The sequence below is a fragment of the Robertmurraya mesotrionivorans genome (genome assembly GCF_050971805.1).
In the GTDB taxonomy this organism is placed as follows: Bacteria; Bacillota; Bacilli; order Bacillales; family Cytobacillaceae; genus Robertmurraya_A.
The window spans coordinates 203,713-261,383 of record NZ_JBPCCH010000003.1 but is presented as its reverse complement, the minus strand read 5'-3'; the positions used below and the strand labels follow the sequence as shown (position 1 = coordinate 261,383).

52 protein-coding genes (1 of these 52 running past the window's edge) are annotated in these 57,671 nt (G+C 39.3%); 51 read left to right on the top strand and 1 reads right to left on the bottom strand.

All coding sequences use genetic code 11. The features are described from left to right. The 47 genes from infB to ACRX5O_RS07350 all read left to right on the top strand — a co-directional run. A protein-coding gene (gene infB / locus ACRX5O_RS07580) for a translation initiation factor IF-2 (RefSeq protein ID WP_433905394.1) crosses the window boundary here: on the top strand, positions 1-1,282 show its 3' portion. Its footprint begins 926 nt before the window's first position; only the last 1,282 of its 2,208 coding nucleotides appear in the window; the start codon falls outside the window, past its left edge; its stop codon occupies positions 1,280-1,282. Next, positions 1,279-1,560 carry a DUF503 domain-containing protein gene (locus ACRX5O_RS07575; RefSeq protein WP_119707579.1) on the top strand — a complete coding sequence of 94 codons (282 nt, stop codon included), beginning with the start codon at positions 1,279-1,281 and terminating at the stop codon, positions 1,558-1,560. Before infB ends, ACRX5O_RS07575 begins: the two co-directional genes overlap by 4 nt. A 135-nt stretch (positions 1,561-1,695) precedes the next feature. Then, positions 1,696-2,067 (top strand): 30S ribosome-binding factor RbfA, encoded by a 372-nt coding sequence (rbfA, locus tag ACRX5O_RS07570; RefSeq protein WP_119707580.1) that lies wholly within the window; start codon positions 1,696-1,698, stop codon positions 2,065-2,067. Between the two features lie 62 nt (positions 2,068-2,129). Beyond that, on the top strand, positions 2,130-3,047 hold the full coding sequence (gene truB, locus ACRX5O_RS07565; RefSeq protein WP_433905393.1) for a tRNA pseudouridine(55) synthase TruB: 918 nt from the start codon (positions 2,130-2,132) through the stop codon (positions 3,045-3,047). 25 nt (positions 3,048-3,072) lie between these two features. Beyond that, a complete protein-coding gene (gene ribF / locus ACRX5O_RS07560) occupies positions 3,073-4,038 on the top strand; it encodes a bifunctional riboflavin kinase/FAD synthetase (protein ID WP_433905392.1) in 966 nt (321 codons plus the stop codon). A gap of 104 nt (positions 4,039-4,142) precedes the next feature. Then, complete coding sequence (rpsO, locus tag ACRX5O_RS07555) at positions 4,143-4,412, top strand: 30S ribosomal protein S15 (protein WP_119707582.1); 270 nt, start codon at positions 4,143-4,145, stop codon at positions 4,410-4,412. Between the two features lie 201 nt (positions 4,413-4,613). Beyond that, positions 4,614-6,734 carry a polyribonucleotide nucleotidyltransferase gene (gene pnp, locus ACRX5O_RS07550; protein WP_433905391.1) on the top strand — a complete coding sequence of 707 codons (2,121 nt, stop codon included), beginning with the start codon at positions 4,614-4,616 and terminating at the stop codon, positions 6,732-6,734. Positions 6,735-6,895: 161 nt separating this feature from the next. Then, positions 6,896-7,867 (top strand): polysaccharide deacetylase family protein, encoded by a 972-nt coding sequence (locus tag ACRX5O_RS07545; RefSeq protein WP_433905390.1) that lies wholly within the window; start codon positions 6,896-6,898, stop codon positions 7,865-7,867. Positions 7,868-7,932: 65 nt separating this feature from the next. Next, complete coding sequence (locus tag ACRX5O_RS07540; protein ID WP_433905389.1) at positions 7,933-9,168, top strand: M16 family metallopeptidase; 1,236 nt, start codon at positions 7,933-7,935, stop codon at positions 9,166-9,168. 116 nt (positions 9,169-9,284) lie between these two features. After that, on the top strand, positions 9,285-9,524 hold the full coding sequence (locus ACRX5O_RS07535) for a YlmC/YmxH family sporulation protein (RefSeq protein WP_066053414.1): 240 nt from the start codon (positions 9,285-9,287) through the stop codon (positions 9,522-9,524). A 142-nt stretch (positions 9,525-9,666) separates the two neighbouring features. Beyond that, positions 9,667-10,563 (top strand): dipicolinic acid synthetase subunit A, encoded by an 897-nt coding sequence (gene dpaA / locus ACRX5O_RS07530; RefSeq protein WP_433905388.1) that lies wholly within the window; start codon positions 9,667-9,669, stop codon positions 10,561-10,563. A gap of 1 nt (position 10,564) precedes the next feature. Next, positions 10,565-11,164, top strand: coding sequence for a dipicolinate synthase subunit B (gene dpaB / locus ACRX5O_RS07525; protein WP_433905387.1), 600 nt, complete (start codon positions 10,565-10,567; stop codon positions 11,162-11,164). A gap of 264 nt (positions 11,165-11,428) precedes the next feature. Further along, a complete protein-coding gene (gene asd / locus ACRX5O_RS07520; RefSeq protein WP_433905386.1) occupies positions 11,429-12,481 on the top strand; it encodes an aspartate-semialdehyde dehydrogenase in 1,053 nt (350 codons plus the stop codon). Between the two features lie 32 nt (positions 12,482-12,513). After that, positions 12,514-13,734 (top strand): aspartate kinase, encoded by a 1,221-nt coding sequence (gene dapG, locus ACRX5O_RS07515; protein WP_433905385.1) that lies wholly within the window; start codon positions 12,514-12,516, stop codon positions 13,732-13,734. Positions 13,735-13,775: 41 nt separating this feature from the next. Next, positions 13,776-14,642 carry a 4-hydroxy-tetrahydrodipicolinate synthase gene (dapA, locus tag ACRX5O_RS07510; protein ID WP_433905384.1) on the top strand — a complete coding sequence of 289 codons (867 nt, stop codon included), beginning with the start codon at positions 13,776-13,778 and terminating at the stop codon, positions 14,640-14,642. Between the two features lie 211 nt (positions 14,643-14,853). Continuing rightward, positions 14,854-16,521 (top strand): ribonuclease J, encoded by a 1,668-nt coding sequence (locus ACRX5O_RS07505; RefSeq protein WP_433905383.1) that lies wholly within the window; start codon positions 14,854-14,856, stop codon positions 16,519-16,521. A 121-nt stretch (positions 16,522-16,642) separates the two neighbouring features. Then, entirely contained in the window at positions 16,643-17,398 is a 756-nt protein-coding gene (locus ACRX5O_RS07500; protein ID WP_433905382.1) for a ClpP family protease, read from the top strand. Then, positions 17,395-17,607 (top strand): YlzJ-like family protein, encoded by a 213-nt coding sequence (locus ACRX5O_RS07495; RefSeq protein ID WP_433905381.1) that lies wholly within the window; start codon positions 17,395-17,397, stop codon positions 17,605-17,607. Before ACRX5O_RS07500 ends, ACRX5O_RS07495 begins: the two co-directional genes overlap by 4 nt. Before the next feature lie 152 nt (positions 17,608-17,759). After that, positions 17,760-20,099 carry a DNA translocase FtsK gene (locus tag ACRX5O_RS07490; RefSeq protein WP_433905380.1) on the top strand — a complete coding sequence of 780 codons (2,340 nt, stop codon included), beginning with the start codon at positions 17,760-17,762 and terminating at the stop codon, positions 20,097-20,099. 245 nt (positions 20,100-20,344) lie between these two features. Continuing rightward, positions 20,345-21,070: a GntR family transcriptional regulator gene (locus ACRX5O_RS07485; RefSeq protein WP_433905379.1), complete on the top strand. Its 726-nt coding sequence runs from the start codon at positions 20,345-20,347 to the stop codon at positions 21,068-21,070. 89 nt (positions 21,071-21,159) lie between these two features. Then, positions 21,160-22,272: a BMP family lipoprotein gene (locus tag ACRX5O_RS07480; protein WP_433905378.1), complete on the top strand. Its 1,113-nt coding sequence runs from the start codon at positions 21,160-21,162 to the stop codon at positions 22,270-22,272. A 253-nt stretch (positions 22,273-22,525) separates the two neighbouring features. Continuing rightward, positions 22,526-24,061: an ABC transporter ATP-binding protein gene (locus ACRX5O_RS07475; protein ID WP_433905377.1), complete on the top strand. Its 1,536-nt coding sequence runs from the start codon at positions 22,526-22,528 to the stop codon at positions 24,059-24,061. Continuing rightward, the gene (locus ACRX5O_RS07470; RefSeq protein WP_433905376.1) at positions 24,054-25,100 is read left to right on the top strand and encodes an ABC transporter permease; all 1,047 of its coding nucleotides are present in this window, start codon (positions 24,054-24,056) and stop codon (positions 25,098-25,100) included. The genes ACRX5O_RS07475 and ACRX5O_RS07470 overlap by 8 nt, the downstream gene beginning before the upstream one ends. Next, positions 25,101-26,060, top strand: a complete 960-nt coding sequence (locus ACRX5O_RS07465; protein ID WP_433905375.1) for an ABC transporter permease — start codon at positions 25,101-25,103, stop codon at positions 26,058-26,060. Between the two features lie 142 nt (positions 26,061-26,202). Further along, positions 26,203-27,288 carry a GGDEF domain-containing protein gene (locus tag ACRX5O_RS07460; RefSeq protein ID WP_433905374.1) on the top strand — a complete coding sequence of 362 codons (1,086 nt, stop codon included), beginning with the start codon at positions 26,203-26,205 and terminating at the stop codon, positions 27,286-27,288. Positions 27,289-27,441: 153 nt separating this feature from the next. Further along, the gene (yfmF, locus tag ACRX5O_RS07455; RefSeq protein WP_433905373.1) at positions 27,442-28,719 is read left to right on the top strand and encodes an EF-P 5-aminopentanol modification-associated protein YfmF; all 1,278 of its coding nucleotides are present in this window, start codon (positions 27,442-27,444) and stop codon (positions 28,717-28,719) included. Next, entirely contained in the window at positions 28,719-30,008 is a 1,290-nt protein-coding gene (gene yfmH, locus ACRX5O_RS07450; protein WP_433905372.1) for an EF-P 5-aminopentanol modification-associated protein YfmH, read from the top strand. Before yfmF ends, yfmH begins: the two co-directional genes overlap by 1 nt. Positions 30,009-30,061: 53 nt before the next feature. After that, on the top strand, positions 30,062-30,784 hold the full coding sequence (gene ymfI / locus ACRX5O_RS07445) for an elongation factor P 5-aminopentanone reductase (protein ID WP_433905371.1): 723 nt from the start codon (positions 30,062-30,064) through the stop codon (positions 30,782-30,784). 87 nt (positions 30,785-30,871) lie between these two features. Then, positions 30,872-31,129 (top strand): DUF3243 domain-containing protein, encoded by a 258-nt coding sequence (locus ACRX5O_RS07440; RefSeq protein WP_251515607.1) that lies wholly within the window; start codon positions 30,872-30,874, stop codon positions 31,127-31,129. Between the two features lie 200 nt (positions 31,130-31,329). Beyond that, positions 31,330-32,118: a DUF3388 domain-containing protein gene (locus ACRX5O_RS07435; RefSeq protein ID WP_119710531.1), complete on the top strand. Its 789-nt coding sequence runs from the start codon at positions 31,330-31,332 to the stop codon at positions 32,116-32,118. 72 nt (positions 32,119-32,190) lie between these two features. After that, positions 32,191-33,111 carry a RodZ domain-containing protein gene (locus ACRX5O_RS07430; protein ID WP_433905370.1) on the top strand — a complete coding sequence of 307 codons (921 nt, stop codon included), beginning with the start codon at positions 32,191-32,193 and terminating at the stop codon, positions 33,109-33,111. A 117-nt stretch (positions 33,112-33,228) separates the two neighbouring features. Then, positions 33,229-33,807: a CDP-diacylglycerol--glycerol-3-phosphate 3-phosphatidyltransferase gene (gene pgsA, locus ACRX5O_RS07425; protein WP_433905369.1), complete on the top strand. Its 579-nt coding sequence runs from the start codon at positions 33,229-33,231 to the stop codon at positions 33,805-33,807. A 23-nt stretch (positions 33,808-33,830) separates the two neighbouring features. Then, positions 33,831-35,069 carry a competence/damage-inducible protein A gene (locus ACRX5O_RS07420; protein ID WP_433905368.1) on the top strand — a complete coding sequence of 413 codons (1,239 nt, stop codon included), beginning with the start codon at positions 33,831-33,833 and terminating at the stop codon, positions 35,067-35,069. 272 nt (positions 35,070-35,341) lie between these two features. Continuing rightward, positions 35,342-36,391: a recombinase RecA gene (gene recA, locus ACRX5O_RS07415; protein WP_119707608.1), complete on the top strand. Its 1,050-nt coding sequence runs from the start codon at positions 35,342-35,344 to the stop codon at positions 36,389-36,391. 340 nt (positions 36,392-36,731) lie between these two features. Next, a complete protein-coding gene (gene rny / locus ACRX5O_RS07410; protein WP_119707609.1) occupies positions 36,732-38,294 on the top strand; it encodes a ribonuclease Y in 1,563 nt (520 codons plus the stop codon). Positions 38,295-38,647: 353 nt separating this feature from the next. Further along, positions 38,648-39,445: a TIGR00282 family metallophosphoesterase gene (locus ACRX5O_RS07405; RefSeq protein ID WP_433905367.1), complete on the top strand. Its 798-nt coding sequence runs from the start codon at positions 38,648-38,650 to the stop codon at positions 39,443-39,445. Positions 39,446-39,676: 231 nt separating this feature from the next. Then, positions 39,677-39,937, top strand: a complete 261-nt coding sequence (gene spoVS / locus ACRX5O_RS07400; protein ID WP_029281188.1) for a stage V sporulation protein SpoVS — start codon at positions 39,677-39,679, stop codon at positions 39,935-39,937. Positions 39,938-40,039: 102 nt separating this feature from the next. Further along, entirely contained in the window at positions 40,040-40,966 is a 927-nt protein-coding gene (locus ACRX5O_RS07395; RefSeq protein WP_433905366.1) for a dipeptidase, read from the top strand. Between the two features lie 304 nt (positions 40,967-41,270). Further along, positions 41,271-43,001, top strand: a complete 1,731-nt coding sequence (locus tag ACRX5O_RS07390) for a 2-oxoacid:acceptor oxidoreductase subunit alpha (protein ID WP_433905365.1) — start codon at positions 41,271-41,273, stop codon at positions 42,999-43,001. Positions 43,002-43,004: 3 nt separating this feature from the next. Further along, on the top strand, positions 43,005-43,871 hold the full coding sequence (locus ACRX5O_RS07385) for a 2-oxoacid:ferredoxin oxidoreductase subunit beta (protein WP_251515593.1): 867 nt from the start codon (positions 43,005-43,007) through the stop codon (positions 43,869-43,871). 297 nt (positions 43,872-44,168) lie between these two features. Next, entirely contained in the window at positions 44,169-45,716 is a 1,548-nt protein-coding gene (gene miaB / locus ACRX5O_RS07380; RefSeq protein WP_433905364.1) for a tRNA (N6-isopentenyl adenosine(37)-C2)-methylthiotransferase MiaB, read from the top strand. Then, positions 45,717-46,151: a YlbF/YmcA family competence regulator gene (locus ACRX5O_RS07375; RefSeq protein ID WP_433905363.1), complete on the top strand. Its 435-nt coding sequence runs from the start codon at positions 45,717-45,719 to the stop codon at positions 46,149-46,151. A gap of 758 nt (positions 46,152-46,909) precedes the next feature. Further along, a complete protein-coding gene (locus tag ACRX5O_RS07370; protein ID WP_119707616.1) occupies positions 46,910-47,449 on the top strand; it encodes an outer spore coat protein CotE in 540 nt (179 codons plus the stop codon). A 137-nt stretch (positions 47,450-47,586) separates the two neighbouring features. Beyond that, entirely contained in the window at positions 47,587-50,181 is a 2,595-nt protein-coding gene (gene mutS / locus ACRX5O_RS07365) for a DNA mismatch repair protein MutS (protein ID WP_433905362.1), read from the top strand. A gap of 21 nt (positions 50,182-50,202) precedes the next feature. Next, positions 50,203-52,059 carry a DNA mismatch repair endonuclease MutL gene (mutL, locus tag ACRX5O_RS07360; RefSeq protein ID WP_433905361.1) on the top strand — a complete coding sequence of 619 codons (1,857 nt, stop codon included), beginning with the start codon at positions 50,203-50,205 and terminating at the stop codon, positions 52,057-52,059. A 149-nt stretch (positions 52,060-52,208) separates the two neighbouring features. After that, entirely contained in the window at positions 52,209-52,655 is a 447-nt protein-coding gene (locus tag ACRX5O_RS07355) for a hypothetical protein (RefSeq protein ID WP_433905360.1), read from the top strand. Between the two features lie 115 nt (positions 52,656-52,770). Then, positions 52,771-53,178 carry a hypothetical protein gene (locus ACRX5O_RS07350; protein ID WP_433905359.1) on the top strand — a complete coding sequence of 136 codons (408 nt, stop codon included), beginning with the start codon at positions 52,771-52,773 and terminating at the stop codon, positions 53,176-53,178. Positions 53,179-53,235: 57 nt separating this feature from the next. Here the strand turns inward: ACRX5O_RS07350 and mreBH are convergent, their stop codons facing one another. Further along, positions 53,236-54,243, bottom strand: a complete 1,008-nt coding sequence (mreBH, locus tag ACRX5O_RS07345; RefSeq protein ID WP_433905358.1) for a rod-share determining protein MreBH — start codon at positions 54,241-54,243, stop codon at positions 53,236-53,238. A 259-nt stretch (positions 54,244-54,502) separates the two neighbouring features. Here mreBH and miaA point away from each other — a divergent pair, with 259 nt between their 5' ends. The 4 genes from miaA to hflX all read left to right on the top strand — a co-directional run. After that, the gene (gene miaA, locus ACRX5O_RS07340; protein WP_433905357.1) at positions 54,503-55,501 is read left to right on the top strand and encodes a tRNA (adenosine(37)-N6)-dimethylallyltransferase MiaA; all 999 of its coding nucleotides are present in this window, start codon (positions 54,503-54,505) and stop codon (positions 55,499-55,501) included. Next, positions 55,498-55,737, top strand: a complete 240-nt coding sequence (gene hfq, locus ACRX5O_RS07335; protein ID WP_430773982.1) for an RNA chaperone Hfq — start codon at positions 55,498-55,500, stop codon at positions 55,735-55,737. Before miaA ends, hfq begins: the two co-directional genes overlap by 4 nt. 205 nt (positions 55,738-55,942) lie before the next feature. Beyond that, complete coding sequence (spoVK, locus tag ACRX5O_RS07330) at positions 55,943-56,884, top strand: stage V sporulation protein K (protein ID WP_119707623.1); 942 nt, start codon at positions 55,943-55,945, stop codon at positions 56,882-56,884. Positions 56,885-56,986: 102 nt separating this feature from the next. Then, positions 56,987-57,671, top strand: a 685-nt coding sequence (gene hflX, locus ACRX5O_RS07325; protein ID WP_433905356.1) for a GTPase HflX, incomplete at its 3' end; no start/stop codon positions are given.

Below are 57,671 nucleotides of genomic sequence, written 5' to 3'. Positions count from 1 at the left end.
GGATATTACGATTTTAGTAGTTGCAGCAGATGATGGGGTTATGCCACAAACAATCGAAGCGATTAACCACGCAAAAGCGGCAGAGGTTCCAATTATTGTTGCTGTGAACAAAATGGATAAAGAAAGTGCAAACCCTGATCGCGTCATGCAGGAGTTAACAGAATATGGTTTAGTTCCTGAAGCTTGGGGTGGAGACACGATTTTCGTTCCGCTTTCAGCTTTAAAAGGAGAAGGAATCGACAATTTATTAGAAATGATCCTTCTTGTTGGAGAAGTAGAAGAATATAAAGCGAATCCAAATCGTAAGGCAATCGGTACAGTTATCGAAGCTCAGCTAGATAAAGGTAGAGGTTCGGTTGCTACACTTCTAGTTCAAAACGGTACATTACGAATTGGAGATCCAATCGTAGTTGGTACAACTTTTGGACGTGTTCGTGCAATGGTTAATGACCTTGGTCGTCGTGTGAAAGAAGCTGGTCCATCTACTCCTGTGGAAATTACAGGTTTAAATGATGTACCACTTGCAGGAGACCGCTTTGTAGTGTTTGAAGATGAAAAGACAGCTCGTCAAGTGGGTGAAGCACGTTCACAGCTTGCTATCCAAGCATCTCGTTCAGAAAAGACACGTGTAAGTCTTGATAACTTATTTGAGCATATGAAGCAAGGTGAAATGAAGGATCTTAATTTGATCGTAAAAGCTGACGTACAAGGTTCAGTTGAAGCACTTGCAGCTGCTCTTCAAAAAATTGAAGTAGAAGGTGTAAATGTAAAAATCATTCACACTGGTGTTGGTGCGATTAATGAATCAGATATTACTTTAGCAGCGGCATCAAATGCGATTGTTATTGGATTTAACGTTCGTCCTGATAATAATGCGAAGCGTGCTGCGGAAGCGGAAGAAGTAGATGTTCGTTTGCACCGTATTATTTATAAAGTAATTGAAGAAATTGAAGCAGCGATGAAAGGGATGCTTGATCCAGAATTCGAAGAGAAGATCACTGGGCAAGCTGAAGTTCGTCAAACATTCAAAGTATCGAAGGTTGGTACGATTGCTGGATCTTACGTTACGGATGGAAAAATCGCTCGTGGCAGTGGAATTCGTGTAATCCGTGATGGAATTGTTGTATTTGAAGGTGAAATCGACGCCCTTAAGCGTTTCAAGGATGATGCAAAGGAAGTATCTCAAGGATATGAGTGCGGAATTACCATCAAAAACTATAATGATGTAAAAGAAGGGGACGTAATCGAAGCCTTCATTATGCAAGAAGTGGAACGTAAATGATCATTGGCTTAGCCGCCTGTGAATGCCTTATTTATGATGCCCATTCTTTAAAAGATAAAAGAGCTGTCCTTCAACGTATTATCACAAGACTCAGACAACGATACAATCTGTCTGTAGCAGAGGTTGATTATCAAGATACATGGCAGCGTACAAAAATTGCTATTGTATCTGTAGCATCCTCAAAAGTAGCCGTTGAAAGAGAACTGCAGCATGCATTAAAGTTAATTGATTCATTTCCAGAAATCGAACGCACAATAACGGACTTGGAATGGATATAATAACATAAACGAGGGAGATATCACTCTTCCTCATATGCATGTGTATCATGCGTAAAACAAATAGATAAATCGTTCCCTATAGACAGTGCTTATTTTTCAGCATTGTTTTCTAAGGATGACAAAGAGGTGACTACCATGAGCCTTAGATCTAATCGAGTTGGAGAACAAATGAAGAAAGAACTTGGGGAAATTATTGGACGAAAAATAAAGGACCCACGTATTGGCTTTGTGACTGTTACAGATGTACAAGTAACAGGTGATCTTCAACAAGCAAAGGTGTTTATTTCTGTGTTAGGTGATGACCTTCAAAGAGAGAATACACTGAAGGGGTTAGCTAAAGCAAAAGGATTTATCCGTTCGGAAATCGGGCAGAGAATTCGTCTTAGAAAGACTCCTGAAATTACATTTGAATTCGACGAATCGATTGACTATGGAAATCGAATCGAAAATCTTCTGTATCAAATTAAGGAAGAGACGAAGGAAGAACGGACCGAACGTGAAGATTGATCAAAGAGGATAGACATCATGTCTATCCTTTTTTTCTAATTGAAAAACCAGGAGGATCAGAAATGGAAGGGATTTTGCCATTATTTAAGCCTAAAGGGATGACATCTCACGATTGTGTATTTAAGCTTAGAAAAATACTACGGATGAAGCGGATAGGACATACAGGTACACTTGACCCTGAGGTAGATGGAGTCTTACCGATTTGCCTTGGACGAGCAACAAAGGTTGCTGAATACATAACAGATGCAGGAAAAGTATACGAGGGTGAAGTAACGCTTGGCTTTGCTACAACAACCGAGGATGCTACGGGTGAAGTGGTTGAAAGGAAAGGCATTGAAACTTTGATTAATCGCGAGCAAGTAAAAGCTGTGTTATTGGAACTGACAGGTGAGATTTCTCAAACCCCACCTATGTTCTCAGCGGTCAAGGTAAATGGAAAACGTTTGTATGAGTATGCAAGAAAAGGAATTGAAGTGGAACGCCCTACAAGACAGGTGACAATCTATTCGATTGAGCTTTTAGATGACCGTGAAGTGTTTGAAGGAGAAACCATTTCTTTTCGATTTCGTGTTGCTTGTAGTAAGGGAACATATATTAGAACGTTAGCGGTTATGATCGGAGAACGACTAGGTTACCCTGCCCATATGTCTGACTTAAGACGCACCGAGTCAGCATCATTTTCTCTCGACGACTGTAAGACAATTTCCGAAGTAGAGGAAATGGTAAACAACGGAACAATTTTAAATGCTTTATATCCCATTGAAAGAGCGCTTATTCATTTGCCGAAATATCAAATAAGTGATAAATTAGTTGAGAAAGTGAAAAATGGAGCTGTTCTAGAAATACCTGAAATACTACATGATATTAAACAACCCATTGTCCTCGAAACGATGGATCATAAGGCGCTAGCTATATACATGCACCATCCTCATAAGCCTAATCTAATGAAGCCAACAAAGGTACTACATATAGAAAATTAGGTTGGTAAAGAAAGGGAGAAAGCTTGTGGAAGTTTTAAATATTACACATCCTCATCAATTCTCAAAGGAGATGTTTCAACCAATGGTCGTGGCTCTTGGTTATTTTGATGGGGTACATTTAGGACATAAGAGAGTGATTGATACGGCTTCGAAAATAGCCAAGGAAAAGGGAATAAAAAGTGCGGTAATGACATTTACTCCGCATCCATCAGTTGTACTTAAAAAGGTGGAAAAGGTTGAGTATATTACCCCGTTAGAAGAAAAGATCAAAATTATTTCTGAACAACAGGTTGATTACTTATTTGTTGTCAATTTTACAAGCGAATTTGCCAACCTACTGCCACAGGAGTTTGTCGACCAATATTTAATCGAACTAGGTGCTGTTCACGTTGTCGCTGGTTTTGATTATTCTTACGGAAAGCTTGGTAAAGGTACGATGGAAACTCTACCGTTTCATTCAAGACAAGCATTCACCTTTACCGTTGTTCCTAAGCTCGAAAGCCATGATGAAAAAATTAGTTCAACTTTAATCAGAAATAATATAAAAAATGGTCAACTTGACACTCTTCCGGAGTTACTCGGCCGTTACTATACGACAACAGGAATAGTTGTTCACGGTGACAAAAGAGGAAGAACGATAGGGTTTCCAACAGCAAATATTGACTTAAATGAGGAATATATTTTGCCTCCACTTGGTGTTCACGCTGTACGAATGCTTGTAAATGGAAAATGGCAAGAAGGTGTGTGTAACATCGGGTTTAAACCGACTTTTAATAAGGAAAAATCGAATAGGCCAAGTGTCGAAGTCCATATTTTTGACTTTGATAATCAAATATATGGAGAGTATGTAACGATAGAATGGCATAAATACCTTCGTTCGGAACAGAAATTTTCTGGAATTGATGAACTTGTGGCGCAAATCGAGCGAGATAAACAAAATTCACTGCTTTACTTTGAAAATTCAAAGACTAAGCCTTGCAATTTGTCATAAAAAAGTGTATTCTAAGAAACGTACGAAATGAACCTTTGCTTGGCTAGTCGAGTCACCGACGCTAGCTCAGTTACAGGGGATTGAAATAATAGGAGGTGAAACGGATGGCAATCACTAAAGAACGTAAAAATGAACTTATTAATGAGTACAAAACTCATGAAAGCGACACTGGATCTCCAGAAGTTCAAATCGCTGTCCTTACTGAGGAAATCAACAACTTAAATGAACACTTACGTACTCATAAGAAGGACCACCACTCACGTCGCGGTCTTTTAAAAATGGTAGGTAGACGTCGTAACTTATTAACATACCTTCGTAACAAGGATGTTACTCGTTACCGTGAACTAATCACGAAGCTTGGCTTACGTCGCTAATCTTTAAAGCGGGATTCTTTCCCGCTTTTTTGTTAGCAATAAATTTCTATCAAAGAGCTTTTTAAGGATTCATAATTATGTACATACTATAGAATATTCGCCTATATTCTTATATTTGTTCTCCATTACGGGATAGAACAATTTATATACATGTAAATACACGTTAACATACCAAATAGAATTGGTAGAGAGGGGTAAAATATGGGACAAGACAAGAAAATCTATTCGATAGATTGGGCTGGTCGTAAGCTTTCTGTCGAAATTGGACAGCTTGCTAAACAAGCAAACGGCGCTGCGCTCGTTCGCTATGGCGATACAGCAGTACTTAGTACGGCAACAGCATCGAAGGAACCGAAGAAACTCGATTTCTTTCCATTAACAGTAAACTATGAGGAGCGTCTATACGCGGTAGGAAAAATTCCTGGTGGATTTATTAAACGTGAAGGACGTCCGAGTGAAAAAGCAATACTAGCTAGCCGCTTAATTGACAGACCGATTCGTCCATTGTTTGCTGATGGATTCCGTAATGAAGTTCAAGTAGTTAGTATGGTAATGAGTGTGGATCAAGACTGCTCATCTGAAATGGCAGCTATGTTTGGTTCATCTCTGGCACTTTCTGTTTCAGATATTCCTTTTGAAGGTCCAATTGCAGGTGTAACAGTTGGCCGCATTAATGGTCAATTTATTATCAATCCTTCTGTTGCAGAAACAGAAAAGAGCGATATGCACTTAGTTGTTGCTGGAACAAAAGATGCAATTAACATGGTTGAAGCTGGTGCAGAAGAAGTACCAGAAGAAACGATGCTTGAAGCAATTATGTTTGGACATGAAGAAATCAAGAGATTAATCGCATTCCAAGAAGAAATTGCTGCTGAAATCGGGAAAGAAAAGACAGAAGTTAATTTATATCAACTAGATGCTGAACTTGAAGCGGAAATTCGTGAAATGTGCGAAGCAGATATGATTAAAGCCATTCAAGTTCAAGAAAAGCACGCTCGTGAAGATGCTATCCGTGCCGTAAAGGATACGGTTATTGCAAAATACGAGGAAGAAAAAGCAGAAGACGAAGACTTAAAACAAGTAAAACAAATTTTAGATAAGATGGTTAAAGGCGAAGTTCGCCGTTTAATTACAGAAGAAAAGGTTAGACCTGATGGCCGTAAGCCAGAGGAGATTCGTCCGCTATCATCAGAGGTAGCTCTGCTTCCTCGTACACATGGTTCTGGTCTGTTCACACGTGGACAAACTCAAGCGTTGAGTATTTGTACACTTGGAGCTTTAGGAGATGTACAAATCCTAGACGGACTAGGAATCGAAGAAGAAAAGCGTTTCATGCACCACTATAACTTCCCGAATTTCTCTGTTGGAGAAACTGGTCCGATGCGTGGACCTGGTCGTCGTGAAATTGGACATGGTGCGTTAGGTGAGCGTGCACTAGAACCAATTATTCCTTCTGAAAAGGATTTCCCATACACGATTCGTCTCGTATCAGAAGTATTAGAATCAAACGGTTCTACATCCCAAGCAAGTATTTGTGCGAGTACTTTGGCAATGATGGACGCTGGTGTTCCAATTAAAGCTCCTGTAGCTGGTATTGCGATGGGTCTTGTGAAATCTGGTGAGCATTACACAATCCTTACTGATATCCAAGGAATGGAAGATCATCTGGGCGATATGGACTTTAAAGTGGCTGGTACGTCAAAAGGTGTAACAGCTTTACAAATGGATATTAAAATCGAAGGCTTATCAAGACAAATTCTTGAAGAAGCATTGCAGCAAGCAAAGAAAGGCCGTATGCAAATTCTTGATTCCATGCTTGTGACGATTTCAACTCCGAAAGAACAGCTTTCTAAGTACGCACCAAAGATTATTACAATCTATATCAACCCTGATAAGATTCGTGATGTTATTGGACCAAGTGGAAAGCAAATCAATAAGATTATTGAAGAAACTGGCGTAAAAATTGATATCGAGCAAGATGGTACAGTCTTCATCTCATCTACTAATGAAGAAATGAACCAAAAAGCTAAGAAAATCATTGAAGACATCGTTCGTGAAGTTGAAATTGGACAAATGTATTTAGGGAAAGTAAAACGAATTGAAAAATTCGGAGCATTTGTTGAGCTATTTAGCGGAAAAGATGGATTAGTTCACATTTCTGAACTTGCTGAAGAAAGAGTAGGCAAAGTAGAAGATGTGGTAGCTATTGGTGATGAAATCTTAGTGAAAGTTATGGAAATCGATAAGCAAGGCCGAGTAAACTTGTCACGTAAAGTCGTTCTTAAAGAACAACGTGAACAAAAAGAACAAGCCCAAAAATAAAGAATTACAACGAAAAGCCAGGTCTTTCCCTGGCTTTTTCCATACAACATAATGGCACCGCTTACAATTAGTTAGTTTTTAGTGCATAGAAAGAATTGTCCTTTGCTTGTTCTACCTTGTCCTTTCTCTACATAATGTACAAGTGAAGGAGGAGGAAAAGAATGAAGAAACTAATTACTATTTCTATAATTGGTATGCTCTCTATTATGTTAGTTAACAATCCGCTTACGGATCGATACGTAAATGGATTAAAGGTGATAAATATTCCTGCTTCAGGTCAAAAAAATGCCCTGTATATGGAGATTGAAGAAATAGCAAAAGAATACGAAAAACCAGCTCAAGATGCAAAGGTTGACCCTGTTTGGAAGGCCATCCCTGGATATAATGGTTTAAAAGTCGACATTTCTGCTAGTTATGCTAAGATGAAAAAGGACGGGAAATTCGATGAAAGCAAACTCGTATACATACAGACAACACCAGCAGTTCATTTAAAGGATTTGCCCCCGACCGCCATTTATAAAGGCCACCCTGATAAGCCGATGGTTTCGTTTATTATAAATGTCGCATGGGGAAATGAGTACCTTGGATCAATTTTGGAAACGTTAAAAAAGAATAATGTTCATGCAAGCTTTTTCCTTGAAGGAAGATGGGTAAAAGAAAATCCGGAGCTTGCAAAAATGATTGTTGAGGCCGGTCATGAAGTTGGTAACCATTCTTACACTCATCCAGATATGAAGCAAATTTCTTCAGCCAAAATTCGAGAAGAAATTGTGAAAACAAACGAAGTGATAAAAGCTACAACGGGAGAGGAAGTTGTTTGGCTCGCTCCGCCAAGCGGAAGCTACCGTGAGGAAGTAGTGAAAATTGCAGCAGAGTATAAGCTTGGAACAGTCATGTGGAGTGTCGATACCATTGACTGGCAAAAGCCATCACCAGAGCAACTTATCAACCGTGTGATGGGTAAAGTGCATAAAGGTGCTATGATTCTCATGCATCCAACCGATTCAACGGCAAAAGCTCTTGATGAGCTTATTAAACGAATTAAGCTTGAAAAATATGAAATTAATACAGTGTCTGAGTTATTGAGTGAAGAACGAATCATGAAGAAATCGGTATTAAATGTGCAAGAATAATTGATTGTCACACCAGAAAACGTATAATTATCGTAGCAGTACGCTGTAGAACAGGAGGAGTTCACGTGATAAAGAGATATACATGCCAAAATGGGGTTAGAATTGTTTTAGAAAATATCCCTACAGTTCGTTCCGTCGCAATCGGTGTTTGGATCGGAACTGGCTCTCGAAATGAAACACCTGAAAATAACGGAATTTCGCATTTTCTTGAGCATATGTTCTTTAAAGGAACAAAAACAAGAAGTGCTAGGGAAATTGCAGAAAGTTTCGATAGCATTGGTGGACAAGTGAACGCCTTTACATCCAAGGAATATACTTGCTATTATGCGAAGGTTCTCGATACCCATGCTAGCTTTGCTCTTGATGTATTATCTGATATGTTTTTCCACTCGACATTTGTTGCTGAAGAATTAGATAAAGAAAAGAATGTGGTATATGAAGAAATTAAAATGTATGATGACACACCAGATGACATCGTTCATGATCTTTTAAGTAAAGCGATTTATGAAAACCATTCTCTCGGGTTTCCGATCTTGGGAACAGAGGATACCTTAGCAACCTTTACAGGAGACACGCTAAAGCAATATATGCATGATACATACACCCCGGAAAATGTGGTTATTTCGGTTGCAGGAAATATTTCTGAAGCCTTTATTCAAGAAGTGGAGAAGTTGTTCGGGTCATACGAGGCAGGGAAATCGAACAATCAATTTGATAAGCCTGAGTTTCATACAAACCGACTTTCAAGAAAGAAAGAAACGGAGCAAGCCCATTTATGTATAGGATTTGAAGGGTTACAGGTTGGGGATGAGGAAATTTATAACCTGATCACTTTAAATAATATATTAGGTGGAAGTATGAGTAGTAGGTTGTTCCAAGAGGTTCGTGAACAGCGTGGTCTTGCATATTCTGTGTATTCTTATCATTCCTCGTTCCAAGATTCTGGAGTAATTACGATTTACGGTGGTACAGGTGCAAAGCAGTTGGACGTACTATTTGATACGATTCAAGAAACCTTGTCAAAGCTAAAGGCTGAAGGTATTACAGATAAGGAGCTTCGAAATAGTAAGGAGCAGCTAAAGGGTAGCTTAATGCTTAGTCTTGAAAGCACGAATAGCAGGATGAGCCGTAACGGGAAGAACGAGCTTCTATTAGGAAGACATCGTACGCTTGATGAAATTGTTGAGCAAATTGATGCCGTTTCAAAAGATGGTGTAGATGCTATGGCTAATAAAATCTTCAATGACAAGTATTCTGTGTCCTTGATTAGTCCAGACGGAGTTCTTCCAAAAAATATATAGTTTTTAAAGCCTGAGATTTTCTGCTCAGGCTTTTTTGTTATTTCTTTTTATTCCTACGTATATATTTATCTTCCCTATACTAGGATATAGAGAGGACAAAAGGGGGAGAGATGAAATTGAGACTAAGTGAATTGAGCGGGAAGGAAATTGTAGATGTCAAAAAAGCAGAAAGGCTTGGCATACTTGGTCAGACGGATTTAGAGATAAACGAAAGCAATGGCCAAATACAGGCTCTTTTGATTCCCTCGGTCAAATGGTTTGGTTTTAAAAGGCAAGGTGGAGAGGTAAGAGTTCCATGGAAGCATATAAAAACAATTGGGACGGATATGATTATCATTGATATTCAAGAGGAGTAAAGAACTGTGCGTATGCATCAGTTCTTTTTTATTTAGGCTTTTTTCCTAGGAAAACTCACCGATTCTGGGGTAAATACATAGTATGTTGGAGTAATGCAGTAAGAATTGGATTTGGATCATTTAAAAAGAAGGTGAGTGTTTCATGCTAACAGGGATGCAAATAGCAGTCATAGGCGGAGACGCAAGACAGCTCGAAATCGTCCGAAAGCTAACAGAGCTCGATGCGAAGCTCTCTTTGATTGGCTTTGAGCAACTCGACCATGCCTTTACTGGTGCAGTAAAGGAGAAATTGGATGAAGTAGTATTTTCAGATATAGATGCGATCATTTTGCCGGTAGCTGGAACGAATATGGAAGGTCAAGTAGAAACGATCTTCTCGAATGAAAAAGTAGTTTTAACTGCAGAACACTTAGAGCAAACACCAGAACATTGTACGATTTATTCCGGAATTTCCAATGCATACTTGAATAAAATTACGGGTGACTCCAAACGAAGACTCGTGAAATTGTTCGAACGGGACGATGTTGCTATTTATAATTCCATACCGACAGTAGAAGGCACGATTATGATGGCAATTCAGCACACCGACTTTACTATACATGGATCAACGATTATGGTGCTTGGCTTAGGGAGAGTAGGAATGAGTGTGGCACGCACATTCTCTGCTTTAGGGGCAAAAGTGAAAGTGGGAGCGAGAAAAGGAGAGCATATTGCTCGAATTACTGAAATGGCTTTAACACCATTTCACCTTGACGAACTATCGCAACAGGTGAAGGATGTTGATATTTGTATCAATACGATTCCTGATTTAGTCGTCACGGCTTCCGTTATCTCAAGAATGCCTACTCATACACTGATCATTGATTTAGCATCAAAGCCTGGTGGAACCGACTTTCGATATGCTGAAAAAAGGGGAATAAAAGCTCTTTTGGCCCCAGGACTTCCAGGCATCGTTGCTCCAAAAACGGCAGGTCAAATTTTAGCAAACGTTCTTTCTCAACTGCTGTTAGATGATATGCATTCAAGAAAGGGGAAGTAACATGAGCTTACAAGGGAAAAAAATCGGCTTCGGTTTGACGGGTTCTCACTGTACGTATGATGCTGTATATCCAGAAATCGAGAATCTTATCAATGCTGGTGCAGAAGTATTACCAGTGGTAACAAACACCGTGAAAAATACAACTACTCGCTTTGGAAAAGGTGAGGATTGGATTGAAAGAATTGAAAAGTTAACTGGAAATAAAGTGATTGATTCGATTGTTGGTGCCGAGCCGCTAGGACCAAAGATTCCATTAGACTGCATGATTATCGCTCCACTAACTGGAAATTCAATGAGTAAATTTGCTAATGCGATGACTGATTCTCCTGTTTTAATGGCTGCCAAAGCGACGTTACGAAATGGAAAACCCGTAGTATTAGGGATTTCCACAAATGATGCTCTTGGCTTAAATGGAGTCAATTTGATGAGATTGATGGCGACAAAAAATATATTTTTTATTCCGTACGGTCAAGATGATCCAGTTAAAAAACCAAATTCATTAGTCGCACGTATGACCATGCTATCCGATACAGTGGAAGCCGCTCTTTCTGGCCGACAAATTCAACCAGTACTCGTCGAAAGGTATAAAGATGCACAGTAGACAATAGAGGTAATATGCCCTCATCCAACTCTAGCAATAGACTAAAAGCCGTGTTACGAGGAAAAATAGATTCCTTTGCACGGCTTAAATAAAAAATGTACTTCATTAATGCATGAATATGTTAAAATAAATGTTATTATATAGCCATGGAACAGAATGGCGGTACAAAGGACATTTATTACATGTTGATGTTTTTAATAATGCGATAAATGTTTTACTAGAATTCATATCGAACATTAGAGATATTGGAAGGGGAATAACGAAATGGCATTATCAGAAAAAGGATTTCATGTAGCTGTTGTGGGAGCAACAGGAGCAGTAGGTCAACAAATGATTCAAACTCTTGAAAATAGAGAATTCCCAATCTCAAAATTAACGTTATTATCATCACCACGTTCAGCAGGTAGTAAAGTCCTTTTTAAAGGCGTAGAACATACGGTTCAAGTAGCAAAGCCAGAGAGCTTTGAAGGGGTCGATATTGCGTTATTTAGTGCAGGTGGAAGCGTATCACTTGAACTAGCACCAGAAGCGGTTAAGCATGGTGCTATTGTTGTGGATAACACAAGCGCATTCCGCATGGATGAAAATGTTCCACTTGTCGTACCTGAAGTAAATGAAATGGACTTACATGAACATAAAGGAATTATTGCTAATCCGAATTGCTCTACGATCCAAATGGTCGTAGCATTAGAACCAATTCGTAAGCAATATGGCTTAAATAAAATTATCGTTTCAACGTATCAAGCGGTTTCTGGATCTGGTGCGGCAGCGGTGGAAGAGTTGTACGAGCAAACAAAAGCAATCGTAGCTAATGAAAGTTACGAACCAAAAATCTTGCCAGTAAAATCTGATAAAAAGCATTATCAAATTGCTTTTAATGCCATTCCACAAATTGATAAGTTCCAAGAAAACGGATTTACGTATGAAGAAATGAAAATGATCAATGAAACAAAGAAAATTATGCACTTACCAGAAATCCAAGTGGCAGCTACTTGCGTTCGTCTCCCAGTTGCGACAGGACACTCTGAGTCATTATTTGTTGAAGTAGATCAAGCTGGTGTAACTGCACAGGATGTTAAGAACTTACTAGAGAATGCACCAGGAGTCGTGCTTCAAGATGACACGGAAAACCAACTATATCCAATGCCTGCAAATTGTGTTGGTAAAAATGATGTATTTGTCGGCCGTATTCGTAAGGATTTGGACAATGAAAAAGGCTTCCATATGTGGGTTGTTTCAGATAATCTCCTTAAAGGAGCTGCATGGAACTCTGTCCAAATCGCAGAAAGTTTAGTGAAGTTAGGTATTGTAAAATAGAATTTTAAAGCTGTAAACCTAGAGGTGTAACAATGAGAATGATTGTTCAAAAATTCGGTGGCACTTCAGTAAAAGATGAAAAAAGTCGAAATCTTGCAATTGGACATATTAAAAATGCATTAGCTGAAGGGTATAAAGTGGTGGTCGTTGTATCCGCTATGGGTAGAAAAGGTGATCCATATGCAACAGACACTCTGCTTTCCCTTATCGGCGGTGCACAAAGTCTAATTTCTAAACGTGAACAAGACTTACTACTGTCATGTGGGGAAGCCATTTCGAGTGTGGTTTTCTCTAACTTACTGCTTGAGGCAGGGGTTAACGCAACTTCGTTAACTGGTGCGCAAGCAGGTTTTCTAACTACTGATGACCATACAAATGCGAAGATTATTAAAATGAATTGTGAGCGTGTAATTGAAGAACTGGAACAATACGATGTAGTGGTTGTTGCAGGCTTTCAAGGTGCCGCTCAAAATGGTGACATTACTACGATAGGACGTGGAGGAAGTGACACGTCAGCTGCAGCACTCGGAGCAGCTTTAAAAGCAGAGGTTATCGACATATTTACAGATGTCGAAGGAATTATGACAGCAGACCCTAGAATTGCTGAAAATGCTAGACCACTTTCGGTTGTTACGTATACAGAAGTATGTAATATGGCGTATCAGGGTGCGAAAGTCATTCACCCAAGAGCGGTTGAAATTGCTATGCAAGCGAAGGTGCCGATTCGAATTCGTTCTACCTATTCGGATGGAGAGGGAACGCTTGTTACCTCTACTTCGAATGATCATCGCGGAAGTGATATAAAGGAACGGACTGTAACGGGTATTGCACATCTATCACCTGTCACTCAAATTAAAGTGCTTGCTAAAAAAGGTCAATATAACCTTCAAGCTGAAGTGTTTAAATCAATGGCCAATGAGAAGATTAGTGTTGATTTTATTAACATTTCACCTAATGGCGTGGTATACACCGTATCCAGTGAAATGACGGATAAGGCACTTACCGTTCTACGTGATTTAGGTCATGAGCCTGAGTTTGAGAAAAATTGTGCAAAGGTATCTGTTGTGGGTGCAGGAATAGCCGGTGTTCCGGGAGTTACTTCAAAAATTGTATCAGCTCTTTCTGAAAATGGAATTCGCATACTTCAATCGGCTGATAGTCATACAACGATATGGGTTCTTGTTAAGGAAGATGATCTTGTAACAGCCGTTAATTCGTTGCATGATGCCTTTAACCTTGATGAAGAGAACTAAAGATTTTTTTCTAAGTGGATTAGATTTAAAGGAGTGGCAATATGGTTTTATTTGGTCGAGTCTCTACGGCGATGGTTACGCCTTTTGATAGCAAAGGGCATATTGATTTTGCAAAAACAACATTATTAATCAATCACTTGATTGAAAACGGTTCGGATTCACTAGTTATTGCTGGAACAACTGGTGAGTCTCCAACGTTATCGAAGGAAGAAAAAATCGCTTTATTTCAACATGTGGTGAAGGTTGTAGATAAGCGTGTTCCTGTTATTGCAGGGACAGGAAGCAATAACACATATGCAACCATTGAGCTAACAAAAAAAGCAGAGGAAATTGGCGTAGACGCTGTGATGATCGTTGCTCCTTATTACAATAAACCAAATCAAGAAGGATTGTATCAGCACTTTAAGGCAGCAGCTGAGGCAACAACTCTTCCTGTTATGGTGTATAATATCCCAGGTAGATCAGTTGTCAATATCTTACCAGAAACAATCATTCGCTTATCTAAAATTGATAATATTGTAGCGGTTAAAGAGGCTAGTGGTAATTTAAATGCCATGACGGCAATTATTGCAGGTACAGATGATGACTTCTTGTTATACAGTGGTGATGATGGGCTAACGATTCCAATTCTTTCTATTGGTGGGGTAGGGATTGTGTCAGTAGCATCACATGTGATCGGGAATGAGATGCAAGAAATGGTGTCAGCCTTTGTAAATGGCGATATCCAAGAGGCTGCAAAGAAGCATCAACAGCTCCTGCCATTAATGGAAGGATTGTTTAAAGCACCAAGCCCAGCTCCTGTAAAAACAGCTCTTCAAATTAAAGGTCTTGATGTGGGGTCCGTAAGACTTCCTCTAGTACCATTGAATGAGCAAGAAAGAGCACAGATTATCGCGTTATTTCGCTAAAATGTAAACCATTAGGTCAACCTCGTTTTGGGTTGGCCTTTTATTATGTGGGAATTTGACCGTATTTGCCAAAGTCAAGGATGTAAATACAGATTTATCCACTTCCTAATCAAACAAGTTTAATTTTGGTTGTAAAGGATTTCATCATTCAAGTATAATAATCATAACTGATCTTGGGTCGGATGAATTGACAGCATAGGAGGATTCTACTTTGAATAAGAGAAAGAATGAAAGTATTAAGCTTGTGGCTCTGGGGGGAGTCGGGGAATTCGGGAAAAACATGTATGTTATTGACGTGGACGGTGATTTATTTGTTTTAGACGCAGGGTTAATGTTTCCTGAAAATGAAATGCTAGGAATTGATATTGTTATTCCAGATATTACATATTTAATTCAAAACAAAGTTCGAGTGAAAGCTATTTTTCTAACGCATGGACATGAGGATCATATTGGGGCATTATCTTATACATTAAGAGAGTTACATGTTCCTGTATATGGAACGAAGCTGACGCTTGCACTTGCAAAAGCAAAGTTGGACGAGCAGGAATACAAAGGAAAAACGGATTTCCGGATCATTACTTCAGATTCTGTTGTGAATTTCGATACGTGTGAAGTGTCTTTCTTCAAAACAAATCATAGCATCCCTGACTCTGTTGGTATCAGTGTTCATACATCTGAAGGGGCAATTGTATATACAGGCGATTTTAAATTTGACCAGGCAGCGACTGAACTTTATAAACCTGAAATTGGGAAAATGGCCCAAATTGGGGAAGAAGGGGTTCTTTGCTTACTATCTGATAGCACGGAAGCAGAAAAGCCTGGCTATACACCTTCTGAATCAATCGTTGTAAGGGAAATGTCTGATGCTTTTTATAATGCAAAAGGAAGAATTATCGCAGCAACATTTGCATCTGACATTAATCGAATTCAGCATGTGTTTGATGCAGCATATGAAAGCAGAAGAAAGATTGCTGTAGTAGGAAAAAGCCTAGAGAAGATCTTTCACATTGCCTTGGATTTACATTACTTGCAAGTTCACGATGAGCTAATCATTCCAATTGAAGAAATTGATAATTATCCTGATGATGAGATTGTAGTGTTAACAACTGGAACACAAGGTGAACCGATTGAAGCCCTTCAAAAAATGGCAAAACAAATTCACCGGCAAGTAAATATCAAAAAAGGCGACACGGTTCTCATTGCTGCCTCTCCTCTCAGAGGGAGTGAAGTGTTTATTTATAAAACCATTGATATGCTGTACCGCGCAGGAGCACATGTGATCTCCGGAAAGAGAATCGTGAATACCTCTAGCCACGGTAGCCAAGAAGAGCTGAAGTTTATGATCAACTTAATGAACCCTAAGCTGTTTATTCCTGTTCATGGGGAATATCGAATGCTAAAGGCTCATAGCAAAGTGGCTGCTCAATGTGGGATTACAACGGATCGCATTTTCATTCCCGAAAGAGGAGAGGTATTAGAAATTAAAAATGAGCGTTTTAAACCCGCTGGAAAAGTACCTGCTGGCAATGTGCTTATCGATGGCAGTGGTGTGGGAGATGTCGGTAACATCGTCCTAAGGGATCGCCGTTTATTATCTCAGGATGGAATTTTAATCGTTGTTGTCACACTAAGCAGAGCAGAAAAGAAAATCACTGCTGGGCCAGAGATAATTTCACGTGGCTTTGTTTATGTGAGAGAGTCAGAAAAGCTCATGGAAGAATCCACACAGTTGGTTAGAAGTATTGTAGAAAGAAACACAACCAGAGAATCATTTGATTGGGGAACGATGAAGCAAAGCATGAGAGATGAATTAAATCAATTTTTATACGACAAAACAAAACGTCGACCAATGATTCTCCCAATTATTATGGAAATATAAGATTAAAAAGCTCATGAAAAAGTTTTTCTTTTTCGTGAGCTTTTTTCAAATTTCCATTTCTCGCATGAAAAACCATCATGGGTTTCATACTAACGATATCATGTCTGAAGGGAGATTTGGTATGGAACCAATTAAATATAATAAACCGGATGATGGAGGGGGGAACGGACAAGAAACCCCAAAGGAAGAAAAACCATCAAGCTTAATCGAAAAAATCCAACAGCTAGGACAAACGAATGTCCCACAGTTAGCACAGGATTCAAAAATACACTGCTTAACAATTGTCGGTCAGATTGAAGGTCATATGACCCTTCCTCCGCAAAACAAAACGACGAAATACGAACATCTCATTCCACAACTCGTAGCAATTGAGCAAAACCCGAAGATTGAGGGGCTGCTTGTGGTCCTAAATACGGTAGGTGGAGATGTGGAAGCAGGGCTGGCAATCTCTGAGATGCTTGCCTCTCTATCTAAGCCAACTGTGTCCATTGTGTTGGGTGGTGGCCACTCCATTGGAGTACCAATCGCGGTATCTTGTGATTACTCGTATATTGCAGAGACTGCAACGATGACGATTCATCCGATCCGTTTGACCGGTTTATTTATCGGTGTGCCTCAAACCTTTGAGTATTTAGATAAGATGCAGGATCGAGTGGTTACTTTTGTAACAAAGCACTCTAAGATCACAGAAGAGAAGTTTAAAGAATTAATGTTTGAAAAAGGAAACCTCACAAGAGATATCGGTACAAATGTAGTGGGTACGGATGCTGTAAAATACGGCTTAATCGATGAAGTTGGCGGGATTGGCCAAGCAATGAAGAAGTTAAATGAACTGATTGCGATTAACAGTGAGGGAACAGAGGGGATGGTTCAATGATCCTTTATACACTCACCCCACCAGAAATGATTTATCCGAATGAAAATATGGAAGTTACTCAACAGAAAATGTATGATCTTGATGGGATTCCTTTATTAGTTGAGTCTGACGCAGAAGGTGTTTATCGAGTGGTTCGTGTGATGAGTAGCGACCCGGCTCATTTTTTAGATGAAAGATGTACACCAGGAGCAAAAATATCTTTCTTGTAAAGGGTGTCTTTCAGGATGGATAAGTTATGCTATAATATAGTTGTATCAGGTAGGCAGCCAACTGAGGCTGCTTTTCTTGTCTTTATCAAAGGGTTTAGTACATAAAACAAACGACTAAGATAGTAGTAACAATTCAACAGTAAGGTGATAAAATGGCAAAGAAAAAAAGACGACAAACAAGAAGTAAGGATGGTTTTAAGCGAACGGTTAAATTCGAACTCATTGGACTTATTCTAATTGCATTAGCGACTATTTCCATTGCCAGACTTGGTGCGGTTGGACATGCTGTTGTTATGTTCTTTCGCTTCTTTTCAGGCGAATGGTATATGGTGAATTTAATTAGTTTGGCTGTCATCGGTGCGTATTTTATGTGGAAACGTGAAATTCCATCCTTTTTCCAAAGTAAATTGATAGGAATGTATTTTATTGTTTCTGCCCTATTACTTCTGAGCCATGTTACATTGTTTGAACTTCTTGCAAATGATGGAAGAACAGAAAGCCCAAGTGTAATAAAAAATACTTTCGAGCTTTATTGGATGGAAGTTAGAGGTGAAACAAGTACAACCGATTTAGGCGGGGGAATGATTGGTGCACTTTTATTTGCCATGTCCTATTATTTGTTTGCTGAGGCAGGAACAAAAATTATTGCTGCTCTATTCTTTATTATTGGATTCATTTTGCTCACAGGTAGAACATTAGGTGAGCCTCTAGGAAAAGCCATCATTGCCTTTGGTCAGTTTCTAAAGAATCAGCTTCATGCTTTTGGGGATGATATGAAAACTTGGAGGAAAGAACGAACCGAGAAGACCAAGAAAAAGAAGGAAGAAAAACGAAAAGAAATAGAAAAAAAGGAACAAGAAGAGAGAGTCATTCCTATTTCTAGTGCAATGACACCGCCAGAAGAAGAAAGAGTTATTGAACCTATTATTTCTAGCTTCACAGAGAGAGCCTATACTGAACCACCCGTGGAACAATCGGCAAAAAAAGGGAAGGTGCAGTCACAAACAGAAGAGGATAGTGTACCGCCAATTACCTTTACGGAAGTCGAAAATAAAGATTATGAGCTGCCGCCGATTCATTTGTTAAAAGCACCTCGTCATACGGATCAAAGTGGTGAATATGAGCTAATACATGCAAATGCAGCAAAGCTTGAACGAACGTTCTTAAGTTTTGGAGTAAAAGCAAAAGTAACACAAGTTCATCTAGGTCCAGCGGTTACAAAGTATGAAGTTCATCCAGATGTAGGTGTGAAAGTAAGTAAAATTGTTAATTTAAGTGATGATTTAGCACTTGCATTAGCGGCTAAGGATATCCGAATGGAAGCACCGATCCCAGGCAAATCGGCGATTGGAATTGAGGTGCCTAATTCAGAGGTTGCTATGGTATCTCTGCGTGAAGTATTGGAGTCAAAGAAGAATGATCGACCAGAATCAAAGCTTATGATTGGACTTGGTCGTGATATTACGGGCGAAGCAGTTTTAGCGGAATTAAATAAAATGCCTCACTTACTTGTTGCTGGTGCAACTGGAAGCGGTAAGAGTGTATGTATTAATGGAATTATTACGAGTATCTTAATGAGAGCCAAGCCTCATGAAGTGAAATTAATGATGATCGACCCGAAGATGGTTGAGCTGAATGTTTATAATGGAGTCCCACATCTATTAGCACCTGTTGTGACAGATCCAAAGAAGGCATCACAGGCATTAAAAAAGGTAGTTAGTGAGATGGAAAGACGATATGAGCTCTTTTCCCATACAGGTACACGTAATATTGAAGGATATAATGATTATATTCGCCGAATCAATATGGAGGAAGATTCGAAGCAACCACTTCTTCCGTATATTGTTGTTATTGTGGACGAGCTTGCTGATTTAATGATGGTGGCTTCTTCAGATGTGGAAGATGCTATTACAAGATTAGCTCAAATGGCTCGTGCGGCTGGTATTCACTTAATTATTGCTACTCAACGCCCATCGGTTGATGTTATTACAGGTGTTATTAAAGCAAATATTCCGTCAAGAATTGCTTTTGCTGTATCCTCTCAGATCGACTCACGGACAATTTTGGATTCCGGAGGAGCTGAAAAATTGCTTGGTCGTGGGGATATGCTATTTATGCCAGTAGGTGCGTCAAAACCTATTCGCGTACAGGGAGCATTTTTATCAGATGAAGAAGTAGAAGAGATAGTCGATTTTGTTATTGGTCAACAAAAGGCGCAGTATCAACAGGAAATGATTCCAGATGATATTCCTGAGCCTACCTCTGAAGTGGATGATGATTTATATGATGACGCTGTTGATCTCATTCTTGAAATGCAAACCGCATCCGTCTCTATGCTACAGCGTAGATTTCGTATAGGTTATTCTCGTGCAGCACGTCTTATTGATGAAATGGAGCTAAGAGGAGTTGTTGGACCATACGAAGGAAGTAAACCGCGTACAGTGTTAATGACGAAGCCTACTGAAGATTCCTCAGTAGGAAAAATAGACTAGGAAGGGCGATTCATATCGCCTTTCTAATTAGAACATATTGGAAACGTTTTCACTATGTTTAGTGTGGCATAATTTATCGTAGAGTACTGTAAGGGCAACGTGTGAAATAAGTTAACACGTTTTTTCGACAAAATTTCTAAACTCTATTTATTTATACCTAAAAAAGTGTTATAGTATTTTCGATTAGTAGGAATGATTGAACATCAGAGGTCTGATGTCTTTAGAAATGGTTGGAGGATGCTTGCATGTCTATTAAGTCAGATAACCGACATTTGTATTTACAGGTCATCGATCGGCTAAAAAAGGATATTGAGTCGGGGATATACAAAGAGAAAGAAAAGCTCCCGTCTGAATTTGACCTTGCTAAGCAGCTCGGTGTGAGCAGGGCGACGCTTCGAGAAGCTCTGCGAATTCTTGAAGAGGAAAACGTCATCATTCGCCGTCATGGAGTAGGGACGTTTGTCCATGCTAAGCCTTTATTTACGTCGGGAATTGAACAACTAAATAGTGTAACAAACATGATTATTCAAGCAGGTATGAAACCAGGTACCATTTTCTTGAGCTCATCTACTCAAGGAGCTACCGAAGAGGACATCCGTCGTTTCTCATGTTCTGTAGATGACGAAATTGTGGTAATGGAGAGAGTTCGAACAGCCAATGGAGAACCAGTTGTATATTGTATCGACAAAGTTCCCAACAAAATTCTGCCTGAGACCTTTTCACATGGAGAGGAATCCATCTTCAACATACTTGAAGAGGAAGCAAATCGAAATATTACATACGCAGTGGCTCAAATCGAACCGATCGGTTATCATGAAAAAGTTTCTCCCATCTTAGAATGTGATCCGGAAACTGCTTTGCTTGTATTAAAGCAAATGCATTTTGACGAAATGGATGAACCAATCCTTTTTTCGGTAAACTACTTTAGAGCCGATAAATTTAGTTTTCATGTACTTAGAAAAAGAATATAATGTTCTTTAAAGAGAATGAAACTAATGTTTCATCGGATTGCTAAGCATTCTTGCTAAATCCAACAAAAATTCATAGGGGGTTTCAAACCATGAAAAAGCGTAAATTCGGTTTAGCTCTATCATTGGTTCTTGCTGCTGGAACAATTTTAGGTGCATGTGGAAAAGCAGAAGAAGAAAACAATGCAGCTGAAGGTGGCAACACAGAAACAACAGAAGACGCATTCACAGTAGCAATGGTTACTGACGTAGGTGGAGTGGATGACAAGTCATTCAACCAATCTGCATGGGAAGGTCTTCAAGCATATGGTGAAGAAGTGGGCCTTGAAAAAGGTAAAGATGGTTTTGACTACCTGCAATCACAATCAGACGCTGATTATTCTACAAACTTAAACACTCTTGCTCGTCAAGATTTTGATCTAGTATTCGGTATTGGTTTCCTTATGGAAGGTGCAATTAAAGAAATCGCTGCACAACAAAAAGAAAGCAACTTTGCAATTGTTGATGCTCTTGTTGAAGAGCCAAATGTAGTAAGCATTATGTTTAAAGAACAAGAATCAGGTTTCTTAGCTGGTGTAGCTGCTGCAAAAGCTACTACTTCTAATAAAATCGGTTTCCTTGGCGGAATGGAAATTCCTGTTATCGAGCGTTTTGAAACTGGATTTAAAGCTGGTGTTGCAGCTGTAAACCCTGATATTACTGTTGACGTACAATATGCTGGTGCATTCGACAAAGCGGAAGTTGGTCAAACAATTGCTTCTAGTATGTATTCTAAAGGTATTGACGTAATCTTCCATGCTGCTGGTGGAACTGGTAATGGTCTATTCAAAGAAGCTCGTGACCTTAAGAAGAAAGAGCCTGAAAGACAAGTTTGGGCAATCGGTGTAGACTCTGACCAAACAGCTGAGGGTGTAGTAGAAATCGATGGCAAAGAGCATAACGTAATCATTACTTCTGCACTTAAGCGTGTTGACAACGCAGTTAAAGATCTTTCTTTAAAAGCTAAAGGTGGAGACTTCCCTGGTGGAGAAACAATCACTTACGGTTTAGCTGAAGATGGTGTGGGTCTAGCTCCAATTAATGAAGAAGTAGCAGCTAAAGCTGACATTGAAACAGCAATTGCTGATTTCTCTGAGAAAATTAAGAACGGTGATCTAGTGATCCCATCTACTTTAGAAGAGTTAAAATCTTTCTCTGTAAAATAATGTTTGGACAAAGGAATAAGAGGATCTTTCCTACCTCTTATTCCTTTTTTAAGGAAAAAAGTAGAAATGGAACTGAAGGGTAGAAAATGCTTCTACGTTTCATTTGCATTTTTATTATTAGGGGAATTTACCCAAAAAATAATAGGTCATACTACATGCTTGGGATACCAAGTTTTTTAAAAAATGCTAAAGGTCTGACCTCTTACTTTTACGAATAATTTGCTTAAACTTTGAGCAAGGAGTGAGAAGAGAAATGGAATATGTTATTGAAATGCTAGGTATCCGTAAAGAATTCCCAGGAATCGTCGCCAACGATAATATTACTTTGCAACTAAAGCAAGGGGAAATTCATGCATTGCTTGGTGAAAACGGTGCAGGAAAATCAACATTAATGAATGTGCTGTTTGGTTTATATCAGCCAGAACAAGGGGAGATTCGTGTTCGAGGCAAAGCGGTGAAAATTACGAATCCCAATATTGCTAATGATTTAGGAATTGGAATGGTTCATCAGCATTTTATGTTAGTAGACAAGTTTACGGTAACAGAAAACATTATCCTTGGTAAGGAAACAAAATCAGGTTTAAAAATCGATTTAAAAAAGGCTGAGCAAGAAGTAAGAGAAATTTCCGAGCGTTATGGGCTAGCAGTTGATCCCCAAGCAAAAATCGCTGACATTTCTGTTGGAATGCAACAAAGAGTAGAAATATTGAAAACGCTCTATAGAGGCGCCGAAATCTTGATTTTTGATGAGCCAACAGCTGTTTTGACTCCACAGGAAATCAAAGAACTTATACAAATTATGAAAACGCTTATTAAAGAGGGCAAGTCAATCATTCTAATTACTCATAAGCTTAAAGAAATCATGGAAGTATGTGACCGTTGTACCGTTATCCGTAAGGGTGTTGGGATTGGTACAGTAAATGTGAGTGAAACAAATCCAAATGAACTTGCAAGCTTGATGGTTGGACGTGAAGTTACCTTTAAAACAGAGAAGGCAGATGCAAAGCCTGCTCAAAGTGTTCTAGAGATAAATGGTTTGGTAGTGAAAGATTCCAGGGGATTAACAGCTGTAAATAACCTGAACCTTGATGTTAAGGCAGGAGAAATCCTTGGTATCGCAGGTGTTGATGGGAATGGTCAAACGGAGTTAATTGAAGCGATTTCTGGATTGCGTAAATCAGAAAGTGGTTCAATCCAGTTGAATGGGAAAGAGATTCGAAATCTTTCACCTCGTAAAATTACGGAGGCTGGTACAGGGCATATTCCGCAGGACCGTCATAAGCATGGACTTGTTTTAGATTTTCCTATTGGGGAAAACATGGTGCTGCAAACATACTATAAATCACCATTTTCAAAAGCTGGTGTTTTAAATTTTAAACAAATCTATCAAAAAGCAAAATCACTTATTCAAGAGTTTGATGTTCGTACACCAAGTGAATTCACTCTTGCACGAGCTTTATCTGGGGGGAACCAACAAAAGGCGATCATCGGTCGTGAAGTGGACCGGAATCCGGACTTGCTTATCGCAGCTCAGCCAACACGTGGGCTTGACGTTGGGGCCATTGAGTTTATCCATAAGCGACTAATTGAACAAAGAGACAATGGAAAAGCCGTATTATTGCTTTCCTTTGAACTAGATGAAATTCTTAATGTTAGTGACCGAATCGCGGTTATTTACGAAGGGGAAATCGTTGCTATTGTAAATCCAAAGGAAACAACGGAACAGGAACTTGGATTATTAATGGCTGGTTCCAAACAGAAGGAAGTAGGTGAACAAACAAATGTCTAATCGTGTGAAAAATATTATTGTTCCTATCATGGCTGTAATATTAGGGATGTTAGTAGGAACCATTATTATGATTGTGACAGGCTACGATGCAGTAGCTGCCTTTACAGCCCTTTGGAACGGTGCGTTTGGTGAGATTTATTATACTGGAGAAGTAATTCGACAGGTCACTCCTCTTATTTTAGCCGGGTTATCGGTCGCATTTGCCTTCCGTACAGGTCTTTTCAATATTGGAGTTGAAGGACAGTTAATTGTAGGCTGGTTGGCAGCTGTTTGGGTTGGGGTAGCGTTTGATCTTCCTGCTGTTATTCATACACTCGTTGCAGTTATTGCAGCAGGAGTTGCAGGTGCACTATGGGCATTTATTCCGGGCCTTTTAAAAGCAAAATTCCGTGTACACGAAGTAATCGTAACGATCATGTTAAATTATACGGCACTTCATGTGACAAACTATATTATCCGTACGGTTCTATCTGAAAAAAGCGATCGTACGGAAATGATTAAGGACACAGCAACTTTACGATCATCTTTCCTAGAAGGATTAACCGACTATTCACGTTTGCATTGGGGAATTGTAATTGCATTAATTGGTGTATTTATTATGTGGTTCCTACTTGAAAAGACAACTCGTGGATACGAATTACGTTCAGTTGGATTCAACCAGCATGCTTCTCACTACGCTGGTATGAATGTTGATAAAAATATTATTCTTTCTATGGTTATCTCAGGCGCTTTTGCGGGTCTAGCGGGTGCTATGGAAGGACTAGGAACATTTGGTTATGCATCCATTAAAGGTGGTTTCACTGGAGTTGGATTTGATGGAATTGCCGTTGCTCTTTTGGGTGGAAACGGACCTATAGGTGTCATTTTAGCAGCATTACTTTTCGGAGCATTAAAAGTTGGGGCTTTAAATATGCCACTTGAGGCGGGAGTTCCAAATGAGCTTGTTGATATAATTATTGCTTTAATTGTCTTCTTTGTTGCAGCAAGTTATATGATTCGTCTGTTTATTGATCGTATTAGTAAAAAGGGGGTGAAGTAAGTGGGATTCATGGATATTTTATATATCGTAATACCTTCTACTTTACTTTGGGCAGCACCACTTATTTTCACTGCGTTAGGCGGTAACTTTTCAGAGCGTTCAGGTATTGTTAACATTGGACTTGAAGGTTTAATGGTAATCGGTGCATTTACCGCTATCGTATTTAATCTTGCCTTTGACCAGACACTCGGTAACTTAACTCCTTGGATTGCGTTATTAGCGGCAATGGTTGTTGGTGGCTTGTTATCGGTTTTACATGCTGTTGCGTCGATTACATTCCGAGCTGACCAGACCGTTTCTGGGGTGGCAATCAACCTATTGGCAGTTGGTGCAGCACTTTTTCTTGTTAAGCTTTTCTACGGAAAAGGTCAAACCGACATCATTCAAAAGGGCTTTAGTAAAATAGATATTCCTGTCTTAAGTGATATCCCTGTTTTAGGAAAACTATTCTTTTCCAATACCTACTACACCTCTTTTGTGGCAATCATTGTTGCGTTTATCGCATGGTTTGTCATGTTTAAAACACCGTTCGGTCTTCGCCTTCGCGCTGTAGGTGAGCATCCAATGGCAGCAGATACGATGGGGATTAACGTGACAAAAATGAGATATATTGGAGTTATCATCTCAGGAGCACTTGGAGGTATTGGTGGGGGAGTATATGCTCAGTCCATTTCATCTGACTTCAGTCACGCGACGATCTCCGGACAAGGGTTTATGGCACTTGCGGCATTAATATTTGGTAAATGGCATCCGCTTGGAGCAATGGGCGCAGCGTTATTCTTCGGATTCGCACAAAGCTTAAGTATCATTGGCTCAAGCTTGCCATTATTAGAAAATATCCCGAGTGTATACTTGTTAATCGCACCATACATCTTAACGATCCTAGCATTAACAGGATTCATCGGAAGAGCAGAAGGACCAAAAGCACTCGGCACACCATATATTAAAGGAAATAGATAAATCTCCGTTCTTACGGAGATTTTTTTGTCTTCGCAATTCTACTAACTTTTGTTAAATTTTCGAACATTTGTATAATTTTAATGTTCAGTCTACAAGAATATGGTAAAATGGGGGTAATCCATTCGATAGAAGAGGTTTGAATATGAGGTTGTCATTATACTTAGACGATTATGAGACGGAAAAGATTTTTTCTTACTTACGTTGGATTTTTTTAGTTGTATCTGTAGTATTATTTTATTCGCCATTTTTTTCAGAATTACTAGAGCTCGAACATCGCACATTCCCGATCCTACTGATAGTTGGGATTACCTATATGATTTGTACTCAAATAGCATTTTTGAAACTTAAACCTCAGAATCCATATTTTCATCTATTAACAAAAGCGGGTATTATCTTTGACTACATAGCTGTGATTTGGCTCCTAGCCTTGTCTGGTGGAGTAACGAGTCCGTTATTTCCTATATTTTATTTGATCATCATGCACGCGACCATCTATTGGCACACAAAAGGAGCATTTATTTCATCAGCTAGTGCTACCATAGGGTATACGATTATTTTGTTAACGGAACAAGATATATCGCCGCTTATTCTGACCATTTTTGCTCTTAATGTCGCATTTATTTGGATAGTTGGTTTATTTGGCTCAATGCTAGTTTTACGTGAAAGAAAACACTTGAAACAAAAGGAAATTTATTATGAGCTAATGATTACCGATTACTTAACGGGTTTATATAATCATCGTAGTTTTCAGGAAGAAATGAAAAACCAGAAAAAAGAGAAGGAACCGTTTATATTATTGATGTCAGATATTGATCATTTTAAAAGAATCAATGACCGCTATGGCCATATAGCTGGAGACGAAGTTCTAGCGCAAATTGGAAAACTTTTTAAAGAGTGTTCGAATCAAGCTGGTGGAGAGGCCTTCCGCTATGGTGGAGAGGAGTTTGCTATTATTCTACCAAATCTTAGTGATCATGATATGAATGCGTTTTTTACAGATATCTATGGAAAGATGAATGCATTAACATTTAATAGCTGTATGAGCAATGTAACTATGAGCTTTGGTGTTGCATATTCTAAGCATCATCGTGAGGATGAAGATTTACTCGCAATTGCAGATTGGCTCTTGTATGAAGCCAAGAAAAAAGGGAAGAACCAAGCGATTTTTGATACGGGATTTACCTACCGAAACACCTATCCCCCTCACCAAATTTCTTCACTGATTTAAACCTCCAACTACTGGAGGTTTTTTCATATGTTTTCCTTCTATACCAAAAGTTGATAACGGTTTGTCCAAAAGGGTATAGTATATCTAAATACATTCCGTATCATAAGATGGGAAAGCTATTTACGAGCACATGATGTAAAGGAGGATGGAAATATGGCAGTGGTTTCCGAAACGATTAAAGAAATGAGCGGTATCAAGTTACATATGGTGAAAACAGATAAATTCAAGACTAATACCATTATTTTTAAAATGAAGGCACCTTTACAAAAAGAAAACGTAACGAAACGTGCATTGCTACCAAATGTACTTCAAAGTAATTCAAAAAAATTTCCTACTACTGGACAGCTTCGAGGGTATTTGGATGAATTGTATGGAGCGACTTTTTATATTGATTTAGGAAAAAAAGGTGAATACCATACAATCAGTTTAGCTATGGAAGTAGCAAATGAGCGCTTCCTTTCTGATCCTACTCCACTTTTAAAAACGGCAATTGATTTTCTTGTAGAAGTTTTAACCAATCCAAATGTGGAAGACGGTGAATTCCATAAGGAAACTTTGGAGAAGGAGAAACGCAGCTTAAAGCAAAGAATTCAATCCATCTATGATGATAAAATGAAGTATTCCAACAATAGGCTAATTGAAGAAATGTGTAAGGAGGAACCGTACTCCCTGCATGTTCACGGAAAAGAATCTGAAGTCGATTCCATTAGCGGTAGAGATCTTTATGATTATTACAAAAAAGCATTAGCTGAAGATGAACTTAGTTTATATATTATCGGTGATATAGAAGAACAAGAAGTAGAACAAATGGTGAATGAAAAATTTATCTTTTCATCAAGAGCTCCCCAAGCTGTGGAGAAAAAACAGCCAGCGCAGGTGGAGGAAAAAGTCATTAAAGAAGAACAAGATGTGAAGCAAGGCAAATTAAATATTGGGTACCGAACAAATGTAGCATATGGAGATCCAGATTACTTTGCCCTACAAGTATTTAATGGTGTGTATGGTGGGTTTTCACATTCCAAGTTATTTATTAACGTGCGTGAGAAAGCGAGTCTTGCTTATTATGCTGCGAGTCGGGTGGAAAGTCATAAAGGCTTACTAATGGTAATGTCCGGAATTGATAATAGCAATTTTGAAAAAGCAGTTTCAATAATTAAAGAACAAATGCAAGCCATGAAAAATGGAGACTTTTCAGATGACGATTTGATTCAAACGAAGGCAGTGATTAAAAATCAACTACTCGAAACGCTTGATACAGCACGTGGAATTGTTGAAATTCTTTATCATAATGTAGTTGCAGGACAACAAATTCAGCTAGACGAATGGTTACAGCGAATCGAGACTGTGACGAAGGAAGAGATCGTAAAGGTTGCTAATAAAATCCAACTCGATACGATTTATTTCTTAACGGGAACGGGGGCGACGAAGTAATGGAGAAGATCTCATTTGATCAGCTTCAAGAGGAACTTTACCACGAGAAGCTAGAAAATGGTTTAGAGGTATACATTCTTCCGAAAAAAGGGTTTAACAAAACCTATGCGACTTTTACAACCAAATATGGATCAATTGATAACCATTTTGTACCTGCAGGGAAAACAGAGCTTGTAAAGGTTCCAGATGGGATTGCCCACTTTTTAGAGCACAAGCTTTTTGAAAAAGAAGATGGCGATGTGTTCCAGCAATTTAGTCGTCAAGGGGCATCAGCGAATGCCTTTACATCTTTTACAAGAACAGCATATCTTTTTTCTAGTACCTCAGACGTAGAGAAAAATCTAGAAACATTAATCGATTTTGTCCAGTATCCTTATTTCTCTGAAAAAACTGTGGAAAAAGAAAAAGGCATTATTGGCCAAGAAATTGATATGTATGATGATAATCCAGACTGGCGCTTATATTTTGGTGCGATTCAAAACCTATTTGAAAACCACCCAGTGAAGATTGACATCGCAGGGACAAAAGAATCAATAGCTGAAATCACAAAGGATATGTTGTATGAGTGCTATCATACCTTCTATCACCCAAGCAATATGCTGTTGTTTATCGTTGGTCCTGTTCAGGTTGAGGAAATCATGAAGCAGATTAAAGATAACCAGGCGAAGAAGACATTCCCTACACAAGTAGAAATTGAGCGTAAATTCGAAAGTGAAAAGGAAGATGTATCCGAAAAGAAATTAGTCCTGCCTATGAATGTGCATTCTTCTAAATGCTTAGTTAGTATAAAAGCTACTGAGACGGAAAAACAAGGCGAGGAAATGCTTAAACAGGAACTAACAACAAATGTGTTGCTGGAATTATTGTTTGGTAGAAGTAGTGAAAATTATGATAAGCTGTACAGCAGTGGACTTATTGATGAATCCTTCTCTTTTGATTATACGCAAGAGAAAGGGTTTGGCTTTGCAATGATTGGCGGGGACACAAATAATCCAGACCAACTAGCCGCTGAAATACAAAGAATGTTAGAAGAAGAAAAAAGCTCAAGTAAGATTACGGTAGAGAGTTTAGAGCGTACGAAGAAGAAAAAAATTGGTGCGTTTCTCCGTGCTGTTAATTCACCAGAGTACATTGCCAATCAATTTACACGATATGCATTTAACGATATGAATTTATTTGACGTGGTACCTGTATTAGAAGCAATTAAAATTGAGGATATACATCATGTAGCTGACAACTTAATTTCCGAAAATCGAATGGCCATTTGCCAAGTAGTGCCAAAAAGCTAATTAAAGTGAGGCGTCGTTTATCGGCGCCTTTTTGTTGAAGTGAGGAGAAGCTAGTGAAAAAATATGCGTTAATTACTGGAGCAAGCGGGGGGATCGGCTCCGCCATAGCCAAGAGGCTTGCAATGGAGGGGTTTTCTTTATACTTACATTATCATAAGAATATAGAGGGAATGGAACGTTTGCTCCGTGAACTTTCTATTTTTGAGAATGAATACATTCCAATACAAGCGGATTTGACTGAAAAAAATGGGATTGAAAAGCTTTGCGAAAATATCTTTGCTTTAAATGCCATCATACATAATTGTGGTCAAAGTCATTATGGGTTATTGGTTGACTTGAAGGATGACGACCTTGAGCAAATTATGAAGCTTCAAGTTACGGCACCGATTTTATTAACGAAGCGTTTGCTTCCGAAGCTGATGGCTCATCGCGATGGACAAATTGTAGTTATTTCCTCCATCTGGGGGCAGACGGGTGCTGCCTGTGAAGTAGCATATTCTGCTGCAAAAGGTGCCCAAATCGCGTTTGTAAAAGCGTTAAGTAAAGAAGTTGCATTAAGTGGGATTACAGTTAACGCGGTCGCACCTGGTGCCATTCAAACTCCGATGTTAGAAAATTTCACTGATGACGACTTACAGGTCCTTAAGGATGAAATTCCAATTGGAAGATTAGGTTCAGGTGAGGATGTGGCTGACTCTGTTTCCTTTCTTCTCTCTTCTGGTTCTAGGTATATCACAGGCCATACACTTGCGGTTAATGGTGGATGGTATACATAATTCACGAAACGTTCACGTTATCTAAATGAATAATTCCCTCCTTTTCAAAGCAAAATAAGTTCGTAGTAAAAAAAAGGAGGTTATACAATGTCTGTACTTGATAATTGGGAGCAGTGGAAAGACTTTTTAGGTGATCGCCTGCATCATGCTCAGAATGAAGGGATGAACAAGCAAGTAATTGGTGATCTTGCTTTCCAAATCGGAGACTATTTAGCGAAGCAAGTAGATCCGAAAAATGAACAAGAGCGCATTTTATCTGACCTTTGGTCTGTTGCTACAACAGAAGAACAGCATGCAATTGCTAATATGATGGTGAAGCTTGTTCAAAATGACGGTTCACGCTAAAGACTGCTTAAATAGGTAAATCAAAAAGAGAGGCAAACATCCTCTCTTTTTTTTCATATCATACAAATATTTCTCCAAATTACGACTTGTTCTTGTTTTTCCTTTCATCTTAATAGAAAATCATATATGATAGAAGATGATTAATTTGCACCAAAAATGGTCAAATATGGCGCTTCCCTGGGAGGTATTCTATGGAAAAGATGAACAAAACAGAATGGTATTTGGAGTATGAAATTCAGAAAAATCGTCCTGGATTGCTAGGGGATATTTCTTCTTTATTAGGGATGCTCTCCATTAATATTGTAACCATTAATGGGGTGGATGAAGGAAGACGCGGATTGCTCATTCTCGCACAGGATTATGAACAAATTGAGCGACTTGAATCTATTTTAAAAACAATGGATACTATTAAGATAATCAAGCTTAGAGAACCAAAGCTAAGAGACCGATTAGCTGTGAGGCACGGAAGATACATACAGAGAGACGCTGATGACAAAAAGACCTTTCGATTTGTACGCGATGAACTGGGGCTATTAGTAGATTTTATGGCAGAGTTATTTAAGCAGGAAGGTCATAAACTCATTGGAATCCGTGGAATGCCACGTGTTGGAAAAACTGAGTCTATTGTTGCTTCAAGTGTATGTGCTAACAAAAGATGGCTGTTTGTTTCCTCTACGCTCTTAAAGCAAACCATTCGTAATCAACTCATTGAGGACGAATATAACGAGAACAATCTATTCATTATAGATGGCATCGTTTCTACAAGAAGAGCAAACGAACGACATTGGCAATTAGTTCGAGAAATTATGCGACTACCTGCTGTGAAAGTTGTTGAGCATCCGGATGTATTTGTCCAAAATACAGAGTACACACTCGATGATTTTGATTATATTATCGAGCTTAGAAACGATCCAGAAGAGGAAATTAAGTATGATATTGTAAGAAATACGATGTTTTCAGATTCTGATTTTGGGGGATTTGATTTCTAAAAGAGCCGTTTTCGTTTATGCATAAAAATAACTTACGAAAACGCCTTTAATAGCATTGGAAGGTGTTAGAAGTTGACAGAACTAAGTAACAAACTAAGAGAAGCTCGGCTTTCACTCGGCTTGAGCTTGGATGATTTACAAACAACAACCAAAATTCAAAAAAGGTATTTGCAAGCATTAGAAGAGGGAAACTATAGTATTATTCCTGGTCCGTTTTATGTTCGTGCTTTTATTAAGCAATATGCAGAAGCTGTTCAGCTCGATCCAGAAGAGCTATTTGCTGAGTATAAGTCTGATATCCCATCTACGCATGGCGATGACTTTCCAGATAAGCTTTCAAGGGTGCAAACAAGGAAGGATGTTGCACCAGGTAATTCGAAGATATTTGCGATTCTACCAAGGCTGCTGATAGGGGTTTTTGTTATCGGTGCAGTGGCTCTAGCCTACTTTTTAGTAGTAAATATTAAAGAAAATGGTGAGTCGGCAGAGGAACCAGCAACATCTGATAGCGAACAAATTCAGTATAAAGACAATTTATCTGAGAAGGAAGCAGATGAGGAAAAAGAAACGGAAGCTTCTGAGGATGAAGACAATCAAACATCTGGTGCCAATGGAGTAACGGAGGAAGAAACGACTGAAGAAGAAACCACTCCTAAACAAGAAGTTACGGTTGCTGAATCAAAAGGGAAAGAAACAGTATATGAAGTAAAGAATGCAGAAAAATTTGAAGTAAAGCTTGTGTCTACCGGTGAAACCTGGGTGAATATGCTAAATGGAAAAGGACATTCTTTTTGGCAAGGGATCTTAAAAACAGGTGCTGAGGATAATAAAGTAGTTGATTATTCAAAAGAGCAAGAAGCTGTTCTAGTGATTGGGAATTCTACAGCCACTGAAATATATGTGAATGATCAAAAGATAGAGTATGCTACACCTCCGGTTGATCAAGTTAGACAGGATATCACAATTCGTTATGTACCAACAGTGAATGAATAGTCATCGTATGGTGACTATTTTTTCGCTTTCTTTTCTATTTTGTTGTATGCTTGTTTTATTGAAAGAAGAAAGTAATAATAAGAAATTGCTTTATAGGTTAAAATGGAGGTCTTTAAAATGAATTTGCCTAATAAAATTACAGTCTCACGAATTTTATTAATTCCACTATTTTTAGTAATTGTATATGATCCTTTTCATTGGGGGAATATGCAGTTCATTGGGGCGGAGCTTCCGGTTGCTCACTTTATCGCTGCAATCATCTTTATTTTTGCTTCTGCTACCGATTGGGTCGATGGATATTATGCTAGAAAGTATAATCTTGTTACCAATCTTGGGAAGTTCCTGGATCCGTTAGCAGACAAGTTGCTCGTGTCAGCAGCATTAATTGTTTTAGTTGAATTTGGACTTGCTGCTTCTTGGCTGGTCATTATCATAATTAGCCGAGAGTTTGCTGTAACAGGACTTCGCTTAATTCTTGCTGGTGGTGGAGAAGTGGTAGCGGCGAATATGCTCGGAAAAATTAAGACATGGGCACAAATCGTTGCGATTTCCGCGTTGTTATTACATAACACCATTTTCGAACTAGCTTCCATTCCGTTTGCTGACATTGCCTTATGGGTTGCTACGTTCTTCACAATATGGTCTGGCTGGGATTATTTTGCTAAAAATAAACAAGCATTTGTTAATTCTAAATAAATAGAGGTTAGGTGATTGTATACATGAATGCTGAGATCATCGCGGTTGGATCAGAGCTATTGCTCGGGCAAATTGTTAATACAAACGCTCGTTTCATTTCCAAACAACTAGCTAGCATTGGAACAAATGTGTTTTATCATACGGTGGTTGGTGATAATCCGACCCGTTTACAGCAAGCGATTGCTGTTGCAGAAGGCCGATCTAACTTAATTATTTTTACAGGTGGATTGGGACCGACAAAGGATGATTTGACAAAAGAAACAATTGCCAAACACCTCGGTAAGGAGCTGGAGTTTGATCAAGCTGCTCTTGACTCTATCTCTCAATACTTTGTACGTACAAACCGTGTTATGACAGAGAATAATAAGAAGCAAGCATTGGTCCTTGCTGACTCTACTGTTTTGCCAAATGATAACGGGATGGCCCCTGGAATGCTTTTAACTACTAATACTCACCGTTATATGCTTTTACCAGGGCCACCGAAAGAAATGGAACCAATGTTTCTAAATTATGCGCTGCCACTATTACAAAAGGAGCCAGACGTCTCTGAGACGATTGTTTCACGAGTGTTGCGTTTCTTTGGGATAGGAGAGGCTGCAATAGAAACAAAAATTGAAGATTTGATTGATGCGCAAACGAACCCTACGATTGCACCCCTTGCTAGCGATGGGGAAGTCACATTACGGCTCACTGCTAAGCACCAACAAACCGACGTTGCAAATGAGCTCATTAATGAAACGGAAGAGAAGATCCGTACACGTGTTGGTGAGTTCTTCTACGGATATGATGAAACCTCGTTAATGAATGAGTTATTTACACTGCTTCAAAAGAACGATTTAACGATTGCCAGTGCAGAGAGCTTAACCGGAGGGATGTTTCAGCAGGAGCTGACAGCTATTCCAGGTTCGAGTGCGGTATTAAAAGGCGGAGTCGTCTGCTATACGAATGAGGTTAAGGAAAAGGTACTTGGTGTTAAAAAGGAAACGCTCGAAAAGTATGGAGCAGTTAGTGAAGAGTGCGCAAGGGAGTTAGCTGAAAATGTGGCTTCTTTACTTAGCGCCGATATTGGAATTAGCTTTACTGGTGTGGCAGGACCTGGTTCAGTTGAGGGGAAACCTGTAGGAACAGTTTATATTGGAATTTCGAAAAAGGGATCTCCAGTAAAAGTCGAAAAATTTGTCTTTGCTGGAACAAGAGAAGGAAATCGAGTAAGAAGTGTGAAGTATGGCTGTTTCACACTAATCAATAGCTTGAAAGATTAACAGAGCAAATCATTTTGCTCTGTTTTTTTCTCTTTACCAAATTTAGAATTTGATTTAAAATGAGATTTTTTAGCTATGAACATAGGCGAAAAAACAATATTACTAAGAAGAAAATAGAATTATACAACTATATTTGGTAGTGAAAAAAATCGAATGAATGTTCGATTTTTTGCTCGACAAACAGAAATAAAACGAGTATAGTAAAGATAGTGAAATGAACATGCAACGAATAATAGATAGATATATTCGTTTTAAATAAGGAGGAAATAGTAGTGGCAAATGATCGTCAAGCAGCCCTTGAAATGGCATTAAAACAAATAGAAAAGCAATTTGGTAAAGGCTCTATCATGAAGTTAGGAGAGCAAACAGATCGTCAAATTTCCACTTCTAAAAGTGGATCACTAGCTCTTGATACAGCATTAGGAATAGGTGGCTATCCAAAGGGCCGAATCATTGAAATCTATGGTCCTGAAAGCTCGGGTAAAACAACGGTTGCCCTTCATGCAATTGCTGAGGTACAAGCTGCAGGTGGACAAGCAGCATTTATTGATGCCGAGCATGCACTTGACCCTGATTATGCACAGAAGCTTGGTGTGAACATTGATGAATTGCTATTGTCACAGCCTGATACTGGTGAACAAGCCCTTGAAATTGCTGAAGCATTGGTGCGAAGCGGAGCAGTTGATATTTTAGTCATCGACTCAGTAGCTGCCCTTGTTCCAAAGGCAGAGATCGAAGGGGAAATGGGAGACTCTCACGTTGGTCTACAAGCTCGTCTAATGTCACAAGCTCTTCGTAAGCTTTCTGGTGCGATCAACAAGTCTAAAACAATTGCTATCTTTATTAACCAGATTCGTGAAAAGGTCGGAGTTATGTTTGGTAACCCTGAGACAACTCCTGGTGGACGTGCGCTTAAATTCTATTCATCTGTTCGTTTAGAGGTTCGCCGTGCAGAAACGTTAAAGCAAGGCAATGATATGGTTGGTAACAAAACGAAAATTAAAGTCGTGAAGAATAAAGTAGCTCCTCCATTCCGTACGGCTGAAGTAGATATTATGTACGGAGAAGGAATTTCAAAAGAGGGAGAAGCTCTTGATATGGGCTCAGAACTTGATATCGTACAAAAGAGTGGATCTTGGTATTCTTATAATGATGAGCGTCTTGGTCAAGGTCGTGAGAATGCGAAGCTGTTCCTGAAGGAAAATAAAGAGTTATTAGTAGAAATCCAAAATAAGATCCGTGAACATTATGGTTTAGACGGCGTAAAGACTCTTCCGGAAGACCATGAAGAAGATCAAGAACAATTTGATTTAGTAGATTAATACAGATTTTACAGCAGACTATTTGGTCTGCTGTTTTTTATATCATTAGTCACAATGATGGTACGAAAATTGAAAAGAGAACTCGATATATGAAAGCTTTAACAGCAGTGGGTTTGACAAAGTTCACCATTATCTACCAATATAAACGAAATATTACAACCAAGCCGGACAAACCCTTGACAATAAAAATTCACACATTTACAATTAATATGTATATTTTATGTTTTTTAATGATGAATGAAGACGTGTAAAAGCCTTTGTGCTGTATATTGACAAAACAATGTACATGCCGACATTTTAGAAAACGTAACACAAGTTAATAGCAAGAGGAGGTGAAATGATGGATCTTTTTACAATGATCATCTCCATTTTGCTTGCTTTACCCGTCGGTGCAGTTGTTGGCTATTTTGTTCGTAAATCTTTTTCTGAAGCAAAAATTGCTGGAGCTAGAGGTGCTGCAGAGCAAATTCTAGAAGATGCAAAACGTGAAGCAGAAGCCTTAAAAAAGGAGTCGCTGCTTGAGGCAAAGGATGAGATTCATAAGCTTCGTACAGAAGCAGAACGTGAAGTTCGTGATCGAAGAAGCGAGCTGCAAAAGCAGGAAAACCGCTTACTTCAAAAAGAGGAAAATCTTGATCGAAAAGACGAATCGTTAGACAAACGTGAAGCACTTTTAGAGAAGAGGGACGATTCTCTTAACAAAAAACAACAGCATATTGAAGAGATGGAAAGCAAAGTGGACGAGATCGTAAAAATGCAACAGGCAGAGCTTGAACGCATCTCGGGCTTAACTCGTGATGAGGCGAAATCCATCATTTTAGAGCGTATGGAACAGGAGTTATCCCATGACATCGCTTTAATGATAAAAGAGAGTGAAAATAGAGCAAAAGAGGAAGCAGACAAAAAAGCAAAGGAAATTTTGTCGTTAGCTATTCAACGTTGTGCGGCTGATCACGTAGCTGAAACGACCGTTTCGGTAGTCACTCTTCCAAATGATGAGATGAAAGGTCGAATCATTGGTCGTGAAGGACGAAACATCCGTACACTTGAAACTCTTACTGGAATTGATCTCATTATTGATGATACTCCAGAAGCAGTTATTTTATCTGGGTTTGATCCGATTCGAAGAGAAACAGCCCGCTTAGCGCTTGAAAAGCTAGTTCAAGATGGTCGTATCCATCCTGCTCGAATCGAAGAAATGGTTGATAAGGCACGCCGTGAAGTGGATGAACATATTCGTGAAATTGGTGAGCAAACAACTTTTGAGGTTGGAGTACATGGACTGCACCCAGATTTGATTAAGATTCTCGGCCGATTGAAATTCCGTACTAGCTATGGTCAAAATGTGTTGAAGCACTCTACTGAAGTTTCTCAATTAGCTGGATTGCTAGCTGCAGAACTTGGAGAAGATGAAACACTTGCTCGTCGTGCAGGCTTACTACACGATATTGGTAAGGCAATTGACCATGAAGTGGAAGGAAGTCACGTAGAAATCGGTGTCGAACTTGCTACTAAATACAAGGAGCATCCGGTTGTTATTAACTCGATTGCTTCTCACCATGGCGATTCTGAGCCTACATCCGTTATTGCTGTTCTTGTTGCAGCGGCAGATGCGCTATCCGCAGCAAGACCTGGTGCAAGACGTGAGACGCTTGAAAACTATATCCGACGCTTAGAAAAGCTTGAGGAAATTTCAGAATCGTATGATGGAGTGGAAAAGTCATTTGCTATCCAGGCTGGACGTGAAGTTCGTATCCTAGTGAAGCCAGAGCAAATTGACGACTTAGAGGCTCATCGTTTAGCTCGCGATATTCGTAAAAAAATCGAAGAGGAACTTGATTACCCTGGCCATATTAAGGTAACGGTAATTAGGGAAACGAGAGCAGTTGAATACGCAAAATAAAGCGGTGCTTTTGCACCGCTTTTATTTTGTCCAGCTTCAGCCCCCAGCAACTAGTGTACTTCGATCATCTCCCTACGATAACTCAACATCGAATCGCTTGCGCTCTTCGTGTTGTCCAGCTGCAGTACCTAGCTCCTCGGGGTCATAAGCCAAATCCCTACAGAGGTCAGGACCTCTTTCGTTCTTCGTCTTATGCCTGTCGGAGCTGATCAAGGTGCTTCCGCATTTCGGATTCCTTTATCTCAGTCGTAGCTCTCCAGTCCATACGTTGCTAAACGGGCGCTTACGCTTTTCTTATTCCCCAATACATATGATACAATGGAAAGAAATTATGAAAAAGAAGGGTTTAATTGATGAACATATTATTTGTTGGAGATGTCGTTGGTTCACCAGGAAGAGATATGGTGAAGGAATACGTCCCAAGATTAAAGGAAAAATATCGTCCACACATTACCATTATTAATGGTGAAAATGCTGCAGGTGGAAAAGGGATTACGGAAAAAATCTATCGAGGATTTTTAGAGGTTGGTGCGCAAGCCGTTACGTTAGGAAACCATACATGGGATAACCGTGATATTTTTGAATTCATCGATGATGCGAAATACATGGTTAGGCCAGCAAACTTTCCTGAAGATAACCCTGGTAAGGGAATTGTGTATTTAAAAATGAATCAAGATGAAATAGCAATCATCAGCCTGCAAGGGCGTACCTTTATGCAACCGAATGATTGTCCGTTCCGAAAAGCGGATGAACTGATCGAAGAAGCTAGTAAACGAACACCTATTATCTTTGTTGATTTCCATGCTGAGGCAACAAGTGAGAAGCTCGCTATGGGTTGGTATTTAGATGGAAGAGTAACAGCAGTAGTTGGTACACATACACATGTACAAACGGCTGACAATCGAGTATTGCCACAAGGAACAGCTTATATTTCGGATGTTGGAATGACAGGTCCATATGATGGGATACTAGGAATGGACAGAGAAATTGTAATTAGACGATTCCTATCCAACTTACCAGCACGATTTGAAGTTCCAGATACAGATAAAACACAGCTTGGTGCCGTACATATTGAACTGGATAAAAAGACGGGAAAAGCAAAAAAAATCGATCGAATTCTGATCAATGACGATCATCCATTTTTCTCATAGACGGTCAGAAAAATAAACGCTTAGCTAAAGCACCTGCAAAATAGACGCAGGTGTTTTTTTGTTTAACAATTACCGCTAGTAAATGCTTATACACTTTTCTTTTAATCTTACTTTTTTGTCCAAGCCGGAATATGTTAAAGCTTTTGCGAATATAGTAGCAATGGAATCATATATACCTGAGTTGTTCAATAACAAGAACATCAGGGGGGATTAAACAAGGAGGAGCTAGGAATGGAAATATTAAAAGTTTCAGCAAAATCTAATCCCAATTCTGTAGCTGGAGCGCTCGCAGGAGTTCTGCGCGAAAGAGGTGCTGCAGAAATCCAGGCCATAGGTGCGGGTGCATTGAATCAAGCGGTAAAGGCAGTAGCCATTGCACGAGGATTTGTAGCACCTAGCGGAGTCGATTTGATTTGTATCCCAGCATTCACAGACATATTAATTGATGGGGAAGAGCGCACGGCGATCAAATTAATCATTGAGCCAAGATGAGGGAGTATCTTTTTTCCTGTTTGCATTCTTATTGCAAACAGGTTCTTTTTTTGTCAGTATGGGTCTATGTTAAAATAAACGACTAAGGAAGGGGTACGAACCATGAAAATTTTTGATGCGCATTGTGATGTATTATACAAAATGTTTATGAATCCAAAGCTTACAAGCTTTCTAGATCCAAAGGAGCTTCAGGTTACGCTCGCTGGCATGAAGAAAAGTGGTGTAAAAGTACAATGCTTTGCCATCTACGTACCAGAGAATATTCACCCTGATCTTTCCTTCCATGCTGCTTTGCATATGATTGACCTTTTCTATGAAAAAATAATCAAACCATATAAAGAAATTAAGCTGATTACGAGTCAGAGTGATTTAGATAATCTTGAAGATGGAGAATTCGGAGCGATTCTTACACTGGAGGGGTGTGATTGTATCGGTTCGGATTTGCTGAAGCTAAAATCACTGCTTCGTCTCGGAGTTACTTCAGTTGGTTTAACATGGAATTTTGCCAATGCTGTCGCTGATGGCGCACTTGAAGAGCGGGGCGCGGGTCTATCTAGATTCGGAAAAAGAGTCGTATCAACTCTTAACAAAGAGAGGGTATGGTGTGATGTATCACATCTATCAGAAAGAGGGTTTTGGGATGTTCTGGAGTTAGCAGATTATCCTTTCGCTTCTCACTCTAATGCGTATTCTCTATGCCCGCATCCGAGAAACTTACGGGATGAACAGATTGCGGCATTAATAGATAGAGAAACAGTCACTGGATTAACCTTTGTTACTCAGTTCCTGTCTGGGAAAACGACAGCGACGATTACGGATATACTGCGTCATCTTGACTATATTTGCTCTCTTGGAGGAGAGGATTTTGTTGGATTTGGTTCTGATTTCGATGGAACCGAACATTGTGTAACAGGGCTTGAACATGTAGAAAATTATAGCAATCTTGTAAATGAACTAGGAAAATATTATTCCAGTATACAGGTCGAGAAGTTTTTGTACGGAAATATGGCGAAAAGATTTCCGAAATAAAGATGAGTGAATAAAGCGTTTTCATTTTTATTTAGACTGATCGGCTTAAAAAAAGACAGATAAAACTATTATTTTCACAAAAATAAAAAAATATTCATATTTTCGCCATTATTTGGGCGTAAAGGGTTGCTTTTTTTTTCACATAGGTCTAGAATTGAAAGCGTTTAGTACCCTTCCATTTCTCACATTTTTACTCTATGAAAACGAGAGTCAAAATCTTCGTGTTACAATCGGAAAAGTGCTACACTATTGATAAAGTAAACGTTTTTACATATTTCTTAACGTATCCAAAGGGGTGTAAGACATGATCAATCAACTTTCTTGGAAAGTTGGCGGGCAGCAAGGGGAAGGTATTGAAAGTACTGGGGAGATTTTCTCTATTGCTTTGAATCGATTAGGTTACTATTTATATGGGTACCGCCACTTTTCATCTCGTATTAAAGGTGGACACACTAATAACAAAATCCGTGTAAGCACGTCACAGGTTCGCTCTATTTCAGACGACTTAGACATCTTAGTGGCATTTGATCAGGAAACGCTTGACTTAAATTACAAAGAACTTCATGACAATGGTGTGATGATTGCAGATGCGAAGTTTAATCCTGTGAAACCAACGGATACAAATGCAACTTTGTATGCGGTTCCATTTACAGATATTGCAACTGAATTAGGTACATCATTAATGAAAAACATGGTGGCTGTTGGGGCTACTTGTGCAGTGCTAGATTTAGATATTAACGTTTTTGAGTCTGTAGTTCAAGAAATTTTTGGACGTAAAGGACAGTCTGTGGTTGATAAGAACATGGAAGCGATCCAAGCTGGATATACAGCAATGAAGGAACAAATTCAAGACGCCGCAATCATGCAATTAGCAAAGGCAGATGGAAAACAACGTTTGTTCATGATTGGTAACGATGCGATTGCGCTAGGTGCATTAGCTGGCGGATGTCGCTTTATGGCAGCATATCCAATTACTCCTGCTTCTGAAATCATGGAGTATTTAATTAAAAAACTACCTGCTCTTGGTGGAACAGTTATTCAAACAGAAGATGAAATTGCGGCATGTACGATGGCAATCGGTGCAAACTATGCAGGTGTTCGTGCGATCACTGCATCAGCTGGTCCGGGATTATCGTTGAAGATGGAGGCAATCGGTCTTTCTGGAATTACCGAAACACCAATTGTTATTGTTGATACACAGCGTGGGGGTCCATCTACGGGACTACCAACAAAGCAAGAACAATCTGATTTAATGGCCATGATCTATGGTACTCACGGAGAAATTCCTAAGATTGTTATGGCTCCAAGTACAGTACAAGAAGCGTTCTACGATACAGCTGAGGCATTTAACCTTGCTGAAGAGTACCAAGTGCCTGTTATCGTCTTATCTGACCTTCAACTTTCTTTAGGAAAGCAAACGGTTGAGCCTTTAGACTTTAGTAAGGTAGAAATTCGACGCGGAAAACTTGTTACTGAACTACCAGAATCTGATTCAAAAGATTACTTTAAGCGTTACGAAGTGACTGAAGATGGTATTTCTCCTCGTGTTATTCCTGGGGTAAAGGGTGGAATTCACCACGTAACAGGTGTAGAACATGATGAAACAGGTAAACCATCAGAATCAGCATTAAACCGTAATGCACAAATGGATAAGCGTTTCCGTAAAGTTGAGAACATCAAATTTAATACGCCAATTCACGTTCAAGCTCCACATGAGGATGCGGATGTACTAGTTGTTGGTTTTAACTCAACTAGAGGAGCGATTGAAGAAGCTATGACACGCCTTGAGAAGGATGGAGTGAAAGTGAATCATGCGCATGTACGTTTGATTCATCCGTTCCCTACTGACGAAATGCTTCCACTAGTCAAAGCAGCTAAAAAGGTTGTAGTTGTTGAAAACAACGCAACTGGACAGTTAGCAAACATTCTGAAGATGAATGTAGGACATGCTGAGAAAGTAGTAAAGCATTTAAAGTATGACGGAAATCCATTCCTACCACATGAAATCCATTCAAAGATCAAGGAGTTGTTCTAAATTATGGCGACGTTTAAAGATTTTCGAAACAACGTGAAGCCTAACTGGTGTCCAGGCTGCGGCGATTTCTCTGTTCAAGCGGCAATTCAACGTGCTGCTGCGAATGTAGGGTTAGAGCCAGATAACTTAGCGGTTATTTCTGGTATCGGTTGCTCTGGACGTATTTCAGGATATATAAACTCTTACGGATTCCATTCCATTCACGGACGTTCTTTACCGATTGCCCAAGGGGTAAAAATGGCGAATCGTGATTTGACGGTTATTGCATCTGGGGGAGATGGAGATGGTTTCGCGATCGGAATGGGTCATACTATTCACTCTATCCGTCGAAACATCGATATCACTTACATCGTAATGGATAACCAAATTTACGGTTTAACAAAGGGTCAAACATCCCCAAGATCGGCAGCAGGCTTCAAAACGAAGTCTACGCCACAAGGATCAATCGAACAGCCGATTTCTCCAATGGAAATGGCTTTAACTGCTGGTGCAACATTTGTGGCACAAAGCTTCTCTACAGACTTAAAAGACTTAACAGCGATTATTGAAGCTGGTATTAAGCATAAAGGTTTCTCTTTAATCAACGTGTTTAGTCCATGTGTGACATACAATAAAATCAACACATACGACTGGTTTAAGGAAAATTTAACAAAGCTAGCTGATGTGGAAGGCTATGATTCATCTAACCGTGAAATGGCGATGCAAACTCTAATGAAGCATAACGGATTAGTAACAGGCTTGATTTATCAAGATACAGAGCGTAAATCTTACCAGGAACTAATTAACGGTTACTCTGAAACACCTTTATCTCAGCATGACCTTCAATTAGATGAAGCTCATTTTAATAAATTAGTTTCCGAGTTTATGTAAGCTGGAATGAACAAGAAACCCCGAGAACATCTCGGGGTTTCTCTATGCGGTATATTTCTGGTAATTTGTGATAACTATCACTTTCAATGAACGTGATAAGGGGTAAAATTATTTGCTGTAATGAATGAAACCGCTAACGATTGGTTAAGTTTTTTATATTGTTTTCAGTTGTTCAACCATTTATACTTAACTAATGTGATTCATTCTACTATCAACGATCTAACTATACGAAAATAATATTTTCGTTTGGTTGTATTTTTAAAATGTTTGATTATTGCAGTGAAAGGAGAAACAATTATGAACGAAAAGCAACGATTAGAAAGCCAACAAGCAGTGCAGGAAGGTAATTCTTCGGACAAAAAATCCGATAAGGATTACAGTAAATTTTTTGAAACAGTATATACTCCACCATCGTTAAAAGACGCGAAAAAGCGTGGGAAAGAAGAAGTAAAGTACCATAAGGATTTCTCACTTCCTGAAGAATTTAAAGGCATGGGACAAGGTCGTAAATTTTATATTCGTACGTACGGCTGTCAAATGAATGAGCATGATACAGAAGTAATGGCTGGTATTTTCATGGGGCTAGGCTATGAGCCAACAGACTCTGTTGAGGATGCAAATGTTATTTTATTAAATACTTGTGCGATCCGTGAGAATGCTGAAAACAAAGTGTTTGGTGAGCTAGGTCATCTTAAACATTTAAAGCAGCAAAACCCAGATGTATTAATCGGAGTTTGTGGCTGTATGTCTCAAGAGGAATCGGTTGTTAATAAAATCCTAAAAACATACCACCAAGTGGATATGATTTTTGGAACGCATAATATTCACCGCTTACCAAATATCCTACACGAAGCTTACATGTCTAAGGAAATGGTTGTGGAAGTATGGTCTAAAGAAGGAGATGTTATTGAGAACCTTCCGAAGATCCGCCGTGGAAATATTAAAGCATGGGTAAACATTATGTACGGATGTGATAAGTTCTGTACGTATTGTATCGTTCCATTTACTCGCGGAAAAGAGCGTAGCCGTCGTCCTGAAGACATCATTCAAGAAGTTCGCCAGCTAGCAGCGCAAGGATATCAGGAAATTACGCTTCTTGGACAAAACGTAAATGCTTACGGAAAAGATTTTGAAGATATGAAGTACGGTTTAGGTGACTTAATGGATGAGATCCGTAAGATTGATATTCCACGTATTCGTTTTACAACGAGTCATCCGCGTGATTTTGACGATCACTTAATTGAGGTACTTGCTAAGGGTGGAAACTTAGTTGAGCATATACACCTTCCAGTTCAATCTGGTTCTACAGAAGTACTAAAAATCATGGCTCGTAAGTACACAAGAGAACAATACCTAGAGCTTGTTCGCAAAATTAAAGCAGCTATTCCTAATGCTTCTTTCACTACAGATATCATTGTAGGATATCCGAATGAAACGGAAGAACAATTCGAAGAAACGCTTTCCTTATACCGTGAAGTAGGATACGAATCTGCTTATACATTCATCTATTCTCCACGTGAAGGAACGCCAGCGGCTAAAATGCAGGATAACGTTCCAATGGAAGTGAAGAAGGAACGTTTACAGCGCTTAAACGCATTGGTAAATGAAATGTCTGCAGAAGCAATGAAGAAATATCATGGGGAAGTAGTGGAAGTATTAGTTGAAGGGGAAAGTAAAAACAACCCGGATGTACTTGCTGGCTACACTCGTAAAAGCAAGCTAGTAAACTTTGTTGGGCCAAAAACAGCAATTGGTAAGCTTGTAAAAGTAAAAATCACAGAAGCAAAAACATGGTCATTAAACGGGGAAATGGTGGAAGAAACTCAAGCGGTAGAGGTGAAATAAATGGCGAAGTACACAAAAGATGATATTATAGCACGTGCAAAAGAACTAGCTTCCATGATCGCGAGCACAGAAGAAGTAGATTTTTTCAAGAAAGCGGAAGCGCAAATTCATAGCAATGAAAAAGTAAGCTCTCTTATCTCGCAAATTAAAGGGTTGCAAAAGCAAGCTGTTAATTTGCAGCACTATGGAAAAGCAGAAGCTCTTAAGAAAACAGAAGATAAAATTTCTTCTATTGAAGAAGAATTGGATTCTATCCCTGTAGTACAGGAATTTAAGCAATCACAAGTAGACGTAAATGAACTACTGCAATTAGTGGCTAACACCATCTCCAACAAAGTAACAGATGAAGTCATCTTGTCAACGGGCGGAAATGTCCTAAGTGGAGAAACAGGTGCAGAGGTTAACAATAAGAATCAGAGCTGTTCCCATCACTAAGATGAAGACTAAGAAGACCCTCGTTTGGGAAACGAGGGTCTTTTTTGTATGCGACTCGGTTTTGAAGGGGAGTGAAGACTGGAAAGGGGTACAAATCTAGCCGAAAAGGTATTCATTGGAGTTATGAAGACCGAAACAGCTCGGAAATCCCGTTATAACGTCCTTCATCGGGCTTATGAAGGACAAAACTGATAGCGGGAGCATCTGCAACGTCTTCATCAGTATATGAAGGACAAAACTGGTAGTGAATCCAGCCAAAATGAAGTTCATCGAGCCTATGAAGATCAAAACCGTAACAGAATCTAATCAAAATGAAGTTCATCAAGTCAATGAAATTCAAAACCGTTAAAGAACCCAACCCAAATGAAGTTCATCAACGCAATGAAGATCAAAACCGTTAAAAAATCCAATCAAAATGAAGTTCATCAACCCAATAAAGATCAAAACCGTTAAAAAATCCAACCCAACTGAAGTTCATTAACCTTAATAAACTATCCAGTAAAAAAAACGTCCAAAAATGATCTTCACCCTACAAATGACCAACCACACCCACCGTCACATATCCCTCAACCAATACAATATTCCATAGAATTCCCCAGCCCCCTTACATAATTTCTCACCTTTTCTGGGTATTCGCATAGAATGCACTATATCCGCCACCTAATGCCGAAAGAAATACAAACATGAAAAATATTATCACACTAGTCTAATGTCCCGCATAGGATGAAGTGAAAATGAATGAGGAGGGTTCGCTCGCAATGGCAGATTACAGAGAGATTATTACAAAAGCGGTCGTAGCGAAAGGACGTAAGTTTACACAGTCTAACGATACGATTCGCCCGGATCACCAACCGACTAGCATCCTTGGTTGCTGGATTATCAATCATACGTATGAAGCTAAAAAGGTTGGAAAAAAAGTCGAGATTCACGGCTACTATGACATTAACGTTTGGTACTCCTTTAATGATAATACAAGAACTGAAGTAGTAACTGCACGAGTTGACTATTGTGACGTCATTAAGTTAAAGTACCGCGATCCAGATTGCCATGATGACAACGATGTTATTGCTCGTGTCGTTCAGCAGCCAAACTGCATAGAAGCTGTTATCTCACCGAACGGTAATGCAATTATCGTTCATGTGGAAAGAGAGTTTCTTGTAGAAGTAATTGGGGAAACAGTGGTTTGTGTAGCTGTTTACGATAATTGTGACTGCGACGACGACTGGGGATTAGATGTCGAAGACGAAGAGTTTGAAGATTTAAATCCAGATTTCTTAATCTGTGACGAAGAAGAGTAATGGCGAACTAGGAAGGTTTCACTTCCTAGTTTTTCTTTGTGGCTGATATTTACAGCTTCCAAAAAACCTTTCCCTTCATTCTTTATGTTATAATAATGATCAGAGTGAATGAAAGAATTAGGGTTTTGGAGGATTGTATGGCTACATATACGCCGATGATACAGCAATATTTAAAGGTAAAGGCAGAGTATCAGGATGCCTTTTTATTTTTTCGTCTTGGGGATTTTTACGAGATGTTTTTTGATGATGCCGTCAAGGCTTCACAAGTACTAGAAATTACACTAACTAGCAGAGATGGTGGGTCTCAGGATCGTATCCCTATGTGTGGGGTTCCTTACCATGCTGCTCCTCAATATATTGAACAGTTAATTGAAAAAGGATTTAAAGTCGCGATTTGTGAACAAACGGAAGATCCGAAGCAGGCAAAAGGTGTGGTTCGGAGAGAAGTAGTTCAGTTAATCACACCTGGAACGATGATGGAAGGAAGAGGACTGAATGAGAGAGAAAACAATTATTTAGCGTCCATCTCTAAGTTCTCCGATGATCAGTATGGGTTTGCGGTGAGTGATCTGACTACAGGGGAATCTCAAGTAACCATCACAAAGAGCATGGATGAAGTTCTAAATGAACTTGCAACTTCTGGTGCTCGTGAGGTGGTCATTTCTGCTTCTCATTCGGACGAACTGCAGAAAAAAATTCGTGAACGAGGTCAAGTGACGCTCTCAATGGAAGAAGATATTCAAAGTTATTTTTCGTTTGAAGCTCTTTTGTCACACTTAACCAATGATGAGCTTAAGCAGACGGCCGCAAGATTATTTAATTACTTATATCGAACACAAAAAAGATCGCTTGATCATCTTCAGGCTGTTCGGTTTTATACAGTAGATCAATATATGAAAATAGATTATTACTCGAAACGTAATCTCGAGTTAACAGAAACGATTCGATCGAAAGGCAAAAAAGGCTCTCTTCTATGGCTACTGGATGAAACAAAAACGGCGATGGGAAGCAGAATGCTCAAGTCATGGGTAGATCGTCCACTTATCAATCAGCAACAAATCGAGCTTCGCCATTCCGTTGTAGATACGCTCTTTAGCTATTATTTTGAACGCCAAGAAATCCGTGAAAAGCTAACGGAAGTTTATGACCTAGAGCGCCTGGCAGGACGGATTGCATTTGGTAATGTGAATGCAAGAGATCTAATACAGTTAAAAAAATCGCTTCTACAAATTCCGTTATTAAAAAGTATGGTTGAGAATTTACCAAACGAAGCTACGAAACGTTTAGCAGACAAGCTTGAACCATGCGAAGAAATAACCGATTTATTAGAAACAGCGATTGTTGACAATCCACCGCTTTCAATTAAAGAGGGAAATATCATTTCCGACGGGTACAATGAAGAACTTGATCGCTACCGTTATGCGAGCCGTAATGGAAAGCAGTGGATTGCCGAGCTTGAAAAAGAAGAGCGTGAAAAAACGGGAATCAAATCGCTTAAAATCGGATACAACCGTGTGTTTGGTTATTATATAGAAGTGACTCGTGCGAATCTTTCCTTATTAAAAGAAGGTCAGTACGAAAGAAAGCAAACACTCGCAAATGCTGAACGCTTTATTACTCCGGATTTAAAAGAAAAAGAGACATTGATTTTAGAAGCGGAAGAAAAAAGTACAGAGCTTGAGTATGAGTTGTTTACAACCATTCGTGAGTACGTAAAGGAATATATTCCACATATACAAAGATTGGCTAAGGTCGTAAGTGAGCTGGACGTTTTGCAATGCTTTGCAGAAATTAGTGAAGCGCGTCATTACACAAAGCCAAGCTTTACTACTGACAGACAATTGGTGATTAAAAATGGTCGTCATCCGGTTGTTGAAAAGGTCATGAATGCTCAGGAATACGTGCCAAATGACTGCCATATGGGGGAAGAACGAGAGGTACTATTAATTACTGGACCGAATATGTCAGGGAAAAGTACGTACATGAGACAAATTGCGCTCACTTCGATTCTTGCTCAGATTGGCTGTTATGTTCCGGCAGATGAGGCCAAGCTCCCAATCTTTGATCAAGTGTTTACGAGAATTGGAGCAGCAGATGATTTAATTTCTGGACAAAGTACGTTTATGGTGGAAATGCTTGAAGCAAAAAATGCCATCGTTAATGCAACCCAAAATAGCTTAATTCTATTTGATGAAATCGGGCGAGGAACCTCGACCTACGACGGAATGGCGTTAGCGCAGTCAATCATTGAGTATATTCATGAACGAATTGAGGCGAAAACATTATTCTCTACTCATTACCATGAATTAACCGTTCTCGAAGAGCAGCTTCCGATGTTAAAGAACGTCCATGTAAGCGCGATTGAGCAAAATGGAAAAGTGGTGTTCCTTCATAAAATCAAAGAGGGAGCAGCTGATAAGAGCTACGGAATACACGTGGCAGAGCTAGCGGAGCTACCAAAGGAACTGATTGCTCGTGCGAATGAAATTTTAAAAGCATTAGAGTCAGGTGACAACACAACTGCCAAAGAAGAAAAGAAAGTAGTACCGAATAAGGTGTCAGAAGATGCTCAACTGTCATTTTTTGCTGAACCAAAGGTTGAAGCAAAAGCAAACCTATCATCGAAGGAAAAGAAGACACTTGAGTCTTTGAAATCGCTAAATATATTAGAAATGACTCCTATGCAGGCTTTTAATATTCTATTTGATCTTCATAAGCAGGCAAAGAGCTAAACATCTCAGGGAGGTGAGACGATGGGGAAAATCATTCAATTAGATGATCGACTATCGAATAAAATTGCTGCCGGAGAAGTGGTTGAACGACCGGCATCCGTTGTAAAAGAACTTGTTGAAAATGCAATTGATGCAGGTAGTACTGTGATTGAAGTAGAGGTTGAGGAAGCGGGATTAGGTAAAATCCGAATACTCGACAACGGTGACGGTATTTCAGAAGAAGATGTACTAATGGCGTTTCAGCGTCACGCGACTAGTAAAATAAAAAACGATGATGATTTGTTTCGGATCCGAACACTTGGGTTCCGTGGAGAAGCATTGCCCAGTATCGCTTCGGTAAGTCGTTTTGAAATGAAAACATCAACGGGTGAGGTCGGTTCAAGAGTCGTGTTTGAGGGTGGAGTTTTGCAGGTTCATGAAGCAGCGGCTGCCAGAAAAGGAACCGACATTATTGTTACGGACCTTTTCTTCAACACGCCTGCCCGCTTAAAATATTTGAAGACCGTTCACACAGAGCTTGGGAATATTACGGATATTATGAACCGTCTTGCGCTAAGCCATCCTGAAATTTCGTTTCGCCTGATTCATAATGATCGAAAGCTCCTTCACACCACTGGAAACGGTGATGTCCGTCAAGTTTTAGCGGCCATTTATGGAGTAAACATCGTGAAGAAAATGGTTCCTATTTCAGCTACTTCACTAGATTATAATGTAAAAGGTTGGATTGCTCTTCCTGAGATTACGAGAGCGTCAAGGAACTATATTTCTACCATGATTAATGGGCGTTTTATAAAAAACTATCCTCTAGTAAAAGCAGTGCAGGAAGGCTATCATACATTATTACCAATTGGCCGATATCCGATTGTTTTATTGTCAGTCGAAATGGATCCCATTTTAGTAGATGTAAATGTGCATCCGTCTAAGATGGAGGTACGTTTAAGTAAGGAGCAAGAGTTAAACCAGCTCGTTACAGATGCAATTAAAAAGGTATTTAAAAGCCAAGAGCTAATTCCATCAGGTTTTATTCAACCAGAGAAAAAAGAAAAGCCACAATCAGAGCAAACCTTTCTCGAGCTGGATCATGTGGTGGAAAAAGAGCTCCCGGTTGAGAGAACCTTTTTTACAGAGTCCATATTAAGAGAACCTATTACAACGGAAAGAGTAGAAGCGATTCAAATACCTGTTTCCATGGTAAAAGAAGAACCCCTTGCTCCTGTTAGGACGGCAACAGTTGCGGAGGGTGAGATAGAAGGGAAAGTCGTAGTTGAAAGGGATCTTCTAAATGAATCAAAATTAAGAGTTCCTCCTTTTTATCCAATCGGCCAAATGCATGGAACGTATATTCTTGCTCAAAATGAAAAAGGGCTTTATATTATTGATCAGCATGCGGCACAGGAAAGAATTAAATATGAGTACTTTCGTGAAAAGGTGGGAGATGTTCAAAGTGAGCTTCAAGAGTTACTCGTGCCGATTACACTAGAGTATTCTACTGATGAAGCGCTAAAGATTATGGAACATCAACACGAGTTAGAGAGAGTGGGTGTGTTCTTAGAGCCATTTGGACACAACAGCTTTATTCTTCGCTCACATCCACAGTGGCTCCCAAAAGGGGAAGAGAAAGAGCTTATGGAGGAAATGATTGAGCAGCTTCTACAAATGAAAAAGGTCGATATTCATAAACTGCGTGAAGAAGCGGCCATCATGATGAGCTGTAAGGCCTCCATAAAAGCTAACCATCATTTGCGGCAGGATGAAATACAGGCGCTGTTAGACGAGCTGCGATCTACTTCAGATCCGTTTACCTGTCCGCATGGAAGGCCAATTATTATTCATTATTCTACCTATGAAATGGAAAAAATGTTTAAACGTGTAATGTAAGAACTGGGTTCAATAGAATCCAGTTTTTCTTTTTTTGGTTATCGGAGTAATTTTACACAAAAAGGGCAAAAATAAGAAAAGTGTCGAACAAATTATATAGCTTGCACATCGATTATCCTATATATTGAAGGTAGAAAGGGGGAGGATGAATGTTTGTTTTTGGATTGCTAACGACAATTCTTCCAGCTGTCATCGTTATTTTTGCCATTGCTTATATTGCGAAAAACAAAAACAAGGAGGATGAAGAAACCATGATACGACACTTATACACATATTTAGTATTATTTGCGACCTTAATGATGGTCATTGGTGGTGGAATTTCCATATTTATGGCTACCGCTGACTTAGTGAGCCCGGCAGGCTATTACCAGAGCTTCTCCGATTACGAAATGATGCGTGAGAGCGAAAAGGTAGGAGGAAACACTCAAATTAGCGAGGAAGAGCTACGCGCCGATTATGAACAATTGGTGGAAGATGAAAAAGCGAGAATTAGAGAAAATGCCAAAAATCAAATGATTAAAAGCTTAGGATTTATCGTCATTCCTCTTCCGATATTTATTTACTTTAACAGAATGAGAAAAAAGCATATTGAGTAGAGCTCCTTTTCTTAGGGGCTATTTTTATGCCTATTTATCCGTGATATATACCCGTTTTTGGGATAAGTACATATAGTATCATGTATACAACTTAGAAGAAAAAGGGGAATGCCAATTGAAACGAGTAATGAGAAGACCTTTCCCTTTCGGTATGGGGAATATTGGTGGATATCCAAACTACAATCCGTTTTCCCAATTTGATAGTTTTGGTTATCCTGATGCAAAATACTATGGATTTGAAGATCAGGTGCCGAGCAAGGTTGGTATCGGAGGTTCCAATTATAGTCCATTTATTGGCTATGGAGCACCAAGCTTCGGTCATTCAGGCTATGGATATCCTTCTCCGTACGGAGGACCTGGATTTACTCCTGGTTTTGGAGGCGGATACGGCTTAGGTTTTGGTGGTGGTCCTGGAATGGGATATGGTGGAGGGATTAGTCCGCTCGGTGCTGGGTTACTAGGATTTGGTGCGGGGTTGCTCGGTGGAGCTCTCTTTGATACTAAAGGTCGATGGTACTATTAAAAACGAAGAAGTCCCAACGGGTGAAACCGTGGGACTTTTTCGAAGCTTATGGGTTAGTTACCTTGCCACAGAAGGTAACTTATGAAGATAATCAAGTGCCCTACCCGTACCAATAGCTACTGATTCTAACGGTTCATTAGCTAAATGAACGGGAACGAAGATTTGCTCGCTTAGCCACTGCTCCATGCCTTTTAATAGAGATCCTCCACCTGTTAAAATGACTCCTCGGTCTACAATATCACCGCTTAACTCGGCTGGACTGTCTTCTAACGTAGCACGGACAGCTTCTAGTATATGAAGCAGTGATTCTTTAATAGCATCACGAACTTCGTAGGAATGTAGTTCGATAGTTTTGGGTAAACCGGTTAGCAGGTCTCTTCCGCGAACTTCTAGCACTTCTTTTTCATGGTCCACAAGGGCATAACCGATTTCCATCTTAATTTGCTCGGCAGTGCGCTCTCCAATCAGAACATTGTATTCTTTTCTTACATACTGAATAATATCGTCATCCAAATGATCGCCGCCAATGCGAATAGAGTGGCAGGCAACGACGCCTCCGAATGATATAATCGCTACTTCAGTAGAACCTCCACCAATATCTACTACCACATTGGCAACAGGCTCATCCACCGGAAGTCCAGCTCCAATCGCAGCGGCCACTGGTTCTTCAATAAGATAGACTTTTTTTGCACCTGCGTTTTTTGCGGCATCCTGAATGGCTCTTTTGTCCACACTCGTAGAGCCAGCTGGTGTACAAATTACCACATTAGGTTTTCGAATTGTTAACCCCATTCTGGTTGAAGCTTTTGTAATAATGTACTTTAATAATTCCGAAGTAATATCATAATCGGCAATAACTCCGTTTTTTAGAGGACGAATCGCTGTAATTTTACCAGGTGTTTTTCCGATCATTGCTTTTGCTTCTAGTCCCACCGCTACGACTTTATTCGTTGTAGTATCTAGTGCAACTACAGATGGCTCATTATAGACAATCCCTTTATTTTTACTATATACAAGTACGTTTGCTGTACCTAAATCAATTCCAATCTCTAACGTTCCAAACATATCTATCCCACCAATTCATTTTAAGTCTCTTTACACTCTTCATATAAAGTAGCACGAATTTGGGGGTTCTCTGTCGATTGTTATCGAATCGTTATATAATTGTAATGTAAAAAGAAAGAAATGGAAGTGTATGACAAAGGTATAACGGGTAAAAATCTGGTTATAATGCATAGAGGCTTACCTGCTTCTAGTTTTATGTTAATGGTGTTCCATGTTATACTACAATGCATCTAAAGTAATTTGTAAAGGCAGTGTCAGCATGATACAGGAGAAGGAAAAAGTCGTCGTCTTAATTGGACCAACAGCCGTTGGGAAAACGAGGACGAGCATTGAGTTAGCGAAGAGATTTAATGGTGAAATCATTAGTGGTGACTCGATGCAAATATATAAAGAAATGGATATCGGAACAGCCAAGATTAAGCAAGAAGAAATGGAAGGAATTACTCACCATCTCATTGATATTAAGAATCCAGATGAGACGTTTTCAGTAGCCGAGTTTCAGGAGCTTGTACGCATGAAAATTACGGAAATCACCAATAGAGGAAAGCTACCAATGATAGTTGGTGGCACGGGACTGTACATTCAATCAGCCATCTATGATTACCAATTTTCTGATGCTCCGAATAATGATGAACTGAGACAACAGCTGGAAGACCGAGTGAAGACAGATGGGGTGGAAGTTCTTCATAAAGAGTTGTCTCAAGTAGATCCAGTAAGTGCGGATCGTATACATCCGAATAATGTTCGTCGTGTCATCCGTGCATTAGAAGTTTATTTGACAACCGGACAAACGTTAACGGAAATACAATCGGAGCAAGTGATTGAACCATTGTATGAAGTTTCTATCATTGGCTTAACAATGGAACGTGAACGCTTGTATGAACGTATTAATGCAAGAGTAGATGAAATGATTACAGAAGGTCTAAAAGAAGAAGTGAAAAAGCTATATGACCGTGGGCTTATGCATACACAGGCTTTACAAGCCATTGGTTATAAGGAGTGGTTTCGTTATTTTTCTAAAGAACAATCGCTTGAAACAACGATCGAGCAATTAAAGCAGAACTCTCGTCGATACGCGAAACGACAGCTTACATGGTTCCGAAATAAAATGGATGTTACATGGTTTGATATGACAGATGTGACAAATGAACAACAGATTCAAAAAAAAAATACTGAAATTTCTACGTATATTGAAGGAAAGCTAAAAATAAAATCGAATACATATGAAATAGAGATAAAAGAGGAGGATTTATTATGAAGCAAGCCATTAATATCCAGGATCAGTTTTTAAATCAACTTCGCAAAGACAGTACAAGTGTAACAGTGTTTTTGTTGAATGGCTTCCAATTAAGAGGACAAATCAAAGGCTTTGATAACTTTACGGTTCTGTTTGAATCGGAAGGGAAGCAACAGCTTGTATATAAGCATGCCATTTCTACTTTCTCTCCACTGCGCAATGTACAAATTGATTTAGAAGGTCCACAGCAGCAATAATGGAACTTCATTCAAGACCCGCTTTCTTCACGGAAGCGGGTCTTTGATTTCTAAAATAAATTTTTTTGAATACATATAGAGTAATCGCTTAAATAATGGGAAAAGCATGAGCTACTGCCAGAGGAGTAAATATCACTAAAAATAGGCTATTGTCACAATTCATGCACCAAGCGCGTATACTGTTTTATAATGTGAGGTGAAAGCTTTGGACCAACCAATTCGAATGAAAAACAATGGACAAATCAGCATTGTCTTAAATTCTCAGAAACGAAAACCCACTGTTACCGAACCATATGTGGCTCCAAAGGCCATTCCCCCAGAGCATGCAGCATTAAAGGAGATAGAGGAAGAACTTGGTGCGCTTGTTGGAATGGAAGAAATGAAGCGAATGATAAAGGAAATTTACGCATGGATATATGTGAACAAAAAAAGGGAAGAAGCTGGATTAAAAGCGGGGAAACAAGCGCTCCATATGATGTTTAAAGGAAATCCTGGAACAGGGAAAACTACTGTTGCTAGGTTAATTGGGAAGTTATTTCTGCGAATGAATGTCCTTTCCAAAGGTCATTTAATTGAAGCGGAACGGGCCGATCTAGTCGGTGAATACATCGGACATACTGCCCAAAAAACAAGAGATCTCGTTAAGAAAGCGCTCGGGGGAATTCTATTTGTTGACGAAGCCTACTCTCTTGGAAGAGGCGGAGAAAAGGACTTTGGTAAAGAAGCCATTGACACACTCGTCAAACATATGGAGGATAAGCAGCATGAGTTCATCCTAATTTTGGCAGGTTATTCGAGAGAAATGGATGATTTTCTCACACTCAATCCTGGATTACATTCTCGGTTTCCCCTTGTCATCGATTTTCCAGATTACAGCATTGAGCAACTGATGGAAATTGGGCAGAGAATGCTGAAGGAAAAGGAATACACATTAAGCCATGAAGCAGAAAAGAAGCTTCGGGAGCATCTCATATGGGTGAAATCAGCGTTTAGCCCAGCTGGCTTCTCGAATGGGCGATATGTTAGAAATGTTCTCGAAAAATCGATCCGAGCTCAGGCAATGAGATTGTTAATGATAAGTAACTTCGACAGGCATGATTTAATGACGATACGAAGCAATGATCTTATATTTGAAGAAGATGACTAGAATGGAGCAGGCTACAAGTAGCCTGCTTTGTTCGTTATGTAGCGGATTAGTATTAAAAACGAATATTTGGTATGATATAAAAAAGGACGATGAGGTGATTTCTTGGAGCAAAAGCATGAGTATGAAAAGGTGATTCTTGTGGGTTGTCAAACCGTAGAGGATGACGAAAGATTTCACTATTCTATGGAGGAGCTAGCTTCTTTAACGGAAACCGCAAAAGGTACAGTACAAGCAACATTATCTCAAAAAAGAGACAGAATCCATCCATCTACATACATAGGTAAAGGGAAAGTTGAAGAGTTGAGAGCATTAGAGGAGGAAACGGAAGCAAATATTATCATATTTAATGATGAGCTTTCGCCTAGTCAGGTCCGAAATCTATCAAAAGACATCTCAGCAAGAATCATTGATCGAACTCAATTAATTTTGGATATTTTTGCCCAACGTGCACGTTCTAAAGAAGGGAAGCTTCAAGTCGAATTGGCCCAGCTTCAATATCTTCTTCCGAGGTTGGGTGGGCAAGGAACGCAACTTTCACGACTTGGTGCAGGAATTGGGACGAGAGGTCCGGGGGAAACCCAACTCGAGACCGATCGGAGACATATTCGAAGAAGAATTGATGATATTAAAGCACAGCTCAAGGTGATTGTGCAGCATCGTGATCGTTATCGTGAGCGTCGGAAAAAGAATAAAGCCTTTCAAGTGGCGTTAGTCGGGTATACGAATGCGGGGAAATCGACATTATTCAATCGTTTAACGGAAGCGGATTCGTATGAGGAAAATCAAT

What these genes read in the sequence shown, in the direction of transcription:
- ACRX5O_RS07575 (WP_119707579.1), top strand. Translation starts at nt 1,279, where the DNA reads ATGATCATTGGCTTAGCCGCCTGTGAATGCCTTATTTATGATGCCCAT.
- rbfA (WP_119707580.1), top strand. Translation starts at nt 1,696, where the DNA reads ATGAGCCTTAGATCTAATCGAGTTGGAGAACAAATGAAGAAAGAACTT.
- truB (WP_433905393.1), top strand. Translation starts at nt 2,130, where the DNA reads ATGGAAGGGATTTTGCCATTATTTAAGCCTAAAGGGATGACATCTCAC.
- rpsO (WP_119707582.1), top strand. Translation starts at nt 4,143, where the DNA reads ATGGCAATCACTAAAGAACGTAAAAATGAACTTATTAATGAGTACAAA.
- pnp (WP_433905391.1), top strand. Translation starts at nt 4,614, where the DNA reads ATGGGACAAGACAAGAAAATCTATTCGATAGATTGGGCTGGTCGTAAG.
- ACRX5O_RS07545 (WP_433905390.1), top strand. Translation starts at nt 6,896, where the DNA reads ATGAAGAAACTAATTACTATTTCTATAATTGGTATGCTCTCTATTATG.
- dpaA (WP_433905388.1), top strand. Translation starts at nt 9,667, where the DNA reads ATGCTAACAGGGATGCAAATAGCAGTCATAGGCGGAGACGCAAGACAG.
- dpaB (WP_433905387.1), top strand. Translation starts at nt 10,565, where the DNA reads ATGAGCTTACAAGGGAAAAAAATCGGCTTCGGTTTGACGGGTTCTCAC.
- asd (WP_433905386.1), top strand. Translation starts at nt 11,429, where the DNA reads ATGGCATTATCAGAAAAAGGATTTCATGTAGCTGTTGTGGGAGCAACA.
- dapG (WP_433905385.1), top strand. Translation starts at nt 12,514, where the DNA reads ATGAGAATGATTGTTCAAAAATTCGGTGGCACTTCAGTAAAAGATGAA.
- dapA (WP_433905384.1), top strand. Translation starts at nt 13,776, where the DNA reads ATGGTTTTATTTGGTCGAGTCTCTACGGCGATGGTTACGCCTTTTGAT.
- ACRX5O_RS07500 (WP_433905382.1), top strand. Translation starts at nt 16,643, where the DNA reads ATGGAACCAATTAAATATAATAAACCGGATGATGGAGGGGGGAACGGA.
- ACRX5O_RS07495 (WP_433905381.1), top strand. Translation starts at nt 17,395, where the DNA reads ATGATCCTTTATACACTCACCCCACCAGAAATGATTTATCCGAATGAA.
- ACRX5O_RS07490 (WP_433905380.1), top strand. Translation starts at nt 17,760, where the DNA reads ATGGCAAAGAAAAAAAGACGACAAACAAGAAGTAAGGATGGTTTTAAG.
- ACRX5O_RS07485 (WP_433905379.1), top strand. Translation starts at nt 20,345, where the DNA reads ATGTCTATTAAGTCAGATAACCGACATTTGTATTTACAGGTCATCGAT.
- ACRX5O_RS07480 (WP_433905378.1), top strand. Translation starts at nt 21,160, where the DNA reads ATGAAAAAGCGTAAATTCGGTTTAGCTCTATCATTGGTTCTTGCTGCT.
- ACRX5O_RS07475 (WP_433905377.1), top strand. Translation starts at nt 22,526, where the DNA reads ATGGAATATGTTATTGAAATGCTAGGTATCCGTAAAGAATTCCCAGGA.
- ACRX5O_RS07470 (WP_433905376.1), top strand. Translation starts at nt 24,054, where the DNA reads ATGTCTAATCGTGTGAAAAATATTATTGTTCCTATCATGGCTGTAATA.
- ACRX5O_RS07460 (WP_433905374.1), top strand. Translation starts at nt 26,203, where the DNA reads ATGAGGTTGTCATTATACTTAGACGATTATGAGACGGAAAAGATTTTT.
- yfmF (WP_433905373.1), top strand. Translation starts at nt 27,442, where the DNA reads ATGGCAGTGGTTTCCGAAACGATTAAAGAAATGAGCGGTATCAAGTTA.
- yfmH (WP_433905372.1), top strand. Translation starts at nt 28,719, where the DNA reads ATGGAGAAGATCTCATTTGATCAGCTTCAAGAGGAACTTTACCACGAG.
- ACRX5O_RS07440 (WP_251515607.1), top strand. Translation starts at nt 30,872, where the DNA reads ATGTCTGTACTTGATAATTGGGAGCAGTGGAAAGACTTTTTAGGTGAT.
- ACRX5O_RS07435 (WP_119710531.1), top strand. Translation starts at nt 31,330, where the DNA reads ATGAACAAAACAGAATGGTATTTGGAGTATGAAATTCAGAAAAATCGT.
- pgsA (WP_433905369.1), top strand. Translation starts at nt 33,229, where the DNA reads ATGAATTTGCCTAATAAAATTACAGTCTCACGAATTTTATTAATTCCA.
- ACRX5O_RS07420 (WP_433905368.1), top strand. Translation starts at nt 33,831, where the DNA reads ATGAATGCTGAGATCATCGCGGTTGGATCAGAGCTATTGCTCGGGCAA.
- rny (WP_119707609.1), top strand. Translation starts at nt 36,732, where the DNA reads ATGGATCTTTTTACAATGATCATCTCCATTTTGCTTGCTTTACCCGTC.
- ACRX5O_RS07405 (WP_433905367.1), top strand. Translation starts at nt 38,648, where the DNA reads ATGAACATATTATTTGTTGGAGATGTCGTTGGTTCACCAGGAAGAGAT.
- spoVS (WP_029281188.1), top strand. Translation starts at nt 39,677, where the DNA reads ATGGAAATATTAAAAGTTTCAGCAAAATCTAATCCCAATTCTGTAGCT.
- ACRX5O_RS07395 (WP_433905366.1), top strand. Translation starts at nt 40,040, where the DNA reads ATGAAAATTTTTGATGCGCATTGTGATGTATTATACAAAATGTTTATG.
- ACRX5O_RS07390 (WP_433905365.1), top strand. Translation starts at nt 41,271, where the DNA reads ATGATCAATCAACTTTCTTGGAAAGTTGGCGGGCAGCAAGGGGAAGGT.
- ACRX5O_RS07385 (WP_251515593.1), top strand. Translation starts at nt 43,005, where the DNA reads ATGGCGACGTTTAAAGATTTTCGAAACAACGTGAAGCCTAACTGGTGT.
- miaB (WP_433905364.1), top strand. Translation starts at nt 44,169, where the DNA reads ATGAACGAAAAGCAACGATTAGAAAGCCAACAAGCAGTGCAGGAAGGT.
- ACRX5O_RS07375 (WP_433905363.1), top strand. Translation starts at nt 45,717, where the DNA reads ATGGCGAAGTACACAAAAGATGATATTATAGCACGTGCAAAAGAACTA.
- ACRX5O_RS07370 (WP_119707616.1), top strand. Translation starts at nt 46,910, where the DNA reads ATGGCAGATTACAGAGAGATTATTACAAAAGCGGTCGTAGCGAAAGGA.
- mutS (WP_433905362.1), top strand. Translation starts at nt 47,587, where the DNA reads ATGGCTACATATACGCCGATGATACAGCAATATTTAAAGGTAAAGGCA.
- mutL (WP_433905361.1), top strand. Translation starts at nt 50,203, where the DNA reads ATGGGGAAAATCATTCAATTAGATGATCGACTATCGAATAAAATTGCT.
- ACRX5O_RS07355 (WP_433905360.1), top strand. Translation starts at nt 52,209, where the DNA reads ATGTTTGTTTTTGGATTGCTAACGACAATTCTTCCAGCTGTCATCGTT.
- mreBH (WP_433905358.1), bottom strand. Translation starts at nt 54,243, where the DNA reads ATGTTTGGAACGTTAGAGATTGGAATTGATTTAGGTACAGCAAACGTA.
- miaA (WP_433905357.1), top strand. Translation starts at nt 54,503, where the DNA reads ATGATACAGGAGAAGGAAAAAGTCGTCGTCTTAATTGGACCAACAGCC.
- hfq (WP_430773982.1), top strand. Translation starts at nt 55,498, where the DNA reads ATGAAGCAAGCCATTAATATCCAGGATCAGTTTTTAAATCAACTTCGC.